Genomic DNA, 57,671 nt, shown 5'->3' on the forward strand with positions numbered 1-57,671 from the left:
CTGGCGCCCGAGGCCGTGGGGCTCGCGTTCGGCGCGTTCGCGGCGGCACGAGGCGACTTCCGCCTCTCGGTGCTGACGGCCGTCAACATGGGCCGGGACGCCGACACCACCGCGGCCGTCGCCGGCGCGCTCGCCGGAGCGGTCCGGGGCGCGGGCGCGATCCCGCCCGAGTGGGCCGGCGCGATCGGCCCGGTACGCGGCAGCTGCCTGCCCTCGATGCGCGGCCGGCACGTCCTCGACGTGGCCGCGCTCCTGACCCCGCAGACGCAGACCTCATGACCGCCCCCGCAGCCGGCCGCGAAGACGCCGAAGGGGGCCGCGCGCATCGCCAGCCCGTCGCTCCAGGCGTGCCGGTGCTGGGCGGAGATCGGCGCGGCCAGCCCCCGCCGCAGGTTCTCCAGCGTGCCGCGTTCGCTGAAGCCGGCCCCGCGGAACGGCCCCTCGTCCCGGTCCGCGATCCACTCGTGCCAGGCGGCCTCGACATGGGCGACGGTCAGCTCCGAGCCGTGCCGGGCGAGCAGCAGGCCGGAGAGGATGGCGTACTCGGTGTCGTCGGTGCCGGCCGGGTCGTCGCTGACGAAGCCCTCGATACGGCCCCAGCGGCGGCGGATCTCGGACGGCCGCATGTTCTCGGCGGGGGCGCCGAGGGCGTCGCCCACCGCGAGACCGAGCAGCGCCCCGCGCGCCCGGTCGGCACGGTCCGCGGGCGGGGCGACGGCCGTGGCGGGGGCGGACACCGGGACGGTGGACCGCCCTTCGGTGTACGTCTCGGTCAGCAGCTCCATGAGGGCCCTTTCGCGCGCGCGAGCCTGGTCCCGGATGTGTGCCACGCTCCGCCCGGCCCGCATCAGAGAAACGTTTCTGTCACCCGACCCGGCGTACGCCGGGAGCCGCCGGCGACTCCCTCCGGGCCCCAGGTAAGTACGGCCTGCCTTGCTGGCGCGCCCCTTACATCGGGCGTACTTTCGAGGTCAGAGGGCCGCGGCGCACCAGGCCGCGGTCGAGAGGGGAGAGCTGTGTCCATCATCGAGACCGAGGCCGCGCTGCACGAGGCGCACCGCGACAACCACACCCACCGCGACGTGAACGGGGGCTGGCTGCGTCCGGCGGTTTTCGGGGCGATGGACGGACTGGTCTCCAACCTGGCGCTGATGACCGGCGTCGCAGGCGGCGCGGCCTCGCAGCAGACGATCGTCGTCACGGGCCTCGCCGGGCTGGCGGCGGGCGCGTTCTCGATGGCGGCGGGGGAGTACACCTCGGTCGCCTCGCAGCGCGAGCTGGTCCAGGCCGAGCTCGACGTCGAGCGCCGTGAGCTGCGCAAGCACCCCGTGGACGAGATGGAGGAGCTCGCCGCCCTCTACACCGCCCGGGGCGTGGATCCCGAGCTCGCCCGCGAGGTGGCGATGCAGCTCTCCCGGGATCCCGAGCAGGCCCTGGAGATCCACGCCCGCGAGGAGCTCGGCATCGACCCCGACGACCTGCCCTCGCCCACCGTCGCCGCCGTCTCGTCCTTCGGGTCGTTCGCACTCGGCGCGCTGCTGCCCGTGCTGCCCTACCTGCTCGGGGCGAGCGCCCTGTGGCCCGCCGTGCTGCTCGCCCTCGTCGGACTGTTCGCCTGCGGCGCCCTGGTGGCGAAGGTCACGGCCCGCGGCTGGCTGTTCAGCGGCATGCGCCAGCTGGCGCTCGGCGGCGCCGCCGCGGCGGTCACCTACGGCCTCGGCATGCTGATCGGCGCCGCGGTCTAGCCGGGCCCGCACCCGCACCCCGTCCCCGCCGTCCGGCTCCCCACCGGGCCCCACCYGCACCCCGACCCTGCCGGGCCCGTCGCCCCTCGCGGCGGGACGCGACCGCGCCGCCCCCGGCTCAGGGGCCGGTGCGGTCGCGCTTTGCCGCTCCGTCGCCGACCCTGTGACGTACGTCCCCTCCGCCGAGCGGCGCAACAGTGAGACACTATGCAAGGCACAACATAGGTAGCCGTTACCCAGTGGTTTCGTCCTCGCAACCACCGGGCATGAGCCGGAAGCGCTCCGGGCAACGAAGCCTGTCCGCGCCGGTCCTCCGGTACCGCGATCCGTCCCCTTCATCCGGTTCGTTCGCCCCGGGACCCCTTGTCACCGCGCTCAGCGGTGTCCGCATGCTGGAATGGTCTATCCGCTTTCCGAGAAGCACTCCATCATGTAACCTGCACGAAATTTCGCCAGGGCCAACGTCGTCCCTCGGCACTGCACATGCCACGACGACGACGGGAGAGCCGATGCGTTCCGACGCCTGGTCGCCCATGGACGGTCGCCCCGCCCCCCAGGGGATGTACGACCCCCGTAACGAACACGACGCCTGCGGTGTCGGGTTCGTGGCCACCCTCACCGGTGTAGCCAGCCATGAGCTGGTCGAGCAGGCGCTGACCGTACTGCGGAACCTCGAGCACCGCGGCGCCACCGGCTCCGAGCCCGACTCCGGCGACGGTGCGGGCATCCTCCTCCAGGTCCCCGACGCGTTCCTGCGCGAGGTGGCCGGATTCGACCTCCCCGAGGCCGGCTCCTACGCCGTCGGCATCGCCTTCCTGCCGGCGGAGGACAGCGCCGAGGCCGTCTCGCGGATCGAGACCGCCGCCGCCGAGGAGGGCCTCACCGTCCTCGGCTGGCGCGAGGTCCCCGTCGCCCCCGAACTGCTCGGCAACGGCGCCCGCGCCACCATGCCGGCCTTCCGCCAGCTCTTCGTCGCCGACGGCGAGAACTCCGGCATCGCGCTGGACCGCAAGGCGTTCGTGCTGCGCAAGCGCGCCGAGCGCGAGGCGGGCGTGTACTTCCCGTCGCTCTCCGCCCGCACCATCGTCTACAAGGGCATGCTGACCACCGGCCAGCTGGAGCCCTTCTTCCCGGACCTGTCCGACCGGCGCTGCGCCACCGCCGTCGCCCTCGTGCACTCCCGGTTCTCCACCAACACCTTCCCGAGCTGGCCGCTGGCCCACCCGTACCGCTTCGTCGCGCACAACGGCGAGATCAACACGGTCAAGGGCAACCGCAACTGGATGCGCGCCCGTGAGTCCCAGCTCGGCTCGGACCTCTTCCGCGAGGGCAGCCTGGAGCGCATCTTCCCGATCTGCACCCCGGATGCCTCCGACTCCGCCTCCTTCGACGAGGTCCTGGAGCTGCTCCACCTCGGCGGGCGGTCCCTGCCCCACTCGGTGCTGATGATGGTCCCCGAGGCGTGGGAGAACCACGACTCCATGGACCCGGCCCGGCGCGCCTTCTACCAGTACCACTCCACGATGATGGAGCCCTGGGACGGCCCGGCCTGCGTCACCTTCACCGACGGCACCCAGGTCGGCGCGGTCCTCGACCGCAACGGTCTGCGCCCCGGCCGCTACTGGGTCACCGACGACGGCCTCGTCGTGCTCTCCTCCGAGGTCGGCGTCCTCGACATCGACCCCGCGAAGGTCGTCCGCAAGGGCCGCCTCCAGCCCGGCCGGATGTTCCTCGTCGACACCGCCGAGCACCGCATCATCGAGGACGACGAGATCAAGTCGGCCCTCGCCGCGGAGAACCCGTACGAGGAGTGGCTGGAGACCGGCGAGATCGAGCTCGAGGACCTGCCCGAGCGCGAGCACATCGTCCACACCCACGCCTCCGTCACCCGCCGCCAGCAGACCTTCGGCTACACCGAGGAGGAGCTGCGCATCATCCTGGCGCCGATGGCCCGCACCGGCGGCGAGCCGCTGGGCTCCATGGGCACGGACTCCCCGATCGCGGCCCTGTCCGAGCGCCCGCGGCTGCTCTTCGACTACTTCACCCAGCTGTTCGCGCAGGTCACCAACCCCCCGCTGGACGCCATCCGCGAGGAGCTCGTCACCTCGCTGTACTCCTCGCTCGGCCCCCAGGGCAACCTGCTGGAGCCGACCGCCGCGTCCTGTCGCAGCGTCACCCTGCCGTTCCCGGTGATCGACAACGACGAGCTGGCCAAGCTCATCCACATCAACGCCGACGGCGACATGCCCGGCATGAAGGCCGCCACGCTCTCCGGCCTCTACCGGGTCTCCGGCGGTGGCGACGCACTGGCCGCCCGGATCGAGGAGATCTGCACCGAGGCCGACGCCGCCATCGAGAACGGCGCCCGGCTCATCGTGCTCTCCGACCGGCACTCCGACGCCGAGCACGCGCCGATCCCCTCGCTGCTGCTCACCTCCGCCGTGCACCACCACCTCATCCGCACCAAGCAGCGCACCCAGGTGGGCCTGCTGGTCGAGGCCGGCGACGTCCGCGAGGTGCACCACGTCGCCCTGCTCATCGGCTACGGCGCCGCGGCGGTCAACCCGTACCTGGCGATGGAGTCCGTCGAGGACCTCGTCCGCGCGGGCACCTTCATCGACGGCCTGGAGCCCGAGCAGGCCATCCGCAACCTGATCTACGCCCTCGGCAAGGGCGTCCTGAAGGTCATGTCCAAGATGGGCATCTCCACCGTCGCCTCCTACCGGGGCGCGCAGGTCTTCGAGGCCGTCGGCCTCGAGGACGCCTTCGTGGAGAAGTACTTCAACGGCACCGCCACCAAGATCGGCGGCGCCGGACTCGACGTCGTCGCCAAGGAGGTCGCCGCCCGGCACGCCAAGGCGTACCCCGCCACCGGCATCCCCTCCGCGCACCGCGCGCTGGAGATCGGCGGCGAGTACCAGTGGCGCCGCGAGGGCGAGCCGCACCTGTTCGACCCGGAGACCGTCTTCCGCCTGCAGCACGCCACGCGCACCAAGCGGTACGACATCTTCAAGAAGTACACGGACCGGGTGAACGAGCAGTCCGAGCGCCTGATGACGCTCCGCGGCCTGTTCGGCTTCACCTCCGACCGCCCGTCGATCCCCGTCGACGAGGTCGAGCCCGTCTCCGAGATCGTCAAGCGCTTCTCCACCGGCGCCATGTCGTACGGCTCCATCTCCAAGGAGGCGCACGAGACGCTCGCCGTCGCCATGAACCAGCTGGGCGGCAAGTCCAACACCGGCGAGGGCGGCGAGGACCCGGAGCGCCTGTACGACCCGGAGCGCCGTTCCTCCATCAAGCAGGTCGCCTCCGGCCGCTTCGGCGTCACCAGCGAGTACCTCGTCAACGCCGACGACATCCAGATCAAGATGGCCCAGGGCGCCAAGCCCGGCGAGGGCGGCCAGCTGCCCGGCCACAAGGTCTACCCGTGGGTCGCCAAGACGCGTCACTCGACGCCCGGCGTCGGCCTCATCTCGCCGCCGCCGCACCACGACATCTACTCCATCGAGGATCTCGCCCAGCTGATCCACGACCTCAAGAACGCCAACCCGGCCGCCCGCATCCACGTGAAGCTGGTCTCCGAGGTCGGCGTCGGCACGGTCGCCGCCGGTGTCTCCAAGGCCCACGCGGACGTCGTCCTCATCTCCGGCCACGACGGCGGAACGGGCGCCTCCCCGCTGACCTCCCTGAAGCACGCGGGCGGCCCCTGGGAGCTCGGCCTCGCCGAGACCCAGCAGACGCTGCTGCTCAACGGCCTGCGCGACCGCATCGTCGTGCAGACCGACGGCCAGCTCAAGACCGGCCGCGACGTCGTCATCGCCGCGCTGCTCGGCGCCGAGGAGTTCGGTTTCGCGACCGCCCCGCTGGTCGTCTCCGGCTGCGTCATGATGCGCGTCTGCCACCTGGACACCTGCCCGGTCGGCATCGCCACCCAGAACCCGGTGCTGCGCGAGCGGTTCTCCGGCAAGGCCGAGTTCGTCGTCAACTTCTTCCAGTTCATCGCCGAGGAGGTCCGCGAGATCCTCGCCGAGCTGGGCTTCCGGAGCATCGAGGAGGCCGTCGGCCACGCCGAGCTGCTGGACACCACGCGTGCCGTCAGCCACTGGAAGGCCCAGGGCCTCGACCTCGCGCCGCTGTTCCACGTGCCCGAGCTGCCCGAGGGCGCGGTGCGCCACCAGGTGACCGCGCAGGACCACGGCCTGGAGAAGGCCCTCGACAACGAGCTGATCGAGCTCGCCGCCGAGGCACTGAACGCGGCCACGGCCGAGGGCGCACAGCCGGTCCGCGCGCAGGTCGCCATCCGCAACATCAACCGGACCGTCGGCACCATGCTCGGCCACGAGGTGACCAAGCGGTTCGGCGGTGCGGGCCTGCCCGACGACACGATCGACATCACCTTCACCGGCTCCGCCGGCCAGTCCTTCGGCGCCTTCGTGCCGCGCGGCGTCACGCTGCGACTGGAGGGCGACGCCAACGACTACGTCGGCAAGGGCCTGTCCGGCGGCCGCGTGATCGTCCGCCCGGACCGCGGCGCCGACCACCTCGCCGAGTACTCGACCATCGCCGGCAACACCATCGGCTACGGCGCGACCGGCGGCGAGATGTTCCTGCGCGGCCGCACCGGCGAACGCTTCTGCGTCCGCAACTCCGGCGCGCTGGTCGTCTCCGAGGGCGTGGGCGACCACGGCTGCGAGTACATGACCGGCGGACACGCGGTCGTCCTCGGCGAGACCGGCCGCAACTTCGCGGCGGGCATGTCCGGCGGCATCGCGTACGTCGTCGACCTCGACCGGGACAACGTCAACTCCGGCAACCTGCAGGCGATCGAGACCCCGTCCGACGCCGACAAGCAGTGGCTGCACGACGTCGTGCGCCGCCACCACGAGGAGACGGGCTCCACCGTCGCCGAGAAGCTGCTGGCCGACTGGGACACCAGCGCCGGCCGGTTCAGCAAGATCATCCCGACCACGTACAAGGCAGTGCTCGCCGCCAAGGACGCCGCTGAGCTCGCCGGTCTCACCGAGCAGGAGACCACCGAGAAGATGATGGAGGCGGCGACCAATGGCTGACCCCAAGGGCTTCCTGACCACCGGGCGCGAGGTCGCCGAGACCCGCCCCGTCGAGGAGCGCGTCAAGGACTGGAACGAGGTCTACGTCCCCGGTTCCCTGCTGCCGATCATCAGCAAGCAGGCCGGGCGCTGCATGGACTGCGGCATCCCGTTCTGCCACAACGGCTGTCCCCTCGGGAACCTCATCCCCGAGTGGAACGACTACGCCTACCGCGAGGACTGGTCGGCGGCGTCCGAGCGCCTGCACGCGACGAACAACTTCCCGGAGTTCACCGGGCGGCTGTGCCCCGCGCCCTGCGAGGCCGCGTGCGTCCTCGGCATCAACCAGCCGGCCGTCACCATCAAGAACGTCGAAGTCTCCATCATCGACAAGGCATGGGACTCCGGCGACGTCACCCCGCAGCCGCCGGAGCGCCTGTCCGGCAAGACCGTCGCCGTCATCGGCTCCGGCCCGGCCGGCCTCGCCGCCGCCCAGCAGCTGACCCGGGCCGGCCACACCGTGGTCGTGTACGAGCGCGCCGACCGCATCGGCGGCCTGCTGCGCTACGGCATCCCCGAGTTCAAGATGGAGAAGGTGCACATCAACCGGCGCATCGAGCAGATGCGTGCGGAGGGCACCAAGTTCCGCACCGAGGTCGAGATCGGCACCGACATGCCGGCTGACGCGCTGCGCCGCCGCTACGACGCGGTCGTCGTGGCCGCGGGCGCCACCGTCTCCCGCGACCTGCCCGTCCCCGGCCGCGAGCTGAACGGCATCCACTTCGCCATGGAGTACCTGCCGCTCGCCAACAAGGTGCAGGAGGGCGACTTCGTGGCGCCCCCGCTCACCGCCGAGGGCAAGCACGTCGTCGTCATCGGCGGCGGCGACACCGGCGCCGACTGCGTGGGCACCGCCCACCGCCAGGGCGCCGCCTCGGTCACCCAGCTGGAGATCATGCCCCGCCCGGGCGAGGAGCGGGTCGCCGGCCAGCCCTGGCCGACCTTCCCCATGCTGTACAAGGTCACCTCGGCCCACGAGGAGGGCGGCGAGCGGGTCTACTCCGTCTCCACCACCCACTTCGAGGGCGACGAGGACGGCAACGTCCAGTTCCTCCACCTGGTCGAGGTCGAGTTCGTTGACGGTAAGCTGACCCAGAAGCCCGGCACCGAGCGGAGGATTCCGGCACAGCTGGTCACGCTGGCGATGGGCTTCACGGGCACGGACCAGTCCAACGGCCTGGTCCAGCAGTTCGGCCTGGAGCTCGACGAGCGCGGCAACATCGCGCGCGACGCGGACTTCGCCACCAACGTCGACGGCGTCTACGTCGCCGGAGACGCGGGCCGCGGCCAGTCGCTGATCGTGTGGGCGATCGCCGAGGGCCGCTCGGCGGCACGCGGCGTCGACCGCTTCCTCACGGGAGCGAGCGCCCTCCCGGCGCCGATCCGCCCGACCGACCGCGCGCTCACGGTCTGACGACCCGAGCACGCCCCGGCCCCACGGCCGGAACGCACGACCGGCCCCGGCCGCGTCGCGCGGACAACCCCATGACGTCCCGTACAACGGCGTGCGGAACTGAACACGGCGCCTGCCTCGTCCCCGACCGGATTCGGCAGGCGCCGTGGTATGTCCGGGGGCGGCGGACGCGGTCGCGCGCGACACCGGCACGCGGTGGCTCCACCGGCGCACCGTCAGCGCCGGGGCGCCCCTCGCCGCGCGGGTCGCGGTCGGCGGCGGCTGACAGGTACGACCTCGTGCGGCGACCTCCGGGGGTGCGGCGGCGCCGACGAGGGGCAACCTCCTTCGGCAAGGGCCTCGTTGGCGCCGCGTGTGACCGGATATCGTCGGACGAACAGGACAGTGGACGCGAACACGGAGGCACGCCCCATGACCACGCAGACCACTCCCGGCCCGGCGATCGGTCTGCGCAAGGTCGAGGAGCGTGCGCCCCGGATCGTGTCGCTGTACAAGAGCGCCGGGGTGAGCCTGCGCAAGCACGGCATGGACGGGCAGCGCGCCGCCGTGTACCTGGTGGTCGACTACTCGGGGTCGATGAAGGACTACTACCGGGACGGCAGTGTCCAGGCGCTCGCCGACCGGGTGCTCGGGCTGTCGGCCCATCTCGACGACGACGGCGTCGTGCCGGTGGTCTTCTTCTCCACGGACGTCGACGCCGTCACCGACATCGCCCTCGACGACCACCACGGCCGTATCGACCGGATCGTCGCCGGACTCGGGCACATGGGCAGGACCAGCTACCACCTGGCGATGGACGCCGTCATCGACCACTACCTCGACAGCGGTTCGACCGCCCCCGCGCTCGTCGTCTTCCAGACCGACGGCGGACCGATCAGCAAGCACGCGGCCGAGCGCTACCTCTGCAAGGCCGCCAGGCTGCCGCTGTTCTGGCAGTTCGTCGGCTTCGGCGACAAGCGCAGCTCGCAGTTCGACTTCCTGCGCCGGCTCGACGACCTCGCCGTGCCCGCCAGGCGTCCCGTCGACAACGCGGGCTTCTTCCACGCGGGCGAGGACCCGAGGCGGGTGCCGGACGACGAGCTGTACGACCGGCTGGTGGCCGAGTTCCCGCGCTGGCTCGCGGCCGCACGCGCCCAGGGCATCGTGAGCTGAGCCCGCCCCGCCGCGCGCGGTGCGTCCCGGGCGTCAGGCTGCCCCGGGGATCCAGAAGTTGTGCACCTGCCGCGTCCGGGGGCGTTCCGGCCCCGCGGGCAGCCCCTGCTTCTCGGCCACCGGCATGACCACCGCGGCGAACGTGTCCATCGCCTCCTCGGACTCCCACACGTCGTAGATCTCGATCCCCGCCTCCGACGGCACGCAGGTGTGCGAGAGGCACCCGGCGAACGTGTCGCCCGGCAGTGACCGCAGTTCCGCGTTGAGCGCGTCGTACTGCGCGGGCGTGACGCCCGGCAGTGTCGCGTGCATGAAGATCGTCATCTCGCCACTCCTCGACGACGGGTCCCGCACCCCCCGTCGCCCCGGCGGCGGCCCGGTACCCGGCCTGCTTCCAGCACACCACCGGAAACCGCCGTCTGCATCCGTCCGGAGGACGGCTCGTACCGCGCCCCGGCGCCCCGGCCCACCGCTGCAAACGGTCCGCCGCCGCCGGTGCCACGGTGCGACCCGCGGGGCGATCCGGGGCCCGATCAGGGGAGTGACCTGGCCATCTCCACCGGGCGTGAGGCGGAACACAGGGTGTCCGTGACGATTCGTGCTACGGTAGCGACGTTGCAGTTTTGGTACCCATGAACTTTGTGTGCGCCTGACGGGAATGCTTCGTCAGGCGCATGTTTTGTTTCCGGATTCTCCGGATGGGGTCAATGCAGCGACGGGGAGTCCACGAGGTGTGGATTCCCGGCTTGCCCCGTTTGAGGAGAATGACATGGCAACTGGAACCGTGAAGTGGTTCAACTCGGAAAAGGGCTTCGGCTTCATCGAGCAGGACGGCGGCGGCGCCGACGTCTTCGCCCACTACTCCAACATCGCCACCTCGGGCTTCCGTGAGCTCCAGGAAGGCCAGAAGGTGACCTTCGACGTCACGCAGGGCCAGAAGGGCCCGCAGGCGGAGAACATCCTCCCGGCCTGATCGCCGGAGGACCCGCTTCATCGCAGCCGGGGCCCGCACCGCACGGTGCGGGCCCCGGCTCGTCCCTGTCCCAGGGCCTGGAAGGCATTTCTCGTACATGAACCGCTCCGAACGCCCGGCACGCAAGCGCCCGACCGAATCCCGTACGGACTCCCGCCCCGCGCGCGGCACCGCGCGCACCCAGGGGTCCGCAGGCAAGGGCGGCCGCTCCAAGGGCGCCGCCCGCCCCGTGGCGCCGCCGCAGGAATTCACGCTGCCCGAGACCGTCACCCCGGCGCTGCCCGCCGTGGAGGCGTTCGACGAGCTGGAGATGCCCGCCGCGCTGCTGAAGACGCTCGCGGCCCAGGGCGTCACCGAGCCGTTCCCCATCCAGGCCGCCACCCTGCCGAACTCGCTCGCGGGCCGCGACCTCCTGGGGCGCGGGCGCACCGGCTCCGGCAAGACGCTCGCCTTCGGGCTGGCGCTGCTCGCCCGCACCGCCGGCCGCCGCGCCGAGCCCGGGGCGCCGCTCGCGCTCGTCCTGGTGCCCACCCGTGAACTCGCCCAGCAGGTCACGGACGCCCTCACCCCGTACGCCACCTCCGTGCAGCTGCGCCTCGCGACCGTGGTCGGCGGGCTGTCGATCGGCAAGCAGGCGGGCACCCTGCGCCGGGGCGCCGAGGTGCTGGTGGCGACGCCCGGACGGCTGATCGACCTGGTGGACCGCGGCGACTGCCGACTCGACCAGGTGTCGGTGACCGTCCTGGACGAGGCCGACCAGATGGCCGACATGGGCTTCATGCCGCAGGTCACCAAGCTGATCAAGCAGGTCGAGCCGGACGGCCAGCGGATGCTGTTCTCCGCCACGCTGGACAAGAACATCGACCGGCTCGTGCGGATGTTCCTCACCGACCCGGTGGTGCACTCGGTCGACCCGTCGGCCGGTGCGGTCACGACGATGGAGCACCATGTGCTGCACATCGCCGACGAGACCGAGAAGAAGGCCGTCGCCCTGCGGATCGCCGCCCGCGACGGACGGGTGATCCTCTTCGTGGACACCAAGCGGTCCGCCGACCGCTTCGCGAAGCGTCTGCTGGCCAGCGGTGTGCGGGCGGCCGCCCTGCACGGCGGCCGTTCCCAGCCGCAGCGCAACCGCACCCTCGACCAGTTCAAGAACGGGCAGGTCACCGCGCTCGTCGCCACCAACGTGGCGGCCCGCGGCATCCACGTCGACGATCTCGACCTGGTCGTCAACGTCGACCCGCCCGTCGACCACAAGGACTATGTGCACCGCGGCGGGCGCACGGCCCGCGCGGGCGAGTCCGGCAGCGTGGTCACGCTCGTGCTGCCCGCCCAGCGGCGTGAGATCACCCGCCTCATGGCGGACGCGGGCATAGCGCCGAAGTCCACGCGGCTCTCCTCGTCGGACGAGGAGCTCACCCGCCTGACCGGCGCCCGCGAGCCGTCCGGCGTGCCGGTGACCATCGAGATCCCGCAGCAGGCGGCCGCGCCGTCGGACGGCGCGGGGACGTCCACCCGCCGGCGTTCCTCCCGCGGCGGGCGCAGGCGCACCGAGAGCGGTACGGCGCAGCGCCAGGCGGCGCCCAGGACGGGGCGCGGCACGGCCGCGTCCGGCGGGGCGTCCGCCGGCGGGCAGGGCGAGACGGCGAGGCCGTCCCGCCGAGGAGCGGGTGCGGGCCGCGCGTCCGCCGGCGGCGGTCAGGGCGAGGGCCGGCGCGGCGCCGGTGCCGCTTCCGCCTCCGGGGCGCAGGGCGAGGGCCGTGGCGGCCCCCGCTCGCGGACCCGCCGCGCCCGGGGGACCGGCGCCGCCTGAGTGTTCCGCCCCGACGCGGGCCGGCCTCCCTTCGGGGAGACCGGCCCGCGTCGTGCTGTGCGGCGGGACGGCTGCGCGGCAGCAGGGGCGGCAGAGGCAGGACGGGCGGTGCCGCGCGTGCTGCCGTCGGGCTGTCCGGCCGGGCCCGTGCCCCGCGGGCCGCACCCGTCCTCAGGGGCGCCGGGGGGTGATGGATTCCAGGCGGGCGCGGAGGCGGGGGTCCGTCAGGTGGCCGACGGCGTCCGTCGCCGTGCGGTGGGCGTGGGTCTTCGGCGGCTGGTCGGCCAGCAGGCGGGAGAGCGCCGCCTCGGCGCGCGGGTCCTGACGGATCGCCAGGCCCCGTGCCGCCTCGGCGGCGGTGTCCGGATGCGGGTCGTCGAGGCGGGCGGCCAGTGCCGCGCGTATCTCCGGGGTGTCCGCGGCGACCCCCGCGAGGCCCGTCGTCGCCCAGTCCCTGACCTCCGCGTCCGGGTCCGCGCCGAGCGTGATCAGGGCCGCGAGCCCCTCCGCGTCGTCGCCGGCGACCAGGCCGCACAGGGCCGTGGCCACCCTGCGGCGCACCGGCGCGGCGGGGTGTGCGGCGTGCCGCACGATGTCCGCGACGGCCGCCGGATCGGCGTAGTGGCCGAGCGCGTTGACGGCCGCCTGCACCAGTTCCGGGTCACCGGCCTCCCGGGACAGCTCCCGCAGCAGCGGCAGGGCGCGCGCCGCGAACGGGCGCTCGACGCCGTCCGCGTGACGCACGGTCCCGTCCCGGGCGCGCAGCACCCGCCCGGCCGCCGGGTCCGCCCCGGCACCGGCGAACCCGAGCTCGGACAGCACGTCCGCGGCGAACGCCCGGCGCAGCGGGTCGTCGCTCGCGCACCAGGCGGCCGCGGCCTGGAACGTCTCCTCGTCGCCGCGCCGCCACAGCGCCGTCACCGACTCGATCCAGTCGTCCCGCTCCGGGTCCCCCTCCCGCAGCGCGCGTTCGGCGAGGGTCGCGTAGGGCGTGCGGACGCCCAGCTCCGCCTCCAGCAGCGTGGCGATCGCGCCGTGCCCGGTCTGCTGCTCGTTCCCCGCCGCCGGGCGGCCGTCGCGCAGCACCTCCACGATCACCGTGACCCCGCCGTCCTCCGCCACCCGCCGCGAGACGGTCCCGGCGTCCTGCCCGTAGGCGGTGAGCAACGCCTCCCGCAGCGAGGTCTCCACGTCCCGGCCCAGCCACGCGCGGGCCTCGTCGAGGGCCTCGGTCCGGGAGCCGGCCCCGTGCCGCAGCAGGGCCCGCACGGTCGACGGGGAGCCGCGCCGGGCCGCGACCACCAGCGGCGCCTCGCCGCCGGGGCAGGCCAGGTCCGGGTCCGCGCCGTGCTCCAGCAGGGCCTCGACGGTGCCGGCGTGGCCCTGTCCGACGGCCCAGGCGAGCGCCGTGAAGCCGAGCGACTCCCGCAGGTCGGGCGAGGCGCCGGCGGCGAGCAGGGCCCGGACGACCTCGGTGTGGCCGCCGACGGCGGCCCCGCACAGCGGCAGGTCGTCACGGTCGGGTCCGCAGGCGCGGTCCGGGTCCGCGCCCGCGACGAGCAGGAGCCGGACGATGCCCGGCTCGCCCGCGACGGCCGCCAGGTAGAGCGGTGTCTGCCCCTCCTCGTCGGTCGCCTCCGCGGGGGCGCCCGCGCGCAGCAGCGCGAGGACGCTGTCCTCGGTACCCCCGTACAGCGCCTCGAAGAGTGCGTGCGCCCGGCCGGTCTGTGCGTCGTCCATACCCCCGACCCTACGGATCGGGGGTCAGGTGTCGCATTCGAGAACCGTCCGGCACAGGCCGCAGCGGGCCCGCACCCGGCCGCTGACCGGCACCCGGATCCGCTGGTGGCAGATGGTGCACGGGAAGGAGACCCGCAGTCCGCCGGGGCCCTGTTCGAAGGCGTAGGCGTCCTCGGGCCCCGTGCCCGCCGGGTGCCCGGCGAGGGCGTGGCGGCGCTCCCGGGCGTAGCGGAGGCGGCCGACCCGCCCGGCGGTGGTGAGCGGCGGGTGCCGTGCGTCGCGCAGCGCCTCGGCGCGGCCTGCCGTCCAGGCCCGGTAGCCCTGCGGGCTGGTGAACCACGTCGAGGGGTCCTCGCCGAAGACCATGGCCCGCCCGGCCAGGACGTAGCCGAACTCCTCCGGGGTGAGGTAGCCCAGCTTCTGGCTGGTCAGCGCGTCCTCGCGGAACGCGTCGAGCAGCAGCCAGCCCGCGCCGAGATAGGTCGTCACCGTGTCGGTGAGGATCTCGTTGTCCCGGGTGCCGGGGAACGACAGTCCGAGCCGGTGCAGCAGGACGTGGGTGATCTCGTGGGCCAGCGCGGCGCCGATGTCGCGGCGGTGGCTGCGAAAGCGGCTGTTGAGCTCGATGAAGTACTCGGGGCCGGCGGTCAGTTCCACGCTCGCCGCGTGCTCCATCTCCCGGAAGCTCACGATCATCCGGGCGTCGGGGAGCCGCAGATGGGAGACGAGCGCGCGGGCCACCCGCTGGGTGCCCAGGTACAGGTCGTCGTCGGGCGAGAAGGCCACGTCGCCGGGGAGCACGCTGGGCGCGAACCGCTGCACGCCGTCGGCGGAGAGCCTGCGGTACAGGGCCGTCACGGCTGACCTGACCGTGTCGAGGTGCGGGAAGCCGCGCACCACCTCGCCGCCGTTCGCCACGTCCGCACCCCCTGCACACGACCGCCGCCCGCGGTCCACTCTACGACCGCGGCGTGCGGCCGCGGGGACGGGCCGCGCCGGTGCGGGGTGTGCCCCGAGGGGCGTGTGGCCGAAACCCGCTCCTTGTCGGGCCGCTGACCCACTGCCCATAATCCGGTTCACGTCTTGTCGGGCGCATGTCATTACGGGTCCGGGCGCACGGACACGTGACTCCGCACGCCCCGGCGCGGACGCACAGGTCAACCCCCCACGAAAGGCAGTCCGTTGAAGCAGCTCCTGCGTGCACTCAAGAGATGTGCGGCCGCCGGCGCGGTCATCCTCGCCGCCGTCAGCCTCCAGCCCTCGTCCGCCTCGGCCGCCGCCCCGCCCGTCGTCGGCGGCACCCGCGCCGCCCAGGGCGAGTTCCCCTTCATGGTCCGGCTCTCCATGGGCTGCGGCGGCGCCCTCTACACCAAGGACATCGTCCTCACCGCGGCCCACTGCGTGAACGGCTCCGGCAACAACACGAGCATCACCGCCACCGCCGGCGTGGTGGACCTCAACAGCTCCAGCGCCGTCAAGGTGCGCTCCACCAAGGTCCTCCAGGCCCCCGGCTACAACGGCAAGGGCAAGGACTGGGCGCTGATCAAGCTCGCCCAGCCGATCAACCTGCCCACGCTGAAGATCGCCGAGACCAGCGCGTACAACAGCGGCACGTTCACCGTCGCCGGCTGGGGCGCGGCCCGCGAGGGCGGCGCGCAGCAGCGCTACCTGCTCAAGGCGCAGGTCCCGTTCGTCTCCGACACCTCCTGCCGGCAGTCCTACGGCAACGACCTGGTCCCCGCCGAGGAGATCTGCGCCGGCTACTCCCAGGGCGGCGTCGACACCTGCCAGGGCGACTCCGGCGGCCCGATGTTCCGCCGGGACAACGCGGGCGCCTGGATCCAGGTCGGCATCGTGAGCTGGGGCGAGGGCTGCGCACGGCCCGGCTACCCCGGCGTCTACACCGAGGTGTCCGCCTTCGCGGCCGCCATCAAGTCGGCCGCCTCGACGCTGTAGCGCGACCCCGCGGCGCGGAGGCCCGGCGCCGGGCCTCCGCGCCGCGGGCGCTCAGCGCAGGCGGACCTCCCCGCCCGCGGCGGCGTCCTCCAGCTCCAGCACCCACACCTCGTTCGCCCCGGCCCGCAGCACCGGCCCCGGCACGAACAGCGCCCGCTGCGGCCCCGCCGACCAGTAGCGGCCCGCGCAGAAACCGTTCACCCAGACGAACCCCCGCGTCCAGCCGGGCAGTTCCAGCCAGGCGTCCCCCGGCTCCGCCACCTCGGCCACCGCCCGGAACAGCCCCCGCGTGCCCCCGGAGCCGCCCGCCTGCGCGACGGCCGCCCGGCGGCGGGGAACGAGCAGCAGACCGGGCACGGCGCGATCGCCACGCTGCTGGAGGCGGAGCTGGGCGTCCGCACGCCCTACGCGACCCTCGCCGAACGCGCGCTGCGGGAGGGGGACCCGGAGCGGGACGACTGGATCGAGTCAGCTCACGATGCCGACCTGGATCCAGTTCGGCGGGCTTGATCTCGACGAAGGTGTCTCCGGCCGCGCGCGCGGTGAAACGGATGACGGTGCGGGAGTCGAAGGTGTCGTCACCGGTCGTCAGGTCGAGTTCGATCGTGTASCGGACAGCGCCGATCGGGCAGCATGACACCCATGTCCGTACTGACGCGCGACGAAGCGCAGACCCGAGCCCAGCAGATCGACGTACACCGCTACACGATCGAACTCGACCTGACGACCGGTGACGACACCTTCGACTCCCGCACCGTCATCCGTTTCACCGCGCGCGCGGCCGGAGACACCTTCGTCGAGATCAAGCCCGCCGAACTGCGCTCCCTCACGCTGGACGGACAGCCCCTCGACCCCGCCGCCCTCGACGGCAACCGCTACCCCCTCACCGCCCTCCCGGCAGGCGAACACGAACTGCACGTCGACGCGGCCATGCGCTACTCCCGCACCGGCGAGGGCATGCACCGATTCACCGACCCCAGCGACGGCGAGACCTACGTCTACACCCAGCTGTTCATGGAGGACGTCCAGCGCGTCTTCGCCGCCTTCGACCAGCCCGACCTCAAGGCCGTGTTCGAAGTCGCCGTCACCGCCCCCGACGACTGGACCGTCCTCGGCAACGGCATCGCCACCCCCGACGGCAGCGGCCGCTGGACCTGCGCACCGACACCACTGCTCTCCACCTACCTCGTCGCCGTCGCCGCCGGACCCTGGCACTCCGTGCGCGTCCACCACGCCGGCCTGCCCTTCGGCCTCCACGTCCGCCGCTCCCTCGCCGCCCACCTCGACGCCGACGCGGAGGAACTCCTCGAGGTCACCCGGCGCTGCTTCGACCGCTACCACGAGAAGTTCGAGGAGCCGTACCCCTTCGACTCCTACGACCAGGCCTTCGTCCCCGAGTTCAACGCCGGCGCGATGGAGAACCCCGGCCTCGTCACCTTCCGCGACGAGTTCGTCTTCCGCTCGGCCGTCACCGGCACCCAGCGCCAGACCCGCGCCATGGTCATCGCCCACGAGATGGCCCACATGTGGTTCGGCGACCTCGTCACCCTCCGCTGGTGGGACGACATCTGGCTCAACGAGTCCTTCGCCGAGTACATGGGCTACCAGACCCTCAACGAGGTCGCCACCGCCGGCGGCACCCCCCTCGGCGACTGGTGCGCCGACACCTGGGTCGACTTCGGCATCGCCCGCAAGGCCTGGGGCTACGAGGCCGACCAGCGGCCCTCCACCCACCCCGTCGCCCCCGACCCCGCGGCCGTGCCCGACACCGCGTCCGCCATGCTCAACTTCGACGGCATCTCCTACGCCAAGGGCGCCTCCGCACTCCGCCAGCTGGTGACGTGGATGGGGGAGAAGGACTTCCTCGCCGGCATCAACACCCACTTCGCCCGCCACAAGTTCGCCAACGCCACCCTCGCCGACTTCATCGACTCCCTCGCCGGGGCCACCGACCGAGACGTCCACGCCTGGGCCGACAGCTGGCTGCGCACCACCGGCGTCGACACCCTCACCCCCACCGTCACCCAGACCGACGGCGGCTGGACCCTCGGCATCACCCACGACGGCAGCCGCCCCCACCGCATCAGCGTCGGCGCCTACGACCGCGACCCGATCGAACCCGGCACCCTCGTCCTGCGCGAGCGCCTCGACCTCGACGTACCCCTCGCCGCACCCGAGACCCGCCCCGGCCGCCGACCCGCGCTCGTCCTCCTCAACGACGCCGACACCACCTACGCCAAGGTCCGGCTCGACACCGACTCCTGGGCCACCGTGCTCACCTCCCTGTCCGGCATCCCCGACCCGCTGACCCGCGCCGTCGTCTGGAACGCCGCCCGCGACATGGTCCGCGACGGCGAACTCGCCCCCACGACCTACCTGGAGGCCGCCCGCGCCCACCTCCCGCGCGAGACCGACCTCGCCGTCGTCCAGGGCGTCCTCGCCTTCGCCGCGGGCCCGATCGCCGACTGCTACCTGCCCGCCGACCAGCGCCCCGCCGCACTCGCCCTCCTCACCGACACCTGCCGCGCCCTGCTGCGCCGCACCGAGGACGGCAGCGACCCCGGCCTGCGCCTCACCGCCGTACGCCACTTCGTCGACGCCGCCACCCAGCCCCACTCCCTCCAGGAATGGCTGAACGACGGCAACGTCCCCGGCGGCCCGGAACTCGACCCCGAGCTGCGCTGGCGCGTCCTCACCCGGCTCAGCGTGCTCGGCGCCGCCGGTGAGAAGGAGATCGCCGCCGAACTGGAACGCGACCCCAGCGCCACCGGCCAGGAAGGCGCCGCCCGCTGCCGCGCCGCCCTGCCCACCGCCGAGGCCAAGGCCGCCGCATGGGCCCGCCTCTTCGGCTCCGACGACCTGTCCAACTACCTGTTCGCGGCCACCGCCCAGGGCTTCTGGCAGCCCGAACAGGCATCCCTGACACGGGAGTACGTCAGCCGCTTCTACCCCGACGCCGTCGCCCTCGCCGCACGCCGGGGCCCGGCGATCGCCGAAGCGGCGGGCCGCTGCGCCTTCCCCTCCCACGCCGTCGACAACGAGTCGCTGCGCCTCGGCCGGTCCTGCCTCGAAGCGCAGGACATCCTCCCCGCCCTGCGCCGCAAACTGACCGACCAACTCGACGACCTGGCGCGGGCGCTGCGCGTCCGGGGGGCGTGAGCCCACCTCCGACCGGCCGCGCGGCGCGGGCCCGGGGGCCGCGCCACACGGCCGGGTGAGCGGAACGGGGCCCTGCGGGGCGGGGCCGCGAGTGCGTCGGGCCCGGGGCTCCGGGCCCGCGAGTGCGCCGGCGCCGGGCAGCACGACGAAGCCCTGCGCGTACGTCACGAACATCGTCTTGCGGACGAAGAAGCAGCGGTACCGGCCGGTGCGGAGCTGTCCGCCGGGCCGGGGGCGACGGTGCTTCGGTGCTTCGGTGCTTCGGTGCAGCGGTGCTCGCGCCGCTCACCGCGCGCTGATTCCGGCCGGTGCGGAGCTGTCCGCCCAGCCGGGGGCGACCGTGCCGCGGTGCTTCGGTGCTTCGGTGCCTCGGTGGCCGCGCCGCTGACGGCGCGCTGGTTCCGGCCGGTGCGGTGCTGTGCGCCGGGCCGGGGGGCGACCGTGCCGCGATGCCGCGGTGCCCGCGCCGCTCAGGGCGCGCTGGTTCCGGCCGGTGCGGTGCTGTGCGCCGGGCCGGGGGGCGACCGTGCCCCGGCGCCCGGCTTTCGTGTTGCGCGCGGTGCCTCGTCCCGGCCGCTACCGAGGTCCCCGCCGACCCGCGGGCGCCCTGACCCCGGCCCGGGACCGTGCCGCGCACGGTCCTCGATCGCCGGGCGGGCCGGTCGCCCGGGCCACCGGCCGTCCGGCTCGTGCCACGACCACCGCCCTCTCCGGCCGCCGCGCCGCGCGGCTCGTCCGCGCCCCGCCGCACTCGCCCTCCTCACCGACACCTGCCGCGCCCTGCTGCGCCGCACCGAGGACGGCAGCGACCCCGGCCTGCGCCTCACCGCCGTACGCCACTTCGTCGACGCGCTCTCGATCGGCTGCGCGCGGGCCCCGGTGAAGAGGACGTACGTGATCCCCGAGGGGGCGCCGCCCGTCGTGGGGTGCGGGTCGATGCCGAGCGCCTGCGCCGCGGCGTACGACGCCTCGCCGATGATGTCGGCGGGGCCCGTGTCGCCGACGACCGCGTAGACGACCCTGCCCCGGTACACCAGCGCCGCGACGCTCCCGCCCCGGACCCCGGAGGACCGGTGGTTCCACACGCCGCTCACGCCCGGCACCACCGGCGGAACCGAGTCCAACCAGCTCGCCCTGCTGCTCGCCAGGGAACGCACCCCGGGCGCGCCCCTGCGCGTCGTCTGCGGCCCCGACACCCACCACTCCGTGCACCGCGCCACCTGGCTCCTCGGCCTGCCCGCACCGGTCACCGCACCCGTCCACGACCCGGCCGCCCTGCACAGCACCCTCACCGAGGTCCCCGGCCCCGCCCTCGTCGTCGCCACCGCCGGCACCACCGACACCGGCCGGATCGACCCCCTGAGCGCCATCGCCGATGTCACCGCCCACCACCGGGCCGGCCTCCACGTCGACGCCGCCTACGGCGGCCCGCTGCTGTTCAGCCCCACCCGGCGCCATCTGCTCGACGGGCTCGACCGGGCCGACTCCGTCACCCTCGACCTGCACAAACTCGGCTGGCAGCCCGTCGCCGCCGGACTCCTCGCCGTACCCGCCGCCGACCGCACCGGCCCCCTCGCCCACACCGCCGAATACCTCAACGCCACCGACGACACCGACGCCGGCCTCCCCGACCTCCTCGGCCGCTCCCTGCGCACCACCCGCCGCCCCGACATCCTCAAGATCGCCGTCACCCTCCGGGCACTCGGCCGCAGCGGCCTCGGCGACCTCGTCGACCGCGTCTGCACCACCGCCCAGGACCTCGCCGGCCTCGTCGACAAGCACCCCCGCCTCGACCTCTACGAGCGGCCCACCCTCTCCACCGTCCTCTTCCGCCCCACCGGCGCCACCGACGAGACCACCGCGGACATCCGCCGCACCCTGCTCACCGGCGGCCGCGCCGTCCTCGGCCGCGCCCGCGCGGACGGCCGCGTCTGGCTCAAGGCCACCGTGCTCAACCCGCACACCACCCCCGAACGGCTCGACACCCTGATCGCCCTCGTGGAAGGCAGCACCCCTCGATGACCGCCACGCCCGCACCCGAGGCCGCCCCGGCGGAGGCCGACTTCGTCCGCCCCCACGACCTCGTGGGCATCGGCATCGGCCCGTTCAACCTCTCCCTCGCCGCCCTCGCCCACGGCGTCCCCGGCGGACTCGCCACCGCCTTCTACGAACAGCGGCCCGCCTTCCGCTGGCACCCCGGACTCCTCATCGAGGGCACCACCCTCCAGGTGCCCTTCCTCGCCGACCTCGTCACCCTGGCCGACCCCACCAGCCCCTGGTCGTTCCTCAGCTACCTGCGCTCACGCGACCGGCTCTTCCCGTTCTACTTCGCCGAGACCTTCCACATCCAGCGCGCCGAATACGACGCCTACTGCCGCTGGGCCGCCGACAGCATCCCCGGACTCCACTTCGGCCACCAGATCGACGCCGTCCGCTGGAGCCCCGAACGCGACCTGTTCGAAGTCGACTACACCCAGCTCGACCCCACCGGGGAAGCCGAAGCCCTCGGCCGCGCCTACACCCGCAACATCGTCCTCGGCGTCGGCACCGAACCGCACGTCCCCGAACCGCTGCGGCCCCTCGCCGACGCCCCCGGCGTCCCCGTCATCCACGCCGCCGACTACCTCGACCACCGTGACACCCTCGCCGCCGCCGGCCACGTCACCGTCATCGGCTCCGGCCAGTCCGGCGCCGAGATCTTCCTCGACCTGCTCAGGGCCCGACCGGCAGGCGCCGAACGCCTCCACTGGCTCGCCCGCACCGAGTCCTTCGCCCCCATGGAGTACTCCAAGCTCGGCCTCGAACACTTCACCCCCGACTACACCCGCTACTTCCACGCCCTGCCGGAACGCGTGCGCAACGACCTCGTCCCCCGCCAGTGGCAGCTCCACAAGGGCATCGACGCCGCCACCATCGACGCCATCCACCAGGAGCTCTACCGCCGCACCCTCGGCGGCGGCTGGCCCGACGCCGTCCTCACCCCCGGCGTCACCGTCCGCACCGCCGGCCGCGTCGCCACCACCAAGGTCGAACTCCACCTCGAGCACGCCCAGCAGGGCACCCGGTCCCGGCTCACCACCGACGCCGTCGTCCTCGCCACCGGCTACCGTGAACGCCCCCTCGGCAGGCTCCTCGCCGGCATCGACCCCTACATGCGCCGCGACAGCGCCGGCCGCCCGATCGTGGACGACCACCACCGGCTGAAGCTCGACCCCTCCGTCACCGGAACCGTCTACGTCCAGAACGCCGAACGCCACACCCACGGCGTCGGCGCCCCCGACCTCGGCCTCGCCGCCTGGCGCAGCGCCTCCATCCTCAACACCCTCACCGGCAAGGAGCCGTACCCCCTGCCACGGCGCACCGCGTTCACCAGCTTCGGCCTCGAACGGCGCGAGGCACCCGGCATCCCCGGCCAGGCCCCCGCGCTCACCCCGCTCCAGCAGCACTGAACCACCGCGGTTGCCCCGGGGTSACCCCGGGGCAACCGCGGCATCCGGGACGCCCCGGGCCCGGACGGACCCAGGGCGTGCTGCCAAAGCACGCCCCGGGCCCGGACGGATCCAGAGCGTGCTGCGAAAGCCCCGCCTGCCCAGCGACGCCCGGGACGCCCTAGAAGACCGGCACACCCTCCCGGGTCAGCCGCCAGCCCACCGACGCGAACGCGGCCGGATCGATCGTCCCCTCGGCCTGCACCCAGCCGATGATCGTGTTCCGGATCTCCTCCGAGTTCGCCCACAACTGCGGCGCCCCCGCCACATGCGGGAAGTTCCCCCCACCGCTCGCCCGGTAGTTGTTCACCGCCAGCACGAACCGCGCCGCCGGATCCACCGGCGCACCCTCGAAGGTCAGATCCACGATCCGCGACCCCGCCGGCCGCGAGATGTCGATGTCGTACACCAGACCCGACACCGCGTCGTAGTTGTAGTCCGGCGTCCCGCCCGCGTTCGTCAGCTGCGCCGTGTCCACCGGCGCACCCGGAGCCGTGCGCACGAAGTACCGCGCCGAGAACTCCAGATAGTCCTTCAGCTGCGCACCCGTCAGCAGCCGCGCCTCCAGCGTGTTCTCGAAGACGTACAGGCCCGCCGCATCCCGGATCGTCACCTCACCCGCGGGGATCGCCGCCGTACGCGAGAAGCACGACGCCTGCGACAGCACCGGAAGCGCCCCGTACTCCCCGCCCGCCAGCGCCGCCCGCACCGTCTCGGTCTGCACATGGTTGATCAGATCGATGATCGGCTCGTCCCTCCACGCGGCCTCCGCCGTCGTCATCGCCGCCACCGACGTGCCGATCACCTGGTTGACGTACGCCACCACCTTCCGGTGCTCGTCACCCAGCAGCCCCACGATCCGCGGATCCTCGTCCACCGCGTTCGAGTTCAGCACCTGCGCGCCCACCCGCTCCACCGTCCACCGGCCCCGGCCCCACACCAGGTCGAAGTCGAACAGCGTCAGACGCTGCCCCCACTTCAGCGGCTCCGACAGCACCACCTGCGCACCCGTCTCCTTGTTGGTGACGAAGTGCTCCGCGATCTCCGTGTGCGCATGACCCACCAGAATCGCGTCGATCCCCGGCACCTGCTCGGCCACCAGACCCGCCGCGTTCTCCACGTACGGCAACTGGTCCCCGTACGACGACGTACCGCTCGACCCCGAGTGCGCGGACACGATCACCACGTCCGCACCCATCGACCGCAGCCGCGGCACCCACTTCGCCGCCTGCTCCTCCAGCCCCGGGAACACCATCCGGCCGCCGACGTTCTGCTTGTCCCAGATCGCGATCCCCGGATTCGTCAGCCCCAGCACCGCCACCCGCACATCACGCCCGTGCGGAGTGCGCAGCCGGTGCATGCTGTACGGCGCGAACGCCGGGCGCAGCGTCTTCGCGTCCAGCGCGTTCGCCCCCAGCAACGGGAAGTCGCACTGCTCCTCGAACTTCCGCAGTACCGGGATGCCGTAGTTGAACTCGTGGTTCCCGAGCGCCGCGGCGTCGTAGCCGATGGCGTTCATCGCCTGCGCCATCGGGTGCACCGGACCCCGCCGCGCCGTGATCGGGTCCACCTTGGCGTAGTAGTACGACAACTGCGTGCCCTGGATGGTGTCACCGGCGTCGATGAGCAGGGTGTTGCCCCGGCCCCGCTCCGCCCGCACGCGGTCCACCAGGGTGGAGATCTTGGCCAGACCCACATCGTTGTGCGCCTTGTCGTCGAACTCCCTGTCCGTGAAGTAGTCCCAGTTGAAGACGTTCCCGTGCAGATCGGTCGTCCCCATCACGGTGAAGGAGTACCGCTTCGGCCCACGGCCCGGGCCCTGCTCCCGCACCCCGGCCGCCGCCGCGGGCGCGGCGGCGCTTCCGGCGATGGCCGCACCGGCCCCGGCGGCGGCCGACCTCTCCAGGAACTTCCTGCGGTTCAACGGCATGTTCGTCTCCTCGGTTCACGTGCACAACGCGCGTAGATAATGGCGCAGCACCCCCTCGGTGCGGAAGGCTTCCCCCGTACCGAACGCGCTGGACGCGAAGACGCTGCGCCCGGCGTTCGCGCCGTACAGCATGCACCGGCTGCGCACTCCGCACGGGCGTGATGTGCGGGTGGCGGTGCTGGGGCTGACGAATCCGGGCCCCCACCGCCCCGCGTCCACGTCCGCGGCGAGGCCCGGCTCGAACGCGACCCCGAGATCGCCACCATCGCCGTCCAGGCAGGCGCCCGCGGCAAGGACCGCCGTACCGCACTCGACGACCTCACCCGGCGCAACACCACCGTCCTCGACCTGATCAGGTCCTACGGCGACGCCGTCGAGAACATCTCCACCGGAGCCTTCTCCATCAGCCCCGAACTCGGCCAGCACGGCCGCGGCGAACGCGTCCGCGCCTACCACGGCACTGTCCACACCACCGCCGTACTCACCGACTTCACCGCACTCGGCGAACTCACCACCCGCCTCGCCGACCTCGAACTCACCACCGTCACCGGCCCCTGGTGGGCCCTGCGCCCCGACTCGCCCGTCCACGCCGAAGCCCGGCGCGCCGCCGTCCACGACGCCGTCAGCCGCGCCCGCGAATACGCCGACGCCCTCGGCAGCAGCCTCGACACCCTCCTCGAACTCGCCGACACGGGCACCGAGGACCCCTTCGGCTCCCCGTCCGGCACCCTGCGCGCCTTCGGCGGCCCCGCGACCACCGAAACCGCACCCGCCCTTGACCTCGAACCCCAGCGCCAGACCGTGTTCGCGCAGCTCACCGCCCGCTTCACCATCACCCCGCCGCGGCTCCGGTGATTACCTTCCCGCATCGCGCCGCGAAACCCGTGGGCGCTTCGCGGCTCTTCGATGCCGAGTCTCGTATGTACGACGGCTGTCCGAAAACTGATAAAGGCGTCCAGAATTGCGCCCTCCCGATGCGTGAGCAGGAAGGCTTTCAGCCTCACTTCTCACTTCAGGTCAACAGACCTCATGTCTCGCTCAAATCCGAACGATCGGCGAGCGGGGAATAGGTCGTTGTGCCATGCTCGTCGGCGTCCGGAAAAAGAACTGATCCGTCAGGAAGGATTTTCTTGATGAAAAGTTGGGGTCGACGAATAGCGGTCCTCGCCGCCGCACCTGCGCTTGCCCTCGGTGTAAGTGGCGAGGCGATGGCGTACAGCGGCAACACCTGGGTGTACCTCAACAACTCCAGCGCGCCGAATGGTTACTCGGCCGCGATGGTGCATGTGGACGACGGCGACCTCTTCCGTGTGTACGACAACTTCTCCGACGGTCGCGGAGTGCGGGGTTACCTCGACATCCTGAAGCCCGAGGAGGGTGGCTACGTTCGGGTGCACTCCTCGTACAACGGCAACGGCTACATCTCGTACAGCCAGTTTCCGTACGACGTCGTATCCACCAGGACGTATCGCATGAAGGTGTGCACCGTCGACGGAATGGAAGACTCGACGCCGGCGGCCTGTTCCTCCTGGGTTCGGTTCTCGGAGTGATCCGGCGTAATCCGCCCTGCCCTGAATTCGCACCAATTCCTCTCTGTCAGTGAAGGAGTCCTTGTGTTGAAATCGTGGATCGCGCGTGCGTCCGTGCTGGTCGCCGCACCGGCACTCGCCCTCGGTGCAAGTGGCGAGGCGATGGCGTACAGCGGCAACACCTGGGTGTACCTCAACAACTCCAGCGCCCCGAACGGCTACTCGGCCGCGATGGTGCATGTCGACGACGGTGACCTCTTCCGGGTGTACGACAACTATGCGGACGGCTACGGTGTCCGTGGCTACCTGGAGGTCAATACGAGTGGATGGGTGCAGCTGCACTCCTCGTACAACGGCAAGGGCTACATCAGCTACTCGCAGTTCGAGCGGGATGTGGTGGGCAACAATTCCTACCGGATCAAGGTCTGCACCTTCAGCGGCATAGAGGACACCAGCCCCAGCGCCTGCTCAGGGTGGAAGTACTTCCAGGAGTAGGTACGCTGCCGCGGTCCGCGCCGGTGCGAACGTGACGTGGATGCAGTGGCTCTTCACCCATGCGGCTCGACGGCCCACCGGGAACGGCGGGCCGTCGAGGCGCATGCACCCGTGGTCGCTCCGTCCCCTTTGCCGCGTGTCCGTGAGTCGGTCGGCACGCGATCCCGATCAGGTTCGGCAACCTGCCCGTCCGCTCATCGGAGCGGCCTGCCGCACAATCCAACACTTGTCAACAACCCTTCATTGAATGGTTGTTGAGCAGTCACGCTAAGCCGATCTGCTACCCGCGGGTAAGCCGTAGGCTCGAACCATGCGCCGAGCAAAGATCGTCTGTACCCTGGGCCCCGCCACCGACACATACGACCAGATCAAAGCCCTGGTCGAAGCCGGAATGGACATCGCCCGACTCAACCTCAGCCACGGCAGCTACGCCGAACACGAGGAAAGATTCCGGCACGTCCGCAAGGCCGCCGAGGAAACCCGCCGCAGCGTCGGCATCCTCGCCGACCTTCAAGGCCCGAAGATCCGCCTCGGCCGCTTCCGCGAAGGACCCGTACTTCTCGAACGCGGCGATGAATTCACCATCACCGTGGAAGACATCGAAGGCGACCGCCACACCTGCGGCACCACCTACAGCGGACTCGCCGACGACGTCACCCGCGGCGAACGCATCCTCGTCGACGACGGCAAGGTCGCCCTCGAAGTCACCGACATCGACGGCCCCCGCGTCCGCACCGTCGTCGTCGAAGGCGGCATGGTCTCCGACCACAAGGGCCTCAACCTCCCCGGCGTCGCCGTCTCCGTCCCCGCCCTCTCCGAGAAGGACGTCGAAGACCTCCGCTGGGCCCTGCGCACCGGCGCCGACATCATCGCCCTCTCCTTCGTCCGCAACGGCCACGACATCGAGGACGTCCACCGCGTCATGGACGAGGAAGGCCGCCGCGTCCCCGTCATCGCCAAGGTCGAGAAGCCCCAGGCCGTCGACAGCATCGACGACATCGTCGCCGCCTTCGACGGCATCATGGTCGCCCGCGGCGACCTCGGCGTGGAAATGCCGCTCGAACAGGTCCCCATCGTCCAGAAGCGCGCCGTCAAACTCGCCAAGCGCAACGCCAAGCCGGTCATCGTCGCCACCCAGATGCTCGACTCGATGATCGACAACAGCCGCCCCACCCGCGCCGAGGCGTCCGACGTCGCCAACGCCGTCATCGACGGCACCGACGCGGTGATGCTCTCCGGCGAGACCAGCGTCGGCAAGTACCCGGTCGAGACCGTCCGCACCATGAGCCGCATCGTCGAGGCGGCCGAGGAGGACGTCCTCGCCAAGGGCCTGCCGCCGCTCACCGAGCGGAACAAGCCCCGCACCCAGGGCGGCGCCGTCGCCCGGGCGGCCGCCGAGATGGGCGACTTCCTCGGCGCCAAGTTCCTCGTCGCCTTCACCCAGTCCGGCGACACCGTCCGCCGCCTCTCCCGCTACCGCTCCCCGATCCCCCTCCTCGCCTTCACCCCGGACCCGGCCACCCGCGCCCAGCTCAACCTCACCTGGGGCGTCGAGACCTTCCTCGGCCCCCACGTCGACTCCACCGACGCGATGGTCGCCCAGGTCGACGAGGAACTCCTGCGCATCGGCCGCTGCCGGAAGGGCGACATCGTCGTCATCACGGCCGGCTCCCCGCCCGGTGTCGCCGGCTCGACCAACCTGGTGCGCGTCCACCACATCGGCGAGAGCGTGGGGTAGCGGGGCCCTTCAGTGCTTCGGCCCGACATGCGCGTCCATCAGCGCCACGGACGCGCGTCGGGCCACCGAGACGCTGTACGGCCGCCCGCCGCGCACGCACGTGCGCCACTCGACCCCGAGCGCGTCGAGCGTGTCCGTGTACAGGCGCCGGATGTCGTCGGACACATTGGTGAAGAAGTACCGCGGGTACGTGTAGCGCTTCACCTCCCCGCCCACCACCCGCGTCGTCCAGTTCATGTTCCGGCACCCGTCCGAATGCACCAGCCCGCGCACGAACTCCCAGCGCCATGCGTCCACGATCTCCTGCTGCCAGGGTTCGAGGACGATGCGGCGGTCGTGCTTCCTGCCGGGGCCGTGCTGGGGGAAGAGGCACGGCCAGTGCTTGCTGTACGACGTCACGTACTGGCATCCCTGACGGCGTACCAGGCCGACCCGGTTGCCGGGACGCACGGCGCGGACGGCCTCGGCGCACGCGGCGATCAGCCCGGGCCAGGCATCGGCGCAGGCGATGCGGAGAAGGTAGACGCCACGGGGCGAGGCGGAGAGGCAGCCGTCGCCGAGGTACAGGCCGAGCAGATAGGCGTACGCAGCCGGGGGCGGCTCAGTGCCCGACTGGCACCGTGAACAGAAGATCTCAGGGCGCAGGGGCGCGGGACGGGCTTGCCAGGAGCGCAGTGCCGACCGGGAGACGTCGAGTTCTCCGCTCACGGAATTCAGGCTGCGGCCCTGGGAGAGGAGGCTCAGCGCCCGCTCTCGCATATGGATGTCGTACACAAGCCCGATCATCACGAGTGACCCGGAAGCAATCGGCGGGGACGGCGGGGGACCACACGATCACCTGAAAGACAGGCGAAATTCCGTGACCTTGGAATTGAAGGTAATGTGCCCCGGGTCGGATTCGAACCGACACTGTATGGGTTTTGAATCCATTGCCTGCTGCCAGTTGGGCTACCGGGGCTCACGGAATCGAAGGTTTAGCCAGATGCCGTGCGCACCACCTTACCGCAGCTAGGTAGGCTCGTGGGGAGCACCCTGCCTTGAAACGAGGAGTCCCGTGACCGCCCCCGAGTCGCCCCAGCCGATCGCCGACGACGACGACAAGTCGCACGTACCGCCGCTGACGACCCGTGTCGTCATCGCCGAGGACGAGGCCCTGATCAGGCTCGATCTCAAAGAGATGCTGGAGGAGGAGGGCTACGCGGTCGTCGGTGAGGCCGGTGACGGGCAGCGCGCCGTGGAGCTGGCGCGGGAGCACCGGCCGGATCTGGTGATCCTGGACGTGAAGATGCCCGTGCTGGACGGTATTTCGGCCGCCGAGAAGATCGCCGAGGAGTCCATCGCCCCGGTCCTGATGCTGACCGCGTTCTCCCAGCGCGACCTGGTGGAGCGGGCTCGGGACGCCGGTGCCATGGCCTACCTGGTGAAGCCGTTCAGCAAGAGCGACGTGGTGCCGGCCATCGAGATGGCGGTGTCGCGGTTCACCGAGCTCCGGGCGCTGGAGAAGGAGGTCGCCGACCTCTCCCAGCGGCTGGAGACGCGGAAGCTGGTGGACCGGGCGAAGAGCATTCTGCAGACGCAGTACGGCCTGACGGAGCCCGCGGCGTTCCGGTGGATCCAGAAGACGTCGATGGACCGGCGGCTGTCGATGCAGCAGGTCGCGGAGGCGGTCATCGAGGACGCCGAGGAGAAGAAGGCGGCCAAGGGCCAGTAGGACGGGCCCTGGTGGGCCGTGACGTGCCGGAGCCCCCGGTGCACCCCGTTTGGGGTGCGCCGGGGGCTTTTGTCTTCTGCGGGGTGCGTGGTGCTGGGCGGAGGGCGGGGGAAGTTGTGAAGGTTGCTGTCGCGGTGGGGGGGCGGGGGAGGGGTGGCCACTACTGTGGCGCCTACGCGCTTCTGACGGCGTGTGTGTGATCCGCTACACGGTGTGGCGGCGACGGGAGTGCGCCGGGGCGGGCCGGAGGGTGCTCTGCGGTGAGACGGTCCGCTGAGCGGACGCGGGGTGCGGGGCCGGGGTGTGGGTGGTTTCCGGCCATGGTGCGGGAGTCGTGGCGGCGGTCGGCGCCGGGTCTCCCGGAGGTGCGCAGGGGTGTTGACCTGGGGGATTCCGGCGGCCTTCGAGAGGTGTCGGGGCGTGTGCGCGGCGGCCTCGGAGGGCTGTGCGCGAGTTGTCGGGAAGCTGTGGATCACGCATGACATGTCCGGTCGCCGGTAAGGAGTGTTCTGTTTCCGGCGCATGACTCAGGTCACAGGGCGATCACACATCCTCCGCTCACCTATCGGTGCGCACGAACGCGCGATTACATTCCCGGCACACCGCGCGGACAAGCGGTGTCCTGCGAGGCGCAGGCAACTGCGCTCGCAGACAAGATCGTTCGGGCGGCTCCAAGGGGTTCGTAGTGCTGAACAAGACCATCGTCAAGCTGGCCATACCGCTTGCAGTGGGTGCTCTCGCGTTGACGGGATGCGGATCGGATGCCGGCAGTGACGGGACTGTGCGGATCGCCTTCCAGGGCCCGCTCTCCGGTGACAACGTGGCACTCGGCGAGAACATGCAGAACGGCGTGAAGCTGGCCATCGACCAGGCCAACGCCAAGGGCGACCTCGACTTCAAGCTCGAGTACGTCGCGGGTGACGACCAGGGTCTGCCGGACAAGGCCACGGCCGCCGCGCAGAAGATCATCGAGGCGGAGAACGAGTCGGTCGTGGCCGTCGTGGGCCCCGCCTTCTCGGGCCCGACGAACACCTCGTCGCCGCTGTACGCGGAGGCCGGTCTGGTGACGGTCTCCCCGTCGGCGACCAACCCGCTGCTGACGGACAAGGAGAACGGGTTCACCAGCTTCCTGCGCGGTGTTCCCAACGACAACATGCAGGGCGCCGGCATGGCGACCTACTACGCCAAGAAGCTCCAGGCGAAGAAGGTCTACCTGATCGACGACAAGACCGACTACGGCGTGGGCCTGGCGACCGTCGCCGAGAAGGGCCTGAAGGACGCCGGCATCGAGGTCGTCAAGAAGTCCGTGCCGCAGAAGACGCCGGACTACTCGGCCACCGCCAAGGACGTCGTCAACTCCAAGGCCGACGCGCTGATCTACGCCGGCTACTACCAGGACGCGGCGCCGTTCGCCAAGAAGCTGAAGGACGCGGGCTACAAGGGTGCCGCGATCTCCGGTGACGGCACGAACGACGCGAAGTTCGTCGAGCTGGCGGGCGACGCCTCCGAGAACTGGTTCCTCACCTGCCCCTGCACCGACGCCACCGTCGAGGCCGGGACGAAGAAGTTCGCCGAGGACTACCAGAAGGAGTTCGGCCGGGCGCCCGGCACGTACTCCGCCGAGGCGTACGACATCACCAACATGATCATCGAAGAGGTCAAGAAGGCGGGTGCGGACGTCGAGCGTGAGGCTCTGCGCGACGCGCTGGCGAAGGCCTCGTACAAGGGCCTGACGAAGACGTTCTCCTTCGGTGAGAACGGCGAGTTCAAGGGCACCGACGTCTACCTGTACCAGGTCAAGGGCGGCAAGATCGGGTACCAGGGCAACATCAACGAGCTGGCCGGCTGACGCTGGGGCTTAGTGGCTGACGCCACGCGATTGAGTGGCTGACGCCATGCGACTGGGGGCCGGGAGGCAGCAGTTCTCCCGGCCCCCGTCTGCGAAGTGAGGGGCCTCGATCCCCCGCTGTTTCGAAAGTTCCGCCCGCGGGCCGCCCTCGTCGCCACGAGCGCCGGGTCCGCTCAGCTCCCACAAGGAAGTCTGCTCCATGTCCCTTCAGGAATTCTGGGACTATCTCGTCCTAGGGGTGATGCTCGGCTCGCTGTACGCCGTCATCGCCATCGGCTACACACTTGTCTACGGTGTGCTGCAGCTGATCAACTTCGCGCACAGCGAGGTGTTCATGCTGGGCGCCTACGGCAGCCTCATCGTCCTTCAGCTGGTCAATCCGGGGGACAACCCGTCCGCTCTGGCGTCCATCGGCTTCGTTGCCCTCGCGATGGCGGGGTCGGCGTTGTTCGGCGGTGTCACGGCGTACGGCCTGGAGAAGGTCGCGTACCGGCCTCTGCGCAGACGCGGTGCTCCTCGCCTGATCTTCCTGATCACCGCGATCGGCGCCTCGTTCTTCCTGTACAACCTCGCCGGCAAGTTGTTCGGGCGTGACCCGCTCCCGCTGCCGGAGATGTACCAGAACCGCGAGGTGTTCTCGATCTTCGGCGCGGGTGTGAACATCACCCAGATGCTGCAGTTCGGGACGGCCGTGGTCATGATGATCGCGCTCGACATGCTGGTGAACCGCACCAAGCTCGGCAAGGGCATCCGCGCGGTGGCGCAGGACGCCGAGGTCGCGGGGCTGATGGGTGTCAACATCGACAAGGTCATCTCCCGTACGTTCATCGTCGGCGGCGTCCTGGGCGGTGTGGCGGGCTTCCTGTTCGCCAACCTGAACCAGGTGTCGTACACGATGGGCTTCATCCCGGGCATCACCGCGTTCGCCGCCGCCGTCGTGGGCGGCATCGGCAACATCCGCGGTGCGATGTTCGGTGGCATCCTGATCGGCATCGTGGAGACGATGACCGTGCCGCTGCTCGGTGACGAGTGGCGTTCGGTGTCGGCCATGGTCGTGCTGATCCTGGTGCTGATGTTCCGCCCGATGGGCATCCTCGGCGAGCGAGTGGGGAGGGCGGCATGAGCACGGTGGAGACTTCCAAGAACCTGACGCCGTCTGCTGCGGCGAAGCTGCGCCGTACGGCGTGGTACCGCACGGAGCGTTTCACGCGTCTGTGGGCGATGATCGCGCTCGGTGTGCTGCTCGCTCTGATGACGGGTGAGCAGGGCAACACCCGCGACATCTTCTTCTCGATCGAGCACACGTTCACGGGCCCGGGTCTGTGGATCTGCCTGGCGCTGACGGTCGGCTTGTGGGCGCTGCGGGAGTTCGTGGCCGCGCCCATCAAGGGCGGCGTCGCGAAGGCGAAGTCGGCGGCGCAGTCGACGACGTGGAACGGTCCGGTGGGCGGGCTGGTGGCCCGGTTCCAGACCGACAGGCGTCTGCGTCTGGGCGCGCTGGCCGTCGTGCTGATCCTGGTGCTGGTCATCCCGTCCGGTCTCACCCGCACCTGGCAGACGGTGCTGGTGGACCAGATCGCGATCTTCGCGCTGCTGGCGATCGGTCTGAACGTGGTGATCGGCTGGGCGGGTCTGCTGGACCTCGGCTTCTTCGCGTTCTTCGCGGTCGGGGCGTACTCGACGGCGTACTGGACGGGCCGGCTGCCGGTCGAGCCGCCGGTGGTCCTGAACAACTTCTGGGTCATTCCGGTCGCGGTGGTGACCTGTCTGATCTGTGGTCTGCTGCTGGGTGCTCCGACGCTGCGGCTGCGGGGCGACTATCTGGCGATCGTGACCCTCGGTTTCCACGAGATCATCTACCTGGTCGCGAAGAACGCCGACGGACTGACGGGCGGCCCGCAGGGTGCGCGTCTGATCCCGGACTTCTCGATCGACTTCGCGGGTATCGAGTACAAGTGGTCGATCAAGCCGCTGCCGTACTGGTATCTGCTGGTCTTCTTCATCGTGCTGGTGATCTTCCTGTTCGCGCGGCTGGAGCACTCCAGGGTGGGCCGTGCGTGGACGGCGATCCGCGAGGACGAGATCGCGGCGGCGGCCAACGGTGTGGACACGGTCCGCTTCAAGCTGATGGCGTTCGCGATCGGCGCGTCGACGTCCGGTGTCGCGGGTGTGATCTTCACCAGCAAGTACGGGTACATCAACCCCGAGGTCTTCCCGCTGCTGCAGTCCATCCTGATCCTGGCGTACGTCATCTTCGGTGGCATGGGCTCGATCCCGGGTGTGCTGATCGGTACGGCGCTGCTGGTGTGGCTGCCGGAGGCGCTGAAGGACTGGGTGGACCCGTCCGACCGTTACATGTACCTGGGCGCGCTGCTGGTGGTCATGATGATCTACCGGCCGCAGGGCGTCTGGCCGTCCCGCCGCAGGCAGCGTGAGCTGAAGATGGCTGAGGAAGGCATCGGTGACGCTGACGCGATGACCGAGCCGGCGGGAGGCAGGATCTGATGGGCACCGACGTGAAGAACGAAGCGACGGCGGGCGCCGGGCCCGCGGACGCCGGTGCGGACCTGGTGCTGCAGGCGTCGGAGCTGACGCTGCGGTTCGGTGGTCTGACCGTGCTGGACAAGGTCGACGTCCGGATGCGGCGTGGTGAGGTCCTCGCGGTGATCGGGCCGAACGGTGCGGGCAAGACCTCGCTGTTCAACTCGCTCACCGGGGCGTACACCCCGCAGGAGGGGAAGATTCTCTTCCGCTCCAAGGACGGGGACCAGAAGTCCCTGCTCGGCAGCAAGCCGCACATCGTCAACCGGGTGGGTCTGGCGCGTACGTTCCAGAACATCCGGCTGTTCTCGGCGCTGACGGCGCTGGAGAACGTGAAGATCGCGGCGGAGACCCGGCTGAAGGCCGGTCCGGTGTCGATCATGCTGGGTCTGCCGAACGCCCGTAAGGCGGAGCGGCTCAGTGACGAGCGGGCGCACCGGCTGCTGCGGTTCGTGGGGCTGGAGAGCAAGCTCAACGAGATCGCGGGCAGCCTGTCCTACGGTGATCAGCGCAGTCTGGAGATCGCGCGGGCGCTGGCGACGGATCCGCAGGTGCTGCTGCTGGACGAGCCGGCGGCCGGTACGAACCCGACGGAGAAGCTGGAGCTGGAGCAGCTGATCCGCCGGATCAACACCGAGCTGGGTGTGAGCGTGCTGCTGATCGAGCACGACATGCGTCTGGTGATGTCGGTGGCGGACCGGGTGATGGTGCTGAACTTCGGCAAGCGGATCGCCGAGGGGTCGCCGAGTGAGGTGCAGCAGCATCCGGCGGTCATCGAGGCGTACCTGGGTGCGTCGCCGGAGGACGCCGAGGTGGTGCAGGCCGTGATCGCCGAGCAGCGTGTGTCGGAGGAGAACGACGTGGCCGTGCCGGTGGCTGCGGAGCCCGTGGCCGCGGACGCGGACGTCTCCGGTGGCGCGGCGTCGGACGAGGACGCGCCGGACGAGGACGCCTCGGGTGAGGCGGCGCCGTCCGGGGCGACGACGGATCAGGCGGCGGACGGCGCTTCGCCGGACGAGGAGAGCGGCAAGTGAGCACCACGACCGAGCTGCAGAAGGACGCCGGCACCGGCGGTTCTGCGGAGGAGATCCTCCTCGAACTCAAGGGCATGCACGTCTTCTACGGTGCCATCGAGGCCATCAAGGGCATCGATCTGACCGTGCGCAAGGGCGAGATCGTCGCTCTGCTGGGCGGTAACGGCGCGGGGAAGACGACGACGCTGCGCACCATTTCGGGCATGCTCCAGCCGCGTGAGGGCGAGGTGCTGTACCGCGGTGAGCGCATCGACGGCATCAAGTCGCACGAGCTGGTGCAGTTCGGCATCGGGCATGTGCCCGAGGGGCGCCGTGTCTTCGCGACGATGACGGTGCGCGAGAACCTGGAGATGGGCGCGTACAAGTTCAACTCGGTGGACTCCGCCGATCTGGACCGTGCGTTCACGCTGTTCCCGCGTCTGGCGGAGCGGCGTTCGCAGCTGGCGGGCACGCTGTCGGGCGGTGAGCAGCAGATGCTGGCCATCGGCCGTGCGCTGATGGGCCGGCCGGAGCTGCTGCTGCTGGACGAGCCGTCGATGGGTCTGGCGCCGCTGATCGTGCAGCAGATCTTCGAGATCATCGAGGAGATCAACAAGCAGGGCACGACGGTGCTGCTGGTGGAGCAGAACGCGACGCAGGCCCTGGGTCTGGCCGACCGCGGCTACGTCCTGGAGACGGGCGCGGTGGCGATGTCGGGTCCGGCGTCCGAGCTGCTGTCCGACACGCGGATCCGTGCTGCGTACCTCGGTGAGGGCGCCGCCTAGACGGCTGCGGGTGGATGACGGGAAGGGCCAGGGGATCTCGGTCTCCTGGCCCTTCGCCGTGTGCGCGGGCCAGGGGACCTCGGTCTTCCGGCCCTTCGCCGTGTGCGCGGCGGGGCGGGTCAGCCCTGGGCGTCGCGGAGGAGGCAGGTGAGGCGGGCGGTGCACACGCGCCGGTCCTGGTCGTCGGAGATCACGATCTCGTAGGTGGCGGTGGAGCGGCCTCGGTGGACGGGGGTGGCGACGCCGGTGACGAGGCCGTCGCGGGCGCCGCGGTGGTGGGTGCAGTTGAGGTCGACGCCGACGGCGATCTTGGAGGGGCCGCCGTGCAGCATGGAGCCGACGGAGCCCAGGGTCTCGGCGAGCACGGCGGAGGCTCCGCCGTGCAGGAGGCCGTAGGGCTGGGTGTTGCCCTTGACGGGCATGGTGCCGACGACGCGGTCCGCGGATGCCTCGACGATCTGGACGCCCATGCGCTCGCCGAGGTCTCCGGCGGAGAAGAGGGCGGGCAGGTCCACCCCGAGCTGGGCGTACTGGTCGATGACTTCCTGCGGGAACTGCACGGTGGTCTGCTCGCCCATGGGGCCGGCTCCGATCGTCGAACGTCGATGTCCCTACTGCCTGAGCGAACGCTTAGGCGGACGGCGATTGTTCCAGACGGACGACGACGGACTTGCTGGCGGGGGTGTTGCTGGTGTCCGCGGTGGAGTCCAGCGGCACCAGGACGTTCGTCTCCGGGTAGTAGGCGGCGGCGCAGCCGCGGGCCGTGGGGTAGTGGACGACCCGGAAGCCGGGGGCCCGGCGCTCCACACCGTCCTTCCACTCGCCGACGAGGTCGGCGTAGGCGCCGTCGGCGAGGCCGAGCTCGCGGGCGTCGTCGGGGTGGACGAGCACGACCCGCCGGCCGCCCTTGATGCCGCGGTAGCGGTCGTCCAGGCCGTAGATCGTGGTGTTGTACTGGTCGTGGGAGCGCAGGGTCTGGAGCAGCAGCCGGCCGGCGGGGACCCGCGGGTACTCGACGGGTGCGGCGGTGAAGTTCGCCTTGCCGGTGGCGGTGGGGAAGCGGCGCTCGTCGCGGGGGGCGTGCGGGAGGGCGAAGCCGCCGGGCCGGGCGATCCGCGCGTTGAAGTCCTCGAAGCCGGGCACGACCCGGGCGATGCGGTCGCGGATGGTGCCGTAGTCCTTCTCGAACTCCTCCCAGGGTGTGCGGGAGGCGGGGCCGAGGACGGCGCGGGCCATCCGGGCCACGATGGCGGGCTCGGAGAGCAGGTGGGGGCCGGCCGGGGCGAGGTTGCCGCGGGAGGCGTGGACCATGCCCATCGAGTCCTCGACCGTCACGACCTGCCGGCCGCCGGCCTGGACGTCCTTGTCGGTGCGGCCGAGGGTGGGCAGGATCAGGGCGCGGCGGCCGGTGACGGCGTGCGAGCGGTTGAGCTTCGTCGACACGTGAACCGTCAGGCGGGCGCGCCGCACGGCGGCCTCGGTGACGCCGGTGTCGGGGGTGGCGGCCACGAAGTTGCCGCCCATGGCGAAGAACACCTTCGCCCTCCCGTCGCGGAGCGCCTCGATGGAGCGGACCACGTCGAGCCCGTGGTGGCGCGGCGGGGCGAAGCCGAACTCGGCTTCGAGGGCGTCGAGGAACGCGGCCGAGGGGCGTTCGAAGATGCCCATGGTGCGGTCGCCCTGCACGTTGGAGTGGCCGCGCACCGGGCAGACGCCTGCGCCGGGGCGGCCGATGTTGCCCCGGAGCAGGAGGAAGTTGACCACTTCGCGGATGGTGGCCACGGAGTGCTTGTGCTGGGTGAGGCCCATCGCCCAGCAGACGATGGTGCGCTCGGAGGCGAGGACCATGGCGAGTGCCTGCTCGATCTCGCCGCGGGTGAGGCCGGTGGCGGCGAGCGTCTCGTCCCAGTCGGCGGTCCGGGCGGCCTCGGCGAACTCCTCGAAGCCGTGGGTGTGCTCGGCGACGAACCGTTCGTCGACGGCCCCCTCGGACGCGAGGACCAGTTTGTTCAGCAGGCGGAAGAGGGCCTGGTCGCCGCCGATGCGGACCTGGAGGAACAGATCGGTCAGCGAGACGCCCTTGACCAGGCCGGTGACGTGCTGGGGGTTCTTGAAACGCTCCAGGCCGGCCTCGGGGAGCGGGTTGACCGAGATGATCTTCGCTCCGGAGGCCTTGGCCTGCTCCAGCGCGGTCAGCATCCGCGGGTGGTTGGTGCCCGGGTTCTGCCCGGCGACGATGATCAGGTCGGCCCGGTGGAGGTCCTCCAGGGAGACGCTGCCCTTGCCGACGCCGATGGTCTCGGTGAGCGCCGAACCCGAGGACTCGTGGCACATGTTGGAGCAGTCGGGCAGATTGTTGGTGCCGAACTCGCGGGCGAAGAGCTGGAGCAGGAACGCGGCCTCGTTGCTGGTGCGTCCGGAGGTGTAGAAGAGGGCCTCGTCGGGGGAGTCGAGGGCGCCCAGTTCCTCGGCGATGATCGCGAACGCCTTCTCCCAGGTCACCGGCTCGTAGTGGGTGGCGCCCTCGGCGAGGTACGCGGGACGGGTGATGCGACCCTGCTGACCGAGCCAGTAGCCGCTGCGGTCCGCGAGGTCGGACACGGGGTGCGCGGCGAAGAACTCGGGGGTGACCCGGCGCACCGTGGCCTCCTCGGCGACGGCCTTCGCGCCGTTCTCGCAGAACTCGGCCAGGTGGCGCTTGTCGCCCTCGGGCCAGGCGCAGCCGGGGCAGTCGAAGCCGTCCTTCTGGTTGACCTTGAGCAGGGTGCGGGCGGTGCGGGCGACGCCCATCTGCTGCTGGGCCATGCGCAGCGTGTGGGCGATGGCGGTCAGCCCGGCGGCCGCGTGCTGGGGGGCCGCGACCTGCGGCGCGTCCTGGACGGGGTCGCCTGCGGGCGGCTTGCTGGGCATCGCGCTCTCCTTCGAGCGGGCGTCTTCGCTGTACACCTCAGATCTTGTCACGGGCCGCCGACAGCGTCCCGGGCCCGGTCGGCCGGTCGGGATTGTCGGCGGTACGTGGCAGGATCGGGACCGTGGCTGAGACGGCATCGAAGAAGACGACGGACAACCGACCGCGCCTGCTCCTCATGGACGGGCATTCCCTGGCGTACCGGGCGTTCTTCGCCCTGCCCGCGGAGAATTTCACCTCGGCGAGCGGCCAGACGACCAACGCCGTCTACGGCTTCGCCTCGATGCTGGCGAACACGCTGCGCGACGAGGCGCCCACGCATTTCGCGGTGGCCTTCGACGTCTCGCGCAAGACGTGGCGTTCCGCGGACTTCCCCGAGTACAAGGCGAACCGTTCCAAGACCCCGGACGAGTTCAAGGGCCAGGTCGAGCTGATCGGCGAGCTCCTGGACACGATGAACGCGGTCCGTTTCGCGGTCGACGGCTTCGAGGCCGACGACATCATCGCCACGCTGGCCACCCAGGCGGAGGCGGCCGGCTTCGAGGTGCTGATCGTCACCGGCGACCGGGACTCCTTCCAGCTGGTCAGCGAGCACACCACGGTGCTCTACCCGACGAAGGGCGTCTCCGAGCTGACCCGTTTCACCCCGGCCAAGGTCGAGGAGAAGTACGGGCTCACCCCCCAGCAGTACCCGGACTTCGCCGCCCTGCGCGGCGACCCGTCGGACAACCTGCCCGGCATCCCCGGCGTCGGAGAGAAGACGGCCACGAAGTGGATCGCCCAGTTCGGCTCGTTCGCCGAGCTGGTGGAGCGCGCCGACGAGGTGAAGGGCAAGGTCGGCCAGGCGCTGCGCGACCATCTCGAGTCGGTCAAGCTCAACCGGCACCTCACCGAGCTGGTGCGCGACGTGGAGTTGCCGAAGGCCGTCGCCGACCTGGAGCGTGCCCCCTACGACCGCACCGCGCTCAAGGGCTTCCTGGAGGTCCTGGAGATCCGCAACCCGAGCCTGCGCGAGCGGCTGCTCGCCGTGGACCCGGGCGCCGCGGAGGAGGAGGCGCCGCCGCCGGCCGCCGGAGTCGAGCTCGACGGCAGCGTGATCGCCGCCGGTGAGCTCGGCCCCTGGCTGGAGCGGCACGGCGGTCAGCCGCTCGGTGTCGCCACGGTCGCGAGCTGGGCACTGGGCGTGGGCAACGTCAGCGAGATCGCGCTCGCCGGAGCGGACGGCAAGGCCGCCTGGTTCGACACCACGCAGATCGGCGAGGACGACGAGCGGGCCTTCGCCGAGTGGATCGCCGACCCGGCCCGCCCCAAGATCATGCACAACGCCAAGGACGCCCTGCGGGTGTTCCCCGAGCACGGCTGGCGGATCGACGGGATCACCATGGACACGGCGCTCGCCGCGTACCTGGTCAAGCCCGGCCGCCGGTCGTTCGCGCTGGACGCCCTGTCGGTCGAGTACCTGCACCGCGAGCTGGCGCCGGCGGCGGCCGACGGCCAGCTCGCCTTCGGCGCCGACGAGGACGCGGAGGCCGACGCGCTGATGGCGCAGGCCCGTGCCGTGCTCGACCTCGGGACCGCCTTCGGGGAGAAGCTCACCGAGGTCGGTGCGACCGAGCTGCTGCACGAGGTGGAACTGCCCACCTCGCTGCTCCTCGCCCGGATGGAGCGGCACGGCATCGCGGCCGACCGCGGTCATCTGGAGGCGATGGAGCAGCAGTTCGCGGGTGCCGTGCAGCAGGCGGTCAAGGAGGCGCATGCCGCGGTGGGCCACGAGTTCAACCTCGGCTCGCCCAAGCAGCTCCAGGAGGTCTTCTTCGGCGAGCTCAACCTGCCCAAGACGAAGAAGACGAAGACCGGCTGGACCACGGACGCCGACGCCCTCGCCTGGCTGGCCGGCCAGACGGACCACGAGCTGCCCGTCATCATGCTGCGCCACCGGGAGCAGGCGCGGCTGCGCTCCACGGTCGAAGGGCTCGTCAAGACGATCGCGGCCGACGGCCGGATCCACACCACGTTCAGCCAGACCGTCGCCGCGACGGGCCGCCTCTCCTCGACCGACCCCAACCTGCAGAACGTGCCGGTCCGCACGGACGAGGGCCGGGCGATCCGGCGCGGCTTCGTCGTCGGCGAGGGCTTCGAGTCGCTGATGACCGCCGACTACAGCCAGATCGAGCTGCGCGTCATGGCCCATCTGTCGGAGGACGAGGGGCTGATCGAGGCCTTCACCTCCGGCGAGGACCTCCACACCACCGTCGCCTCCCAGGTGTTCGCCGTGGAGCGGACCGCGGTCGACGCGGAGATGCGCCGCAAGATCAAGGCCATGTCCTACGGGCTCGCGTACGGGCTCTCCGCCTTCGGCCTCTCCCAGCAGCTGAGCATCGAGCCGGCCGAGGCGCGTGTGCTGATGGACACCTACTTCGAGCGGTTCGGCGGGGTGCGCGACTATCTGCACCGCGTGGTCGAGGAGGCCCGGGCCACGGGGTACACGGCCACGATGCTCGGCCGCCGCCGCTATCTGCCCGATCTCAACAGCGACAACCGGCAGCGCCGGGAGGCCGCCGAGCGGATGGCGCTGAACGCCCCCATCCAGGGCACCGCCGCCGACATCGTCAAGGTCGCCATGCTCCAGGTGGACCGGGCGCTGACGGAGGCGAAGCTGCACTCGCGTCTGCTGCTCCAGGTCCACGACGAAATCGTCCTGGAGGTGTCCCCGGGCGAGCGCGAGCAGGTCGAGGCCCTGGTCCGTCAGGAGATGTCGTCCGCCGTCGCGCTGCGGGCTCCGCTCGACGTCTCCGTGGGCGTGGGCCCGGACTGGGAGTCCGCCGCGCACTGAGCGTCCGGCACGGGCGGGGGCTGCGCGGCCCCCGCCCCGAGCCGCACCACAGCCGCGTACAGCACCAGCCCCGCCGCGAGGCCGGCGCCCGCACCGAAGCAGGCCGTGGGGATGATGTCGAGAGGCGTCTCGACCGCGCCCCAGTACTGGTACCAGCGAAGGCAGCGGTGGAGGGTGCCGCCGAGGACGCACAGCGCGATCAGGGCCCACGCCGCACGCCGGGCACCCCGGCCGAGCACCGGCAGCGACGGGGCCGCGGACGGCTCGGCCCGCCGCAGCGCCGAGGCCGCGAACCACACCAGGGCCACCAGCGCCACGGCCGAACTGCCGTACTGCGTCAACGTGTAGAGCGGGAAGCCGGCGAGGGTCTCGTCCAGCACGGGCAGCAGCCGCACGCCCCACCGGCCGACGTGGGTGAAGGCGTCCCACACCACATGGGTCGTCGCGCCCAGCACCGCCGACACCCAGAACCAGAACAGCACGGCCGGCAGCGGGCGCGTGCTCCACGCCCGGCCCCGCAGGACCGAGTGGACCCGACCCCGCCAGCCGCGCGGCAGCAGCGCCACCACCGGGTCACGCACCAGCAGCCAGAGCGCGACCAGCAGTGCGGTCACGGCCACGTCCACGGTGAGGACGCCCACCGGGCCATGGGTCACGGCCCCGAACTCCATCGCCCCCGGCACGAAACTCGCCGCGAAGTACGTCATGTCGGGCGCGAGCGAGCCGAGGACGAGCGCCGAGGCCAGCAGTGGTCCGCGGGCGGTCCCGTCCCTGCGGACGCCGGGCAGCACCGCCGCCGCATGGCTGAGAGTGAACGGCATCCCGGCGGGCCCCCTGTGACGATCGACGCGGTCGGCGCGTCCAGTATGCGCGACACACGGGAGGCCTTCCGCTTCCGCAATCCGGACGGACTCATAGGTGGCGAACCGGTGAACACCGGTCAGGGACCGGTGTTCCGGCGCCCCGAGTTGCACTAGGGTCACGTGAGACCGCGCCCTGGGGAGCGCGTCCACGCCGCCGACCGGGGAGGGTCCAGACGTATGGCAGCGCACATCGGCCGCCGGCTCTACAAGGGAGCGGCAACCACCGCCGTGGCCGCGCTCGCGGTGGCCGCACTCTCCGCGTCCCAGGCTCCCGGAGCCGCCCCGGCGCCCTCCGGCGGCAGCCTGGAGGCGACCGACACACCCCCGTCGTCCGGCACGCCGGTCACCGGCAACTCCCCGTACTACACGGACCTTCCGCCGCTGAACACGCCGGACAACGCCGGCGCCGCGGTGGGCACGCCGGTCACCGGAGCCGGTGAGGCGGGCATACCCGCCACCGTCCTCGCCGCCTACAAGCAGGCCGAGCGGAGCCTCGCCGAGAGCGACCCGGAGTGCCGCCTGCCGTGGCAACTCCTCGCGGCCATCGGCAAGGTGGAGTCCGGGCAGGCCCGTGGCGGCCGGGTGGACGCCAACGGCACCACGCTCACGCCGATCCTCGGCCCCGTCCTCAACGGCGTCGGCTTCGCGAACATCTCCGACACGGACAAGGGCGCCTACGACGGCGACACCGTGCACGACCGGGCCGTCGGACCCATGCAGTTCATCCCCTCGACCTGGCAGACCTGGGGCCAGGACGCCAACGGCGACGGCCGCAAGGACCCCAACAACATCTACGACGCGGCCCTCGCCGCGGGCCGCTACCTCTGCCACGGCGGCCGGGACCTCACCGTGCAGGAGGACCTGGACAAGGCGATCCTCGGCTACAACCACTCGCGGGAATACCTGCGCACCGTCCTCTCCTGGTTCGAGTACTACAAGCGCGGCACCCACGAGGTCCCCGACGGCACCGGTGTGCTGCCCGTCGGCAACGGACCCGACAGCGCGGGCTCCGTACCCGGCGCGGTCCCCAGCCCCAGCCCGACCCCCTCGCCCACGCCGACTCCGGGCAACCCGGGCGGGGGAAGCACCCCCGGCCCGTCCACGCCTCCGCCGTCCACGCCGGGCGACGGCTCCGGCGAGGCCACGCCGCCCAGCGTCCCGCCGCGCGTCTCCGGGATCGAGAACGACGGCACCGGACGGCTGACGGCCACCGCGGGCGAGGAGTTCACGGCCCGTGCCACCGTCAAGGTGAAGAACACCGCCGGTGAGGCCGTCGCCCGCCAGGCCGTCCGCTTCACCGTCATCGGCGACACCGACAGCCGCTTCCCCGGCGGGAAGAGCAGCGTCGTCCTCCTCACCGGCGCCGACGGCACGGTGACCTCCCCCGCCCTGCGCGCGGGGGAGAAGACCGGCACCTTCACCGTCCGCGCCACCGTCGAGGGCCGCACCCTCGCCCCCGTCGACCTCGTCGCCACGGTGACCCAGCGCGTCGCCGACCTGCTGAAGCGGACCGACGACACGGCGTTCACCGCCGCTCCCGGCACCGCGTTCGCCGAACGTCTCACCGTCGCGGCCACCTGCAAGGGAGTCGCCGCTCCCGGCGCCGACGTGACCGTCACCGTCCTGACCGCGGACAAGCAGCCGGCGGAAGGCACGGGCCCCTGGTTCGAGGGCACCGACGGAGCCGTCCGCACCCTCACCCTGCGGACCGGCACCGGCGGGCTGCTGGAGCTCCCCGAGCTCCAGGCGGGCGACGCGACGGGCTCGTTCCTCCTGCGTCTCACCACGCCGGGCGGCGCCTCCCTCGACGTCGAACTGACCGTCGAGGCGCCGGTGGCGCCCAGCCCGTCCCCCTCCCCGTCGCCGTCGTCCACCGGCTGACCGTCAGCTCGGCATCCGCCGACCGCCCCTCGCGCCCCCGGCCGAGGGGCGGTCGCCGTCCCGGGCTCCCCTCGTGCGTCCCGCGCCCCCGTGCGGGCCCCGTCCGCGAGCCGTGGTTCCTCCCCGGCCGCACTGCCCCGCCGCCGGGGCATTCGCGGACTCCGCGGCACCGGCGGACGCGCCCCGCCGGTGCGCCCACGGGCGCGTGATGCGGCGTCAGCTCTCGGCCGACAGCCTGCTCTGCCGCGCCTTGGTGTGCCGGGTCGGTTCGGCCGTCGAAGGGTCCTCCGGCCACGGGTGGCGCGGATAACGCCCCCGCAGTTCGGCACGCACCGCCCGGTAACCGTCGCGCCAGAACGATGCCAGGTCGGCCGTGACCGCCGCGGGTCGCCCGGCGGGGGAGAGGAGGTGCACCAGGACCGGCGTGCCCGCGACACGAGGGGTCTCCCGCAGTCCGAACAGCTCCTGCACCTTCACGGCGAGGACCGGCTGCTCCCCGCCGTACTCCACACGGACCCGGGACCCGCTCGGCACCTCGATCCGCTCCGGAGCCAGCTCGTCCAGCCGGGCCGCCTCACCGGTGGCCCAGGGCAGCAACCGCCGGAGCGCCTCGCCCGCGGACACCCTGCCGAGGTCGGCACGGCGCCTCGCCCTTGACAGCTCGGGCTCCAGCCAGTCATCCGCCCGCTCCAGCAGCGCACCGTCCGACACATCGGGCCATGGCGCCCCCACCACCCGGTGCAGGAACGCCAGCCTGTCGCGCAGCCCTCGGGCCTCGCGCGTCCACAGCAGCAGTTCCGGCCCCTCGCGCCGCAGCCCCTCCAGCAGCGCCAGCCGGACGAGCTCCGGATCCGCGCCCCGCAGGGGCCGTGCGGCAAGCTCGACGGCACCCAGCCGTTCCACCCGCCGGGCGACGACGTCACCGTCCTCCCAGTGGACCTCCTCCGCCTCGGTCCGCAGATGCCCCGCGGCCGCGCGGGCGGTCTCCTCGTCCACGGCCGCAGCCAGCCGCACCCGGGCCGAGGCCGCGCTCGCCGGCCGGTCCGCGACGGCCACCGCCAGCCAGGGGACGCCCCGCAGCGCCGACGCGTCACCGAGCTCCGCTCCGGTGCCGGACACCATCAGGAACGACCCCTCGCCCCGCGCCCGTGCCACCCGCTCCGGGAAGGCGAGCGCGGCCACCAGCCCCGCCGCGGCGTCGTCCCCGACAGCCGCCGCGCCGCCACTGCTCCCGGCGCCCGCCGCGCCCCCGTCCCTGCCCGGCTCGCGGCGCCCGGTCCCCCGGGCCGCGGCCGACGCGTCGTTCCCACCGGACAGGGCCGACGCCAGGCGCCGGGTCTCCGCCCCCCAGCGCGCGCTGTACGCGTCGCCACCGCGCCGTGCCGCGCGCCAGGCCGCCGCGAGATCGTCGCCGTACTCGCGCGGGGGCTCCTCGCCGAGGAGGGCGACGAGCTCCGACGTGCGCCGGGCCCCCAGCCGCGGCGCCGCGTCCAGCAACGCCCTGGCCAGGCGGGGGTGCACACCGATCCGGGCCATCCGCTCCCCGCGGGGTGTGGCCCGTCCGGCGCCGTCGACGGCGCCGATCGCGGTCAGCACCGAACGGGCGGCCGCCATCGCGCCCGGCGGCGGCGCGTCCGGCAGCGCGAGCCCGGAAGCGCCCGGGTCGCCCCAGCACGCCGCGCGCAGGGCGAAGGACGTCAGATCGGCGATCGCGATCTCGGGGGACGGGTAGGCGGCGCGCCGCGCGTCGTCGGCCGCCTGCCAGCAGCGGTACACCGTGCCGTAGGCCTCCCGGCCCGCCCGGCCGGCCCGCTGGGCGGCTGCCGCCGCGGAGACGGGTACCGTGGCCAGCGAGCCCAGCCCCCGGGCGTGGTCGATCCTCGGCTCCCGCGCCAGGCCGGAGTCGACGACCACCCGCACGCCGGGCACCGTCAGGCTCGACTCGGCGACCGACGTCGCGAGCACGACCCGCCTGCCGCCACCGCCGCGCAGCACCGCCTCCTGCACGGCCGCAGGCGCCCGGCCGTGCAGTTGCAGGACCTCCGCCTCCACCCCCGTCAGCATGCCGGCGGTCCGCGCGATCTCGCCGGTGCCGGGCAGGAAGCAGAGCACGTCGCCGTCGTGCCGGGCGAGCGCCAGCCTGACCGTCGCCGCCACGTGCCGCAGCAGCTGCGGATCGACCCAGGTGCCGTGGGCGGGCCGGACACCGGCCGGCGGCGGTGCGTGGTGCACCTCGGCCCCGTGCCCCTGGCCCTCGCTGCGGACGACGGGGACCGGTCGGCCGTCGTCGGGGCCGGAGAGCAGGCCGGCCCAGGCCTCGGCGTCGGTCGTCGCCGAGGCCGCCACCAGGTGGAGCTCCGGGCGCAGCGCGGACCGGACGTCCATCAGGAACGCAAGGGCCGTGTCGGCGTCGAGGTGCCGCTCATGGCACTCGTCGAGCAGGACGGTGTCCACTCCGGGCAGCTCGGGGTCGCGCTGGAGCCGCTGGAGAAGGACGCCCGTCGTCACCACCTCGACGCGGGTGCGCGGGCCCGCTCTTCGCTCCCCGCGCACGGTGAAGCCGATCTCGTCACCGACCTCCTGGCCGAGCAGCCATGCCATCCGTCGCGCGGCCGCGCGGACCGCCATCCGACGGGGCTCCGCGACCAGCACGCGCCGCCGGTGCCCCTGTCCTATGAGCCCGGCCAGGGCCAGCGGCACCAGGGTGGTCTTGCCGGTGCCGGGCGGGGCGTGGAGGACGGCCGCACCGCGGTCGCCGAGCGCGGACAGCAGTCCGGGGACGGCGTGACGGACGGGGAGACGGTCGAGAGCGTCGGTTCGGATCACGGCCTCAGTCTCGTACGGTCCGGGCCACGTCGTCTCCGGCCCGTCCACAGGCGCGAGCGTTCATCGTTTCGTAGGACCGCAGATGGCGACCCGGCGGCTGGTGAGCGAGGCAGGAACCGCCGGGCCGCCCCTGCGCTCGCGCCGCCCTGCCGCGGGAGGCAGCCGCACAGAGGACGGCCGTCTCACGGAGGAACGGAGGAGGGGGGATCGGAGGACGGAGAGAGGCCGCGAGGTCGAGGAGCTGGCAGCGGCCCCGGAAGGAAGGGAGAGGCAGCTGCCCCGGAGCGGAAGGGAGGGGTGGCGGCCTCGGAGTGGCAGTGGGGAGGGGCCGAAGCCCCGGAGAGGCCGGGGAGCGCGGCCCGTCTCGGCGAGCAGCGGGCCGTCTCAGAGAGAAGAGGACTCGTCGCGCTCGCAGACGAAGATCGCCGTGCCAGGGATCAGGTTTCCGCGCAGCGGCGACCAGCCGCCCCACTCCTGCCCGTTCCACGCGGGCCACTCCGGCTCGACCAGGTCCACCAGCCGGAAGCCGCCCGCCACCACGTCCCGGACCCGGTCGCCCAGGGTGCGGTGGTGCTCGACGTAGACCGCCCGGCCCGCATCGTCCTGCTCGACGTAGGGAGTCCGGTCGAAGTAGGAGGCGGAGACGGACAGGCCCTCGGGGCCGGGCTCGTCGGGAAAGGCCCACCGGATCGGATGGGTCACCGAGAAGACCCACCGCCCGCCGGGCCGCAGCACCCGCCGCACCTCGCGGAACACCCGGACCGGGTCGGCGACGAACGGCACCGCGCCGTACGCGGAGCAGGCGAGGTCGAACGACCCGTCCCGGAAGGGCAGCGTCGTCGCGTCCGCCTCCACGAGCGGGACGTCCCCGCCGATGCGCAGCGCGTGCTGGAGCTGCCGGTGCGAGAGGTCGAGGGCCACCGGGGTCGCGCCCTGCGCGGCGAGCCAGCGCGAGCACTGCGCCGCGCCCGCGCCGATCTCCAGGACGCGGAGCCCCTTCAGTGAGGACGCCGGCCCGAGCAGCGCGGCCTCCCTCTCGTCGAGACCCTCGGGGCCCCACACGAACCGGTCGTCCCCGAGGAAGCCGCCGTGGTCCTGCTGGTACTCGTCCGCGTTCCGGTCCCACCAGCCGCGGTTCGCCCGGCTGCTCTCCGCGTCCCCGGCGTCACGGCGGGTCGCTTCCGGTTCAAAATCTTGGCTCATGGTCACCGTCGTTGTAGTTTGCGTACCCCGCGCCGTGGGACGGCTCGGACGGGGCCATCGTGGCCTCGGCGAACATTAGTTGTGCCGGGTATGCGGAGTTCAACCCCGGGTGGGCGGCTTCGCGCATTGACCGTGCCCGGCTGCCCCCGTATGCTACAAGTTGCGCTGCGGGCCTGCGCGCCTCAGACGGAGCAGGCCGCGCTCGCATCTGTATGTATCCCTCGGTTCACGAGGCGCCCCGGGTTCTCCCGGAAGGCGTTTCCTAAGCTGTCCGGCTTCTGCAGCTGCGATACGGGCTCTCGGCGTAGCAGTACCTACGACTTCAATGTCCGCACCGGAGCCCTTTCCCACATGACGAGCAGCACCGAGACCACCGCCACCACCCCGCAGGTTGCGGTCAACGACATCGGTAACGAGGAAGCCTTCCTCGCCGCGATCGACGAGACGATCAAGTACTTCAACGACGGCGACATCGTCGACGGCGTCATCGTGAAGGTCGACCGGGACGAGGTCCTGCTCGACATCGGTTACAAGACCGAAGGTGTCATCCCGAGCCGTGAGCTCTCGATCAAGCATGACGTCGACCCGAACGAGGTCGTCAAGGTCGGCGACGAGATCGAGGCCCTTGTTCTCCAGAAGGAGGACAAGGAAGGCCGCCTGATCCTCTCGAAGAAGCGCGCCCAGTACGAGCGTGCCTGGGGCACCATCGAGAAGATCAAGGAAGAGGACGGCATCGTCACCGGTACCGTCATCGAGGTCGTCAAGGGTGGTCTCATCCTCGACATCGGCCTCCGTGGCTTCCTGCCGGCCTCCCTCGTCGAGATGCGCCGTGTCCGCGACCTCCAGCCCTACGTGGGCAAGGAGCTCGAGGCGAAGATCATCGAGCTGGACAAGAACCGCAACAACGTGGTACTGTCCCGCCGTGCCTGGCTGGAGCAGACCCAGTCCGAGGTCCGCCAGACGTTCCTCACCACCCTGCAGAAGGGTCAGGTCCGTTCCGGCGTCGTCTCCTCGATCGTCAACTTCGGTGCCTTCGTGGACCTGGGTGGCGTCGACGGTCTCGTGCACGTCTCCGAGCTGTCCTGGAAGCACATCGACCACCCGTCCGAGGTTGTCGAGGTCGGCCAGGAGGTCACCGTCGAGGTTCTCGACGTGGACATGGACCGCGAGCGTGTCTCCCTGTCGCTGAAGGCGACGCAGGAGGACCCGTGGCAGCAGTTCGCCCGGACCCACCAGATCGGCCAGGTCGTCCCGGGTAAGGTCACCAAGCTGGTTCCGTTCGGTGCGTTCGTCCGTGTGGACGAGGGCATCGAGGGTCTGGTCCACATCTCCGAGCTGGCCGAGCGCCACGTGGAGATCCCGGAGCAGGTCGTCCAGGTCAACGACGAGATCTTCGTCAAGGTCATCGACATCGACCTCGAGCGCCGCCGCATCAGCCTCTCGCTGAAGCAGGCCAACGAGTCCTTCGGTGCCGACCCGGCCTCGGTCGAGTTCGACCCGACCCTGTACGGCATGGCCGCGTCCTACGACGACCAGGGCAACTACATCTACCCCGAGGGCTTCGACCCGGAGACCAACGACTGGCTCGAGGGCTTCGAGACCCAGCGTGAGGCGTGGGAGACGCAGTACGCCGAGGCGCAGCAGCGCTTCGAGCAGCACCAGGCCCAGGTCATCAAGTCCCGTGAGGCCGACGAGGCCGCTGCTGCCGAGGGTGGCACCGCCGCTCCGGCCGCCGCGCCCGCCGGTGGCGGTTCGTACTCCTCGGAGTCCGACGACAACTCCGGCGCCCTGGCGTCGGACGAGGCGCTCGCCGCTCTGCGCGAGAAGCTGGCCGGCGGCCAGAGCTGACGCTCTGACCCCGGGCTGTCACAGCAGCTGACGCGAGGCCCGCTTCCTTCGGGGAGCGGGCCTCGTGCCGTTTCGGCAGAGGGGATCGCGACGGTCCCGCGCGGGTGCCGGGTCAGGGTGTGACGGTGATGTTCGTCAGCCCCCTGCCCCCGGTGACCGTGTTGTCCGCGTGGACGGTGGTCGGGCAGGTCGCGGTCTGGTTGGTGACGTACACGGCGAGTTGCTTCGCGCCCGTCGCGCCGGTCAGGTCGGAGCGGTTGCCGCGGAAGACCGTCCCGCAGCCCCAGCCGCTCTGCTGCGTGTGCGTCTCGAAGCCGTTGTTGGTCGTGTTCTTCCCCGTGTTGTTCTCGACGAGCACGCCGTTGCCCTTCACGTCGACCCAGGAGTCGTCGAAGTTGGCCCCGGTCAGGCCCCGCCCGTCGAAGGTGTTGCCGATGATCCTCGCCCCGGTCGTCCCCTCCTTGATGTCCACGGCCTCGCCGCCGACGTTCGGGCCGATGACGTTGCCGAGGATCTGCGCGTTGTCGCTGCGGTCGGACGTGCCGCCGGCCGAGCCGACGTAGACGCCCTCGCCCATGCCCCGGCCGTCGTTGCCGGTGTCGTATATGTGCGAGTTCCTGACGATGCCGTTGCGGCTGGACGTGCGGAAGTGGATCCCCTCCATGTCCAGGTCGTGCACGGTGACGGACTCGATGATCACGTTGTCGGCCGCGTCCGTCATGATGCCCTTCTGGCCGCCGGTGACCGTGATGCCGCGGACCGTCCAGTACGAGGCGCCGTTGAGGTGCAGCCCGTAGCCGCCGCCGGCCTTCAGGACGGCCCGGGAGGAGCCGGTCAGGGTGATGCGGGCGCCGGACGTGCCGTCCGCGGTGGCCTTGAAGTTTCCGGAGTAGGTGCCGTCGGCGAGCTGGATGGTGTCGCCGGGCCGGGCGGCCGCCAGGGCCGATGCGAGTTCGGCCGCGGTGTCCACGTCGACGACCGCGGCGACGGCCGGAGGGGCCGCGAACGTCAGCCCGCCGACGGCGAGGGCGGGGGCGAGAAGCAGAGGGGTCAGGCCTCGGATGCGCATGGGGGTGCCTTTCTGCCGGGTGCGAGGGTTCTCGTACATGAACAGTGGGCGAGTCCGTGAATGTGACGTTCCGAGACGCTAGGGACGCCCCACAGGGGTGTCAAGGTCTGGACCAAAGGCCCGCGCTCCGGGGACCCGTTCCCCACCTGCCGCCCCCTCGAAGGGTGTTCGCCCGGGTCCCGGGAATGCACGGCCCCGACCAGGCGTTACGTCTCATGGACGCGAGGAGGAGCGGTAATCGTGGATGATCCGCAGGGGCTGTACGAATGGGACCCGAAGGGGCTGGCGGTCGTCGACACGGCGCTCGCACAGGAGTCGGCGGGCCTCGTCATGCTGTACCACTTCGAGGGCTACATCGACGCGGGAGAGACCGGCGAACAAATCGTCGAGAACGTACTGGACTCACTTCCTCACCAGGTCGTGGCGCGCTTCGATCACGACAAGCTGGTGGACTACCGTGCCCGCCGGCCGCTGCTGACGTTCCGCCGCGACCGCTGGACCGCGTACGACACCCCCACCCTGGAAGTGCGGCTCGTCCAGGACGCCACCGGAGCGCCGTTCCTGCTGCTCTCCGGCCCCGAGCCGGACGTCGAGTGGGAGCGCTTCGCGGTCGCGGTCCGCCAGATCGCGGAACGCCTGCGCGTCAGGCTCGCGGTCAACTTCCACGGCATCCCCATGGGCGTGCCGCACACCAGGCCCGTCGGGCTCACCCCCCACGGCAACCGCACGGACCTGGTGCCCGGACACCGCAGCCCGTTCGACGAGGCGCAGGTACCCGGCAGCGCCGAGGCGCTCGTCGAGTACCGGCTGATGGAAGCGGGGCACGACGTCCTCGGCGTCGCGGCGCACGTCCCGCACTACGTCGCGCGTTCCGCCTATCCGGATGCCGCGCTCACCGCGCTGGAGGCCATCACGGCGGCGACCGGGCTGGTGCTGCCCGGCATCGCGCACACCCTGCGCACCGCCGCCCACCGGACCCAGACGGAGATCGAGCGGCAGATCGGCGAAGGGGACGAGGAGCTGATCGCCCTCGTCCAGGGGCTCGAGCACCAGTACGACGCCATCGCCGGGGCAGAGACCCGGGGCAGCCTGGTGGCCGAGCCCGTCGATCTTCCGTCGGCCGACGAGATCGGCATGGAGTTCGAGCGCTTCCTGGCCGAGCGCGAGGGCGACTCGGGCTGATCCGCTAGGCTGCGTCCGCCGTCCTCCGCCACCCGCGGCGGAGCCGGCGGGACCAGCGGGCGGAGCGAGAATGCCGCGTCCGGTCCGGCAGCCCCGCGTCCGGCGGGGACCCGTCGAACGAGTGGAGGCGCGGCCTTGCTGACCGTGGGCCTGACCGGTGGCATCGGTGCCGGGAAGAGCGAGGTGTCCCGGCTTTTCGTCTCGTACGGGGCGGTGCTCGTCGATGCCGACAGGATCGCGCGCGAGGTCGTGGAACCGGGCACTCCCGGCCTGGCCGCCGTCGTCGAGGCCTTCGGGCGGGAGGTCCTCACCCCGCAGGGCGCGCTCGACCGGCCGAAGCTCGGCGCGATCGTCTTCGGCGATCCCGAGCGCCTCGCGACGCTGAACGCGATCGTGCACCCCCTGGTCGGCGCGCGTTCGCGCGAGCTGGAGGCCGCGGCCGGTCCGGACGACGTGGTCGTCCACGACGTCCCGCTGCTCACGGAGAACGGCCTGGCGGAGCTCTACGACGTCGTCGTCGTGGTCGACGCCAGCCCGCGGACGCAGCTCGACCGGCTCGTCCGGCTGCGCGGAATGTCCGAGTCCGACGCCCGGGCCCGGATGGCGGCGCAGGCCACCCGTGACGAGCGGCGCGCGGTGGCCGACCTCGTCATCGACAACGACGGGCCGCTGGCCGAGCTGGAGCCCCAGGTCCGCAAGGTCTGGGACGAGCTCGGCCGCAGGGCCGCCGCGCGGTAGCCGGGCCGGGCACCGGCCCGCGACGGCCTGCGGCCGAACCCGGGCCGGCCGGCTGCGACCCGGCGGAATACCGCGGTCCTCGCCGGTGTTGGAAGCGGCGAGCGAGGGGAAGGATGCAAGCGTGCCCGACGCCACTCCGGAGACGCACGTCATCGACTACCGCGCGGCCGAGCAGTTGCTGGCTGCGCGCGATCCGCGGGGCGCCGTGAAGCTGCTCGACTCCGTCATCGCGGCCCACCCGGAACACACCGCTGCCCGCCTGCTCCGCGCCCGCGCCTTCTTCGCCGCCGCCCAGTTGCGGCCTGCCGAGCTCGAGTTCGAGCTCGTCCTGGAGCGCGAGCCGGACAACGCATTCGCGCATTTCGCGCTCGCCCGGACCTTCGAACGCTCGGGCAGGCCCGAGCAGGCGAAACGCCACTTCCGACTCGCCGCGGCGCTGGACCCGAACCCCGAGTACCTGCGCGCCGCCCGCTTCGACGCGGACTCCTGAGACACCTCCGTCGCGCGTCGCCGTACCGTGCGAGTGCCCGGATCAGCCGTGATCCGGTTCGTACGGCGGCACGTCACGGCCCGGCTGGTAGTGCGGGCCCTGCCGGATGTGGCGCGCCACCAGGACGACGTCCACGGCCGCGACGAGGAAGATCACGCCGCACACGAGGGCCCACCCGGGATGGTCCGTCAGCGCGAACGCGGCCGTCGCCACTCCGGCCCACACGAGGCCCCAGACTCCCAGCCCGAGTCGCAGCCGCAGCGGGCTGCGGGCGTTGACCGGTTCGTTTCCACTGCGCATCGCCATCGCTCCTTCTCCTCCAGCATGGACCCCGCACTCCTTCGGCGGCAGGGGCGGCGCGGACGTTCGCCGCCGCCCGTCGGTGAGCGGACGGGGTGCTTGCGCAGGCGTGAACCCCCGAGGTAGGGGCATAACGGGCATACCGTAGTAAATGAACCCAGTGGCTGGGAACCGTGGTCCGACGGCAGGGGGTGTCCCCATGGTCGAGGAACTGGTGGTGGCGGGAAGTGCCGTCCTGGCCGGATGTGCCGTCTACACGATGGCCGCCGCCCGTGTCGTCAAGCAGTACGAGAGAGGGGTGATCTTCCGTCTCGGACGACTCTGCCGCGAGGTGCGCGAGCCGGGGTTCACGCTCATCGTTCCCGTCATCGAGCGCATGCACAAAGTGAACATGCAGATCGTCACGATGCCTGTGCCCGCGCAGGAGGGCATCACCCGCGACAACGTCACCGTGCGCGTCGACGCGGTCGTCTACTTCCGGGTCGTCGACGCGGCGAACGCCCTGGTCGAGGTCGAGGACTACCGGTTCGCCGTCTCGCAGATGGCACAGACGTCACTGCGCTCGATCATCGGCAAGAGCGACCTGGACGACCTGCTGTCCAACCGCGAGAAGCTGAACGAGGGCCTGGAGCTGATGATCGACAGTCCCGCGGTCGGATGGGGTGTGCAGATCGACCGGGTGGAGATCAAGGACGTCTCGCTGCCCGAGGCGATGAAGCGCTCCATGGCGCGCCAGGCCGAGGCAGACCGCGAGCGACGGGCCCGCGTGATCAACGCGGACGCGGAGCTCCAGGCGTCGAAGAAGCTGGCGGAGGCGGCGGGAGAGATGTCCCGCCAGCCCGCCGCCCTGCAACTGCGGCTGCTGCAGACCGTGGTCGCCGTCGCGGCCGAGAAGAACTCCACCCTCGTCCTGCCGTTCCCGGTGGAACTGCTGCGCTTCCTGGAGCGGGCCCAGCAGCCCGCCGCGGCTGAGCCGGCACCGCGCGCCGCAGCCCCGCCCACGTCCCCGGACGCGGGAGCGAAGGACACGGCCGCCGGGACGGGCGAGGCCGCCGCGGAGCCTCCGGCGATCGCATCGCGGGCCGAGGCCGGGGCGCAGCCCGACGGCGTCGCCGCAGCGCTGCCCGACGGCTTCGAGCACGCCATGACCGAGGACCGTACGGACGCCGTCCCGTCGCCGCCCCGCCGACGGGACGAGCCGGCCGCCGAGCACCCGCCGGACGGGGCGGCACCGCCCCCCGCACCCTCCGCCGCATGAGCGTCCGCCCCCGCCGCCCGTCCCGCGGGCGGCGGGGGCGGCCCGTGCGGCGGGGCCGGCCCGCTCAGGGAAAGACGCAGGTCGACGCGGTCGCCGCCGGCATTGTCAGACCCCGCCCGTATGGTCGTCGAGTCGGTGCGAAGTGCGTCGGCAGATCCCTGGGAGGAGGTGACCTCATGGCCCCGCACGATGCGTTCCCGACCGGGCCGCCCGCCCGTGCCGCGGACGGCGCGCTGCGTCGCTGTGCCGCGGTCTTCCTCCCCGGCGCGCTGCCGCGTGAGGGCCGCGTGGCCTTCTGGGATCCGGAGGGCGGCGAGGTCCCCGGCGCGGAGAGCCGGATCACCGTCGTACGCCCGCACGGCGCCGGTGTGCGCAGCCGTACCGTGCCCGCCCGCAGCCTGCCCGTCGTCGAGGCCGCCCCCCTCCTCGTCCACGCCCGGCGGGACCCGTCGGCGCACCCGGCGGCGGCCTGTTGGGGCGCCGCCGTGCTCCACGCCCTCCACCTCGTGGCCCGGGGCAGGCTGCTGCCCGGACTCACCGCGAGCGACCACGACGCGTGGCGCGCCGGGCCGCTCGACGCCGACGACATCGCGCACCTGCGGGCCGTGGCCGCCGCCATGCCGCCCGAGGCCCACGCGGTTCCCCTGCCCGGCACCTCCCCGCTGCAACTGCCCGAGCCCGAGGCGCTCGTGCGGCAGCTCTTCGACGCCGTCGCCGACAGCCTCCCGCGCACCCCGGCGGCCGCCCACGCCGCGGGCGCGCCGTTCGCGGCCGCAGGTGCGCAGCACCTGCCCGGAGCCCGCGCCTGGGCGGCCGAGGCCGCGGCCGGTATGGACGCCGGCGTGCGGGTGTCGCTGCGCCTCGACCTCTCCGCCTACGAGCTCTTCGACACCGCAGCCGACGGCGGCGAGGAACCGCGCCGCGCGGCCACCGCCCTGGTACAGGTCCACAGCCTCGCCGATCCGACCCTGGTGACGGACACCGCCAGGCTGTGGGCGGGCGACGGCGAGGAGCACTTCGGCTCGCGCGCCCGGGTCGACGCCATGCTCGCGCTCCGCAGAGCCGGCCGTGTCTGGCCTCCGCTGAACCGGCTGCTGGAGCAGGACGTCCCGGACGTCCTGCCGCTGTCGGAGAGCGAGCTGTACGAACTGCTGGGCCCCGGTGCGGCCCGCCTCGACGCGGCGGGTATCGCCGTGCACTGGCCCAGGGAGCTCGTCCGGTCCCTCACCGCGGCCGCGGTGGTCAGGTCCGCGCCGGGATCCGCGACCGACGGCACGTCCTTCTCCGACAGCGCCGCGCTGCTGGCGTTCGACTGGCAACTGGCGCTGTCCGGCGACCCGCTCACCGAGGGCGAGATGGACACCCTCGCCGAATCCCACCGCCCCATCGTGCGCCTGCGCGACCAGTGGGTCGTCGTCGATCCGGACCTCGTGCGCAAGGCCCGCAAGAGGGAGTTGGGGCTGCTCGAGCCCGTCGACGCGCTGGCGGTCGCCCTCACCGGTACGGCCGAGGTGGACGGCGAGACCGTCGAGGCCGTTCCCACCGGAGCACTCGCCGCCCTGCGGGACCGGCTGACCGCGGGCGCCGCCCCCGTGCGGCCTCCCGAAGGACTCGCGGCCACCCTGCGCGACTACCAGCTGCGCGGTCTGGCCTGGCTGGACATGATGACCGGGCTCGGCCTCGGCGGCTGTCTCGCCGACGACATGGGGCTCGGCAAGACCGTCACCGTGATCGCCCTGCACCTGCGCCGTGCCCGGCAGGCCCCGACACTCGTCGTCTGCCCGGCCTCCCTCCTCGGCAACTGGCAGCGGGAGATCACCCGGTTCGCCCCGGGCGTCCCGGTCCGCCGGTACCACGGTGCGGACCGCTCCCTCGACGGCACCGGCGGCGGCTTCGTCCTGACCACCTACGGCACCATGCGCACCAGTGCCGGCGAACTCGCCGCCCACACCTGGGGCATGGTCGTCGCCGACGAGGCCCAGCACGTGAAGAACCCGTTCTCGGCGACCGCCAAGGCGCTGAGAACCATCCCCGCCCCCGCCCGCGTCGCCCTGACCGGCACCCCCGTGGAGAACAACCTCTCCGAGCTGTGGGCCCTGCTGGACTGGACGACCCCCGGCCTGCTCGGTCCGC

General features: G+C 71.9%; 40 protein-coding genes, 1 tRNA gene and 4 pseudogenes (1 of these 45 running past the window's edge). 29 read left to right on the plus strand and 16 right to left on the minus strand.

Going from position 1 to position 57,671, the window contains the following annotated elements; all coding sequences use genetic code 11:
• On the plus strand, positions 1-279 hold a 279-nt coding region (locus EAO77_RS23865), incomplete at its 5' end, for an ADP-ribosylglycohydrolase family protein (protein WP_187283384.1).
• A gap of 11 nt (positions 280-290) precedes the next feature.
• On the opposite strand, the pseudogene EAO77_RS23870 reads toward EAO77_RS23865, so the two are convergent.
• A pseudogene (locus EAO77_RS23870) lies at positions 291-785 on the minus strand (ADP-ribosylglycohydrolase family protein); the annotation flags it as partial.
• A 231-nt stretch (positions 786-1,016) separates the two neighbouring features.
• On the opposite strand from EAO77_RS23870, the gene EAO77_RS23875 reads away from it, so the two are divergent.
• From EAO77_RS23875 to EAO77_RS23890, 4 genes are all read left to right on the plus strand, one after another.
• A complete protein-coding gene (locus EAO77_RS23875; protein WP_147990340.1) occupies positions 1,017-1,745 on the plus strand; it encodes a VIT1/CCC1 transporter family protein in 729 nt (242 codons plus the stop codon).
• 509 nt (positions 1,746-2,254) lie between these two features.
• Entirely contained in the window at positions 2,255-6,814 is a 4,560-nt protein-coding gene (gltB, locus tag EAO77_RS23880) for a glutamate synthase large subunit (RefSeq protein ID WP_147990341.1), read from the plus strand.
• The gene (locus tag EAO77_RS23885) at positions 6,807-8,267 is read left to right on the plus strand and encodes a glutamate synthase subunit beta (protein ID WP_147990342.1); all 1,461 of its coding nucleotides are present in this window, start codon (positions 6,807-6,809) and stop codon (positions 8,265-8,267) included. The genes gltB and EAO77_RS23885 overlap by 8 nt, the downstream gene beginning before the upstream one ends.
• Positions 8,268-8,678: 411 nt before the next feature.
• A complete protein-coding gene (locus EAO77_RS23890) occupies positions 8,679-9,419 on the plus strand; it encodes a vWA domain-containing protein (protein ID WP_147990343.1) in 741 nt (246 codons plus the stop codon).
• Between the two features lie 33 nt (positions 9,420-9,452).
• Here the strand turns inward: EAO77_RS23890 and EAO77_RS23895 are convergent, their stop codons facing one another.
• Positions 9,453-9,743 carry a hypothetical protein gene (locus EAO77_RS23895; protein WP_147990344.1) on the minus strand — a complete coding sequence of 97 codons (291 nt, stop codon included), beginning with the start codon at positions 9,741-9,743 and terminating at the stop codon, positions 9,453-9,455.
• A 445-nt stretch (positions 9,744-10,188) separates the two neighbouring features.
• Between EAO77_RS23895 and EAO77_RS23900 the strand changes: the two genes are divergently transcribed.
• Positions 10,189-10,392: a cold-shock protein gene (locus tag EAO77_RS23900; RefSeq protein ID WP_005318814.1), complete on the plus strand. Its 204-nt coding sequence runs from the start codon at positions 10,189-10,191 to the stop codon at positions 10,390-10,392.
• Between the two features lie 97 nt (positions 10,393-10,489).
• Entirely contained in the window at positions 10,490-12,205 is a 1,716-nt protein-coding gene (locus EAO77_RS23905) for a DEAD/DEAH box helicase (RefSeq protein WP_147990345.1), read from the plus strand.
• Between the two features lie 171 nt (positions 12,206-12,376).
• Here the strand turns inward: EAO77_RS23905 and EAO77_RS23910 are convergent, their stop codons facing one another.
• Both EAO77_RS23910 and EAO77_RS23915 read right to left on the minus strand, forming a co-directional pair.
• Positions 12,377-13,945 carry an ankyrin repeat domain-containing protein gene (locus tag EAO77_RS23910; RefSeq protein ID WP_147990346.1) on the minus strand — a complete coding sequence of 523 codons (1,569 nt, stop codon included), beginning with the start codon at positions 13,943-13,945 and terminating at the stop codon, positions 12,377-12,379.
• A gap of 24 nt (positions 13,946-13,969) precedes the next feature.
• Positions 13,970-14,863, minus strand: coding sequence for a hypothetical protein (locus tag EAO77_RS23915; protein WP_147990347.1), 894 nt, complete (start codon positions 14,861-14,863; stop codon positions 13,970-13,972).
• Between the two features lie 264 nt (positions 14,864-15,127).
• Between EAO77_RS23915 and EAO77_RS23920 the strand changes: the two genes are divergently transcribed.
• A complete protein-coding gene (locus EAO77_RS23920) occupies positions 15,128-15,901 on the plus strand; it encodes a serine protease (RefSeq protein WP_147990348.1) in 774 nt (257 codons plus the stop codon).
• Positions 15,902-15,952: 51 nt separating this feature from the next.
• Here the strand turns inward: EAO77_RS23920 and EAO77_RS41445 are convergent.
• Positions 15,953-16,541: pseudogene (locus EAO77_RS41445) on the minus strand (hypothetical protein).
• A gap of 2 nt (positions 16,542-16,543) precedes the next feature.
• Between EAO77_RS41445 and pepN the strand changes: the two are divergent.
• The gene (gene pepN / locus EAO77_RS23930; RefSeq protein ID WP_147990349.1) at positions 16,544-19,060 is read left to right on the plus strand and encodes an aminopeptidase N; all 2,517 of its coding nucleotides are present in this window, start codon (positions 16,544-16,546) and stop codon (positions 19,058-19,060) included.
• 470 nt (positions 19,061-19,530) lie between these two features.
• On the opposite strand, the gene EAO77_RS41450 is transcribed toward pepN, so the two are convergent.
• Complete coding sequence (locus EAO77_RS41450) at positions 19,531-20,280, minus strand: glycoside hydrolase family 75 protein (RefSeq protein ID WP_410088691.1); 750 nt, start codon at positions 20,278-20,280, stop codon at positions 19,531-19,533.
• Here EAO77_RS41450 and EAO77_RS23940 point away from each other — a divergent pair.
• Positions 20,162-21,082, plus strand: a pseudogene (locus tag EAO77_RS23940) (pyridoxal phosphate-dependent decarboxylase family protein); the annotation flags it as partial. The gene EAO77_RS41450 and the pseudogene EAO77_RS23940 sit on opposite strands and share 119 nt — an antisense overlap.
• Positions 21,079-22,509 carry a lysine N(6)-hydroxylase/L-ornithine N(5)-oxygenase family protein gene (locus EAO77_RS23945; RefSeq protein ID WP_147990351.1) on the plus strand — a complete coding sequence of 477 codons (1,431 nt, stop codon included), beginning with the start codon at positions 21,079-21,081 and terminating at the stop codon, positions 22,507-22,509. The pseudogene EAO77_RS23940 and the gene EAO77_RS23945, both read left to right, overlap by 4 nt.
• Positions 22,510-22,669: 160 nt before the next feature.
• On the opposite strand, the gene EAO77_RS23950 is transcribed toward EAO77_RS23945, so the two are convergent.
• Positions 22,670-24,478 (minus strand): bifunctional metallophosphatase/5'-nucleotidase, encoded by a 1,809-nt coding sequence (locus EAO77_RS23950; protein WP_147990352.1) that lies wholly within the window; start codon positions 24,476-24,478, stop codon positions 22,670-22,672.
• Between the two features lie 198 nt (positions 24,479-24,676).
• On the opposite strand from EAO77_RS23950, the pseudogene EAO77_RS23960 reads away from it, so the two are divergent.
• From EAO77_RS23960 to pyk, 4 genes and pseudogenes are all read left to right on the plus strand, one after another.
• Positions 24,677-25,333 (plus strand): annotated as a pseudogene (locus EAO77_RS23960) (SIMPL domain-containing protein); the annotation flags it as partial.
• A gap of 278 nt (positions 25,334-25,611) precedes the next feature.
• Positions 25,612-26,028, plus strand: coding sequence for a hypothetical protein (locus EAO77_RS23965; protein WP_147990354.1), 417 nt, complete (start codon positions 25,612-25,614; stop codon positions 26,026-26,028).
• A gap of 66 nt (positions 26,029-26,094) precedes the next feature.
• Positions 26,095-26,502 (plus strand): hypothetical protein, encoded by a 408-nt coding sequence (locus EAO77_RS23970; RefSeq protein ID WP_147990355.1) that lies wholly within the window; start codon positions 26,095-26,097, stop codon positions 26,500-26,502.
• A gap of 310 nt (positions 26,503-26,812) precedes the next feature.
• Positions 26,813-28,240 carry a pyruvate kinase gene (gene pyk, locus EAO77_RS23975; RefSeq protein ID WP_147990356.1) on the plus strand — a complete coding sequence of 476 codons (1,428 nt, stop codon included), beginning with the start codon at positions 26,813-26,815 and terminating at the stop codon, positions 28,238-28,240.
• 9 nt (positions 28,241-28,249) lie between these two features.
• Here the strand turns inward: pyk and EAO77_RS23980 are convergent, their stop codons facing one another.
• Both EAO77_RS23980 and EAO77_RS23985 read right to left on the minus strand, forming a co-directional pair.
• Positions 28,250-29,014 carry a transcriptional regulator gene (locus EAO77_RS23980; protein WP_187283386.1) on the minus strand — a complete coding sequence of 255 codons (765 nt, stop codon included), beginning with the start codon at positions 29,012-29,014 and terminating at the stop codon, positions 28,250-28,252.
• A 109-nt stretch (positions 29,015-29,123) separates the two neighbouring features.
• A tRNA-Leu gene (locus EAO77_RS23985) sits at positions 29,124-29,198 on the minus strand.
• A gap of 96 nt (positions 29,199-29,294) precedes the next feature.
• Between EAO77_RS23985 and EAO77_RS23990 the strand changes: the two genes are divergently transcribed.
• From EAO77_RS23990 to EAO77_RS24015, 6 genes are all read left to right on the plus strand, one after another.
• On the plus strand, positions 29,295-29,951 hold the full coding sequence (locus EAO77_RS23990) for an ANTAR domain-containing response regulator (RefSeq protein WP_147990358.1): 657 nt from the start codon (positions 29,295-29,297) through the stop codon (positions 29,949-29,951).
• A 685-nt stretch (positions 29,952-30,636) separates the two neighbouring features.
• On the plus strand, positions 30,637-31,800 hold the full coding sequence (locus EAO77_RS23995) for a branched-chain amino acid ABC transporter substrate-binding protein (protein ID WP_147990359.1): 1,164 nt from the start codon (positions 30,637-30,639) through the stop codon (positions 31,798-31,800).
• A gap of 199 nt (positions 31,801-31,999) precedes the next feature.
• Positions 32,000-32,923 (plus strand): branched-chain amino acid ABC transporter permease, encoded by a 924-nt coding sequence (locus EAO77_RS24000; RefSeq protein WP_147990360.1) that lies wholly within the window; start codon positions 32,000-32,002, stop codon positions 32,921-32,923.
• The gene (locus tag EAO77_RS24005; RefSeq protein WP_147990361.1) at positions 32,920-34,305 is read left to right on the plus strand and encodes a branched-chain amino acid ABC transporter permease; all 1,386 of its coding nucleotides are present in this window, start codon (positions 32,920-32,922) and stop codon (positions 34,303-34,305) included. The genes EAO77_RS24000 and EAO77_RS24005 overlap by 4 nt, the downstream gene beginning before the upstream one ends.
• Positions 34,305-35,375, plus strand: coding sequence for an ABC transporter ATP-binding protein (locus tag EAO77_RS24010; protein ID WP_147990362.1), 1,071 nt, complete (start codon positions 34,305-34,307; stop codon positions 35,373-35,375). The genes EAO77_RS24005 and EAO77_RS24010 overlap by 1 nt, the downstream gene beginning before the upstream one ends.
• 74 nt (positions 35,376-35,449) lie before the next feature.
• Complete coding sequence (locus EAO77_RS24015) at positions 35,450-36,139, plus strand: ABC transporter ATP-binding protein (protein ID WP_410088723.1); 690 nt, start codon at positions 35,450-35,452, stop codon at positions 36,137-36,139.
• A gap of 119 nt (positions 36,140-36,258) precedes the next feature.
• On the opposite strand, the gene EAO77_RS24020 is transcribed toward EAO77_RS24015, so the two are convergent.
• Entirely contained in the window at positions 36,259-36,717 is a 459-nt protein-coding gene (locus EAO77_RS24020; protein ID WP_147990364.1) for a PaaI family thioesterase, read from the minus strand.
• 52 nt (positions 36,718-36,769) lie between these two features.
• The gene (locus tag EAO77_RS24025) at positions 36,770-39,049 is read right to left on the minus strand and encodes an FdhF/YdeP family oxidoreductase (protein ID WP_147990365.1); all 2,280 of its coding nucleotides are present in this window, start codon (positions 39,047-39,049) and stop codon (positions 36,770-36,772) included.
• A gap of 122 nt (positions 39,050-39,171) precedes the next feature.
• Here EAO77_RS24025 and polA point away from each other — a divergent pair, with 122 nt between their 5' ends.
• Positions 39,172-41,880 carry a DNA polymerase I gene (gene polA, locus EAO77_RS24030; protein ID WP_147990366.1) on the plus strand — a complete coding sequence of 903 codons (2,709 nt, stop codon included), beginning with the start codon at positions 39,172-39,174 and terminating at the stop codon, positions 41,878-41,880.
• Here polA and EAO77_RS24035 read toward each other — a convergent pair.
• Complete coding sequence (locus tag EAO77_RS24035; RefSeq protein ID WP_147990367.1) at positions 41,793-42,701, minus strand: DUF4184 family protein; 909 nt, start codon at positions 42,699-42,701, stop codon at positions 41,793-41,795. The two genes, polA and EAO77_RS24035, sit on opposite strands and share 88 nt — an antisense overlap.
• A gap of 219 nt (positions 42,702-42,920) precedes the next feature.
• Between EAO77_RS24035 and EAO77_RS24040 the strand changes: the two genes are divergently transcribed.
• The gene (locus EAO77_RS24040) at positions 42,921-44,624 is read left to right on the plus strand and encodes a lytic murein transglycosylase (RefSeq protein WP_147990368.1); all 1,704 of its coding nucleotides are present in this window, start codon (positions 42,921-42,923) and stop codon (positions 44,622-44,624) included.
• A gap of 216 nt (positions 44,625-44,840) precedes the next feature.
• Here EAO77_RS24040 and hrpB read toward each other — a convergent pair whose 3' ends face one another.
• Together hrpB and EAO77_RS24050 are read right to left on the minus strand one after the other, a co-directional pair.
• Positions 44,841-47,450 (minus strand): ATP-dependent helicase HrpB, encoded by a 2,610-nt coding sequence (gene hrpB, locus EAO77_RS24045; RefSeq protein ID WP_147990369.1) that lies wholly within the window; start codon positions 47,448-47,450, stop codon positions 44,841-44,843.
• 384 nt (positions 47,451-47,834) lie between these two features.
• On the minus strand, positions 47,835-48,653 hold the full coding sequence (locus EAO77_RS24050) for a class I SAM-dependent methyltransferase (protein WP_147990370.1): 819 nt from the start codon (positions 48,651-48,653) through the stop codon (positions 47,835-47,837).
• 351 nt (positions 48,654-49,004) lie between these two features.
• On the opposite strand from EAO77_RS24050, the gene rpsA reads away from it, so the two are divergent.
• Positions 49,005-50,501, plus strand: a complete 1,497-nt coding sequence (gene rpsA, locus EAO77_RS24055; RefSeq protein WP_147990371.1) for a 30S ribosomal protein S1 — start codon at positions 49,005-49,007, stop codon at positions 50,499-50,501.
• 112 nt (positions 50,502-50,613) lie between these two features.
• Here the strand turns inward: rpsA and EAO77_RS24060 are convergent, their stop codons facing one another.
• The gene (locus EAO77_RS24060; protein WP_147990372.1) at positions 50,614-51,570 is read right to left on the minus strand and encodes a right-handed parallel beta-helix repeat-containing protein; all 957 of its coding nucleotides are present in this window, start codon (positions 51,568-51,570) and stop codon (positions 50,614-50,616) included.
• Positions 51,571-51,810: 240 nt separating this feature from the next.
• On the opposite strand from EAO77_RS24060, the gene EAO77_RS24065 reads away from it, so the two are divergent.
• From EAO77_RS24065 to EAO77_RS24075, 3 genes are all read left to right on the plus strand, one after another.
• The gene (locus tag EAO77_RS24065) at positions 51,811-52,752 is read left to right on the plus strand and encodes a PAC2 family protein (RefSeq protein ID WP_147990373.1); all 942 of its coding nucleotides are present in this window, start codon (positions 51,811-51,813) and stop codon (positions 52,750-52,752) included.
• Positions 52,753-52,887: 135 nt separating this feature from the next.
• Positions 52,888-53,490 carry a dephospho-CoA kinase gene (coaE, locus tag EAO77_RS24070; RefSeq protein ID WP_147990374.1) on the plus strand — a complete coding sequence of 201 codons (603 nt, stop codon included), beginning with the start codon at positions 52,888-52,890 and terminating at the stop codon, positions 53,488-53,490.
• Between the two features lie 121 nt (positions 53,491-53,611).
• A complete protein-coding gene (locus EAO77_RS24075; protein WP_147990375.1) occupies positions 53,612-53,980 on the plus strand; it encodes a tetratricopeptide repeat protein in 369 nt (122 codons plus the stop codon).
• 42 nt (positions 53,981-54,022) lie between these two features.
• Here EAO77_RS24075 and EAO77_RS24080 read toward each other — a convergent pair whose 3' ends face one another.
• On the minus strand, positions 54,023-54,280 hold the full coding sequence (locus tag EAO77_RS24080; protein ID WP_147990376.1) for a DUF6343 family protein: 258 nt from the start codon (positions 54,278-54,280) through the stop codon (positions 54,023-54,025).
• Positions 54,281-54,479: 199 nt separating this feature from the next.
• On the opposite strand from EAO77_RS24080, the gene EAO77_RS24085 reads away from it, so the two are divergent.
• On the plus strand, positions 54,480-55,538 hold the full coding sequence (locus tag EAO77_RS24085) for a slipin family protein (protein ID WP_147990377.1): 1,059 nt from the start codon (positions 54,480-54,482) through the stop codon (positions 55,536-55,538).
• Between the two features lie 176 nt (positions 55,539-55,714).
• On the plus strand, positions 55,715-57,671 hold the 5' portion of the coding sequence (locus EAO77_RS24090) for a DEAD/DEAH box helicase (RefSeq protein WP_147990378.1). 914 nt of this gene lie beyond the right edge of the window; only the first 1,957 of its 2,871 coding nucleotides appear in the window; the start codon lies at positions 55,715-55,717; the stop codon falls past the right edge of the window.

The sequence above is a fragment of the Streptomyces sp. T39 genome (assembly GCF_008042045.1).
Taxonomy (GTDB): Bacteria; Actinomycetota; Actinomycetes; order Streptomycetales; family Streptomycetaceae; genus Streptomyces.

What these genes read in the sequence shown, in the direction of transcription:
- EAO77_RS23890 (WP_147990343.1), top strand. Translation starts at nt 8,679, where the DNA reads ATGACCACGCAGACCACTCCCGGCCCGGCGATCGGTCTGCGCAAGGTC.
- EAO77_RS23950 (WP_147990352.1), bottom strand. Translation starts at nt 24,478, where the DNA reads ATGCCGTTGAACCGCAGGAAGTTCCTGGAGAGGTCGGCCGCCGCCGGG.
- pyk (WP_147990356.1), top strand. Translation starts at nt 26,813, where the DNA reads ATGCGCCGAGCAAAGATCGTCTGTACCCTGGGCCCCGCCACCGACACA.
- EAO77_RS24000 (WP_147990360.1), top strand. Translation starts at nt 32,000, where the DNA reads ATGTCCCTTCAGGAATTCTGGGACTATCTCGTCCTAGGGGTGATGCTC.
- gltB (WP_147990341.1), top strand. Translation starts at nt 2,255, where the DNA reads ATGCGTTCCGACGCCTGGTCGCCCATGGACGGTCGCCCCGCCCCCCAG.
- EAO77_RS24080 (WP_147990376.1), bottom strand. Translation starts at nt 54,280, where the DNA reads ATGCGCAGTGGAAACGAACCGGTCAACGCCCGCAGCCCGCTGCGGCTG.
- EAO77_RS24025 (WP_147990365.1), bottom strand. Translation starts at nt 39,049, where the DNA reads ATGCCCAGCAAGCCGCCCGCAGGCGACCCCGTCCAGGACGCGCCGCAG.
- EAO77_RS23905 (WP_147990345.1), top strand. Translation starts at nt 10,490, where the DNA reads ATGAACCGCTCCGAACGCCCGGCACGCAAGCGCCCGACCGAATCCCGT.
- rpsA (WP_147990371.1), top strand. Translation starts at nt 49,005, where the DNA reads ATGACGAGCAGCACCGAGACCACCGCCACCACCCCGCAGGTTGCGGTC.
- EAO77_RS24020 (WP_147990364.1), bottom strand. Translation starts at nt 36,717, where the DNA reads ATGGGCGAGCAGACCACCGTGCAGTTCCCGCAGGAAGTCATCGACCAG.
- EAO77_RS23900 (WP_005318814.1), top strand. Translation starts at nt 10,189, where the DNA reads ATGGCAACTGGAACCGTGAAGTGGTTCAACTCGGAAAAGGGCTTCGGC.
- EAO77_RS24010 (WP_147990362.1), top strand. Translation starts at nt 34,305, where the DNA reads ATGGGCACCGACGTGAAGAACGAAGCGACGGCGGGCGCCGGGCCCGCG.
- EAO77_RS24015 (WP_410088723.1), top strand. Translation starts at nt 35,450, where the DNA reads ATGCACGTCTTCTACGGTGCCATCGAGGCCATCAAGGGCATCGATCTG.
- EAO77_RS24060 (WP_147990372.1), bottom strand. Translation starts at nt 51,570, where the DNA reads ATGCGCATCCGAGGCCTGACCCCTCTGCTTCTCGCCCCCGCCCTCGCC.
- EAO77_RS24085 (WP_147990377.1), top strand. Translation starts at nt 54,480, where the DNA reads ATGGTCGAGGAACTGGTGGTGGCGGGAAGTGCCGTCCTGGCCGGATGT.
- pepN (WP_147990349.1), top strand. Translation starts at nt 16,544, where the DNA reads ATGTCCGTACTGACGCGCGACGAAGCGCAGACCCGAGCCCAGCAGATC.
- EAO77_RS24050 (WP_147990370.1), bottom strand. Translation starts at nt 48,653, where the DNA reads ATGAGCCAAGATTTTGAACCGGAAGCGACCCGCCGTGACGCCGGGGAC.
- EAO77_RS23885 (WP_147990342.1), top strand. Translation starts at nt 6,807, where the DNA reads ATGGCTGACCCCAAGGGCTTCCTGACCACCGGGCGCGAGGTCGCCGAG.
- EAO77_RS23910 (WP_147990346.1), bottom strand. Translation starts at nt 13,945, where the DNA reads ATGGACGACGCACAGACCGGCCGGGCGCACGCACTCTTCGAGGCGCTG.
- EAO77_RS24035 (WP_147990367.1), bottom strand. Translation starts at nt 42,701, where the DNA reads ATGCCGTTCACTCTCAGCCATGCGGCGGCGGTGCTGCCCGGCGTCCGC.
- EAO77_RS23965 (WP_147990354.1), top strand. Translation starts at nt 25,612, where the DNA reads ATGAAAAGTTGGGGTCGACGAATAGCGGTCCTCGCCGCCGCACCTGCG.
- EAO77_RS24040 (WP_147990368.1), top strand. Translation starts at nt 42,921, where the DNA reads ATGGCAGCGCACATCGGCCGCCGGCTCTACAAGGGAGCGGCAACCACC.
- EAO77_RS23945 (WP_147990351.1), top strand. Translation starts at nt 21,079, where the DNA reads ATGACCGCCACGCCCGCACCCGAGGCCGCCCCGGCGGAGGCCGACTTC.
- EAO77_RS23895 (WP_147990344.1), bottom strand. Translation starts at nt 9,743, where the DNA reads ATGACGATCTTCATGCACGCGACACTGCCGGGCGTCACGCCCGCGCAG.
- EAO77_RS24005 (WP_147990361.1), top strand. Translation starts at nt 32,920, where the DNA reads ATGAGCACGGTGGAGACTTCCAAGAACCTGACGCCGTCTGCTGCGGCG.